We start from the raw sequence: 57,671 nt of genomic DNA, 5'->3' as shown, positions 1-57,671 counted from the left end.
TAATTCTGGCAGATGTATAATCGCCCACTTGCTGTCCCTCGCCGCTTTTTCGAGCAATTATCTTGAGTGTACCGTCAGAAATGGCAATATTCTGTCCATCGGTATAGTTCTGCCATTCGGCATTACCCCAGCCATGCTGACCTGTTTCAAACAACCATTTTTCCTTATCAATTATGCTGCCATCAAAGTCATCATTCCAAACCAATTGATAATGGGAACGAAAGTCGGGATCATCCTCTGTTATGCTTAATATTTTGGACATGGTCTTTTCAAATTCACCATGGGATAGGCTAATACTTATCTTGTTTTCACCTTCAAAAGGAAAATAGACTTCCACATTCTGCTCTGTCTTATCCAATACCTTGTCATTTACCAGCCAGGATTCTCTATCATACTCTCCGCTACTGGTATTAGTCAGGCGGTAAGTATTTGTTTTACCATCAACAGGCGTTACCTCAAAAGCGGGTATAAAGACATCGTTCTCAACCACAACCTGTTTGCTGACCTGCTTATTATCCGACCAGTCTGACTGACTTCCCCAAATGGTTAAAGTAACAGTATAGGTTCCATTCTCTGGATAGAAACCTTGCATTTCTGTCGTTTCCACCGGCACTCGGTTTGTTCGCTCTCCATTACCGAAATCCCATCGCCAATAGTAATGCTCACCCTGTGTTGTGTTTCTAAAGACAAAAACATTCGCATCAGATGGATGTGGTTTGATTTCAAAGTCTGGTATATAAGTGTTTTGAGGCGATTCGTCACCACAAGCAATAAATAAAGCACTTAAGAGCGTTAAACCTATTAATTTGATACGTATCCCCATAACTAATAACTTTGTTTAAAATGCATACTCATAGAATTTGGTAGTTACTGACCTGAGTCTGCTAAATGACTTGAGGCAAGTTTTTTCCCTTCTCTGACAGACAATTCTGAATACTGGGTTAGTTTAAATGCTTTAAGGTTAGAACCTCCAGATTCAATCCTGATTCTGACCTTCACTTCTCCTGCTGGCAGGTATATCTTTTTGATTTGCGTGCTGTTCCATTCCTCTCCACTTTCTGTCACTGGTAATTGAATATTCGAAGCTTGCACAGCTCCATTTACCAAGATACTAATTTGACCTCCTGCGGTGGCTGCAGCACTCATTATATCCAACTTATAATAACCCGACTGAACTGCATTAATGGTGTATTGTAACCACTCACCAGGCTCAGTCCATCCTATATAATAACCATCTCCATCTTTACCAATATCTACACCATCGTTTCGAAAATGATTTCCAACATTCCATTTAGCCCATTTACCTGAACTATCATGAATATCTTCTGATAATGCATCGTGGTAAGCATCACCATCCTTGCCCAAATCGTAATGAACACATTGTATCCATTCCTCTGTCTTGTGATGCATATAAGGCTTTGTTGCCCTTGTATGGCTCCCGCTATTTAAAGCAAACATGACATCCGGAGCTATCGTGCAGTTTTCAATTTTATGGGCATCAGCATAAGCCATTACGGCGTTGCAAGTTTCTTCTACTGAAAGTGGTTTACTCCCGTCTTTCCATGAATTTACTAATTCATAATAATCTTCATTGGTAGTCACTTTTAATACATTGTTCAGGCGGCTCTTTTTTACCGGCCACCATGACCAACCAATGTTATTTCTTTCGAAAAGCTCTATTGCTTCCGCAAACCAGTGATTTGAGTTTTCTCCTGATTCGCTCATCCATAAAGGCATATTGTATTGCTGACGCATATCAATTGCCCACTGTATAGCGTTTTGGGCATTACTATTCCAGTATTTATGAAACGTCAATACGGTGTTATCATCATAGCCATTTAAAGCATGGTTCTCAAAACCATTGTAGTTATTCCCCCAGCAGTTACCTGATATAAAGATGATATGTGTTTTATCAACGCTTCTAATGGCATTTGTTATTCGTTGGTGCAAACTCCATAATGCCCCATTGTTTTGGCATTCGCATCCGTTTTCATTTTGGGTATTGCCATCTACATCCCAGTTAGGCTCATTAATAATGTCGTATCCGCCTACCCAGGGGTTGTTTTTATAACGTTCGGCTATTTTTGTCCACAGCGCTATTAATTTCTCCTGGTTATCGTTACTCTCCCATAGCGATGGCAGAGTTTGATCGTAATCACTTATATTGGCATCTTTTCCCTGACCACCGGGCGCGCCGTGCATATCAAAAATCACATACATCTGGTTTTCTTCGCACCATGCCACTAGCTTATCCAGTTTGTCAAAACCCTTATTGAACCAGGTGTTTTGTATAGTGCCATTAGAATTTCTTTCTTCCTCCTCTATTGGCAGCGTAAACCATTTATAATGCAAAGCAGGACGTATGGTATTGAATCCCCATGCTTTCAAAGAGTCTAAATCAGTTTTAGTAAAATGATGCTCTAACCAATGAGCATAGAATTCATTGGTGCGTTCAACGCCCATTGTTTCATTTAGCTTGTTACGGAACTGGGTATGTGTATTGATACCTGCATCAGTTGATTGCATCATATACCCTTCCTGAATCATCCAGTTGCCTGTGCCAATACTGCGAATAATAAATGGTCCCTCATCATTGATGATATTGATATCTTCAACGCGCAGAAATCCCTGGCTCTGGCAAACTAGCAGGTGGCTAAGTAATATTATTAATGTCAAAAATCGGTTCATTGTCAATGAAAAAAAGGGGCTTACAACAGGTGTAAAACCCCTTTTCAGATGTTGAATAATTAAGTTTATTCGGCTGGTTTGAATACCCAGAGCCATCCGGTACCACCGGCATTTGACGCTGTGTACAAAATCATGCGATCACTGCTCAGTTCAATAATCTCGTATTTTGAATCAGGATTAACCCTGGCTGGATCGTATCCCAAAATTGATTGCTCGTTAAATGTAATACTTGTAAAATCACCGTTGAAAGCAAAGCTACCTAAACTACCTGCATCATCCGGACTTGTAAAATAGGTGTAATTTGGTGCTCCTGCTAAGTCAAACACCATCTTACCGTCTGCATCACCCGGAGGGCAACATGTTGAACCAGCATTCCACCATAACTCCTGCCAGTTGTAGGGTGCCACCATGGCCCAGAATAAATTTTGCCCATCAGACCATTGATAATCCTTATCAAACACCCAGGTTTTACCGCCCAAATCATCACCCACCAGTGCATAGTAAGCTTCTGGTAAAGGTTCGTCAAGTTGAGTGACCTCAACCGTTACAGACTTCTGAATGTACTCCTTTGTGTCTGGTGTATCATTGGTCATATAAGGAGTGGTAGCATAGTAAGTAAACTCGTGCGTTCCTGTAAACGGAAATACTACCTCCACACGATCAGTTGATTTTGTATCCAGAATATAGTCCCAGTAACCTGTTACACCGGGTGTATTCATTTGAATGGACAATTTGTTACCGCCATTAGTTGCCTGAACGACGGCCAACTCAATATTATCCGCATCAAAACTATTCTTTAATACATCTCTGTCTTCGATTGGCTCACAAGCAGAAAATGCTAAAAGCGAAGCGCCTGCTAACAAACCAAATAGTTTATTTAATTTCATACTTTTCTGTTTTTCAAGTTAACAATTGATTACCAGCCTGGATTTTGCTCATACACACCATTAGATAAGCGAATTTCACCTTCTGGCACAGGTACCAGACCTTTCGTCTCAGGTCGGTAAGACACCTTATAACTTCCCTCTGTTCCTGAGTTATTAACAGCAGCTTCCACACCGAAGTAGTTATTGCCGCTCTCGGCATCGCCCCAGCGCACCAGGTCAAACCAACGTAATCCTTCGAAAGCAAATTCGTGCAGTCGCTCATCCTTTAAATTCTCAATCGTATAGGCTACAGGATCCAATCCTGCTCTTTCTCTGACAGCATTGATGCCATCTGCTGTTTGCGTTAATTCAGAATGCATTAACAGAATATCTGCAAAACGCAGGTAATAAAAATCCTGAGCAGCCCATAACTGCATTGGGTCACCATGTACCATGTTAAGCAAGTAGTAGAACATCCCTTTTACACCATCTGGGCCATTGTGCTGAATGGTGGTGTACTTTTTATTCGTCAAGCCTGTGTTGTGATCGCCTTTTCCAATGTTCCAGCCATCAACCCCCATATCCGGGTCTTTCGAATTTAAATCAATGACAGAACCCTGCTTACGCGGATCATCATCAGACCAGCTGTTATAAAAGGCATTGTGCACAGTACCCCAGCCCCAGCCCTGGCCGAATGGCACCATCGAATGATCGCGGATACCAAAGAATAAACACACACGGTTGTTATACTGCTGTCCAAAGCTCCAATCTGCCAAACCATAACGGAGGGCAAACATTACTTCGTGGTTACCAGTACCAATGCTTGAGTTAGGACCGTCCTGACCAACCCATTCCAAACCTTCATTTTCTGCCCATGGCAATACCGGATGTGTTCCCTCCGGATCATAATCGCGTGCATTTTGATTGACGTACGAATAAGGCCACAGATTTCGGAAGTCAGATGCTAATTTATAGCCACTATTGTCGCGTACATCTTCCAAATGAGCAATTACGTCGGCTTTGGAAATACTGCCTCCATCGTACAATGGTAAAGCATCAGCAGCCTGCTTCTCTACATTGGTCATGTAACCGGTATAGTATAGATAAGCCCTGGCTATGTAAGCTTTGGCCACCCATACATTGGCATGTCCATAAGTTGCCAATGGAAAATCAGCTGCTTTCCTCTTAGGTAACAGTTCAGCCGCAGCTTTGAAATCAGAGGCTATAAAGGCCCAGGTTTCAGATAAGGATGAACGAGGTGCACCGCGATCTGCATCAGTTGTTGAAATAATTGGCATTCCTCCGAAGAATCGGGCAGCACGATACATTAAGAAGCCACGCATAAAATAAGCTTCTCCCAATGTGTTATTCTTGAATGCCTCCGCTTCGGCTGCAGTTTCAAAAAAGCGCTTGAAATCATTTAGCTGAACTGCTTCTATCACGGCATTGGCGCGACTAACACCATTATAGGTTTCTTTCCATAAATCGCGATAAGTATCTTCGGCAGGATCCAGAAAATTATCCACATCTTTTGCAGATTTATCATCCGGTCCACCACCGCCTAGCATCACATCACTCATCAGGTTGGCTGCCACATGCTCGTTGCTGTGCACTCCACCAACAAATAAAGCGTTATACACTCCATTCATTGCTTCCTCAATATCGGTTGGTGTCCGATAGAAAGTATCTAAACTTTTTTCATATAGATTATCAGTATCGAGATGATCATCACAACTGCTTATGATGGCCACTAAACCAATAACCACTGTATATATTATCTTTTTCATACGTTTTTTCTTTTGTATTGTCGTATGGAACTTACCATGATTGAATTGTTACTTTTGGTTTTCAGCCAATCATGGCTCATTTCATGATTCGTTTATAATCAACTAAAACAATTGGAATAGTTTTAGAATGTCACGTTCACTCCAAACATCACAGTGCGTGGTAGCGGATATAATCCTAAGTCCACTCCTGACGACCATGAATTGGCACCATAGCCCACTTCTGGATCCATTCCATCATATTTTGTAAATGTGTACAGGTTGTTAACAGAGACATATACCTTTGCAGCACTCATCCAATCAACATCTCTTAGCAAGCGATCAAATTTGTAACCTAACGTCAGATTATTGATGCGCAGGTAATCAGCATCGTGCATGTAAATATCGGAAATCAGCTGAGTATTCGCACTACTGTTATAAGTCAGGCGTGGCAAACGGTTTGATGTGCCTTCACCATGCCAGCGACCAAAAATTTGTGTGGTATAATTTTGGCTTAATTGGTCAGCAAAGGAGCGGTATGATTGCATCACCTGGTGACCAAATTTACCTGCCATTGTTGTATTCACATAAACACCTTTATACTCGGCATTAAGTTGTATCCCTAATTCAAAATCAGGTAATGGTTTTCCGAGCATCACACGATCATCATCATTGATGACACCATCTCCATTCTGGTCAACAAAACGAACATCTCCCGGCTGACGAGGTTGACCTGGTTCTGTTTCAATCATAATGGGTGTTCCATCGGCTGTTACATAATTATCTACGTCCGTTTGGTTTTGAAGAATACCATCCGTTTTATAGCCATAAAAGAAGCCTATTGGTTTACCTACCTGAACACGAGCAATATCAGAAGTTCCCTGAGATAATACATGACTGGCACCATAAATAATACCTTCGGCATTGGCCAGTTTGGTTACCTCATTTTTATTGTACGCACCTGTTACTGTTACACCATATTTGAAGTCAGAGATGTTGTCATTCCAGTTCAACATTACTTCAAAACCCTTGTTTTCGATATCACCACCATTAATAAATGGTGCACCAGCTCCAAAAGTTCCCAATATTGGCGCGTCTACTAACCAATCCTTGGTCGTCTTTTTATACCAGTCAAATGTAAAGCCCAAACGCGAACTAAAGAAACGTGTATCCAAACCAATGTTTATCTGTTCTGATGTTTCCCAGGTCACATCAGGATTAGGCACATTGGCAGGCACTGCAGCTTGCTGAGGGACATCTTTGTTAGGACCAAAATAATAGCCTTGAGCCCGATAAGCAATATTAGAGCTGTATACAAAATTACGAATATCCTGGTTTCCGTTCTGTCCCCAGCTGGCACGCAACTTACCATAACTGAAAATATCAAGCCCACGTATAAATGATTCCTCACTGAAGTTCCATCCTGCCGAAACTGACGGGAAGTAACCCCAACGGTTACCTTCTGCAAAATTGGATGAGCCATCAGCGCGCATGGTAAAGTCAGCCATGTACTTTTCATTGAAGTTATAGGATAAACGCCCCATATATGACATCAAACCGCCACCTTGAGCAGCCCAGTCACGCCCCCATGTTCCAATTTGAGAAACCTCTTCAGGATTTTTTGTATTGTCTACATAGGCATACTTTGGGTCTCCAAACAATGTATTACGCTTCTGACCACCTACATTTACATTCAAAATATCTTTCACCATCTCGGTACCAGCTAAAGCACTAAAGCGGTGATTGTTAATATCAAAGTCGTAGGTAGCGGTATTTGTCCATGTATAGCGCGTTCCCTGGTACATATCCTGTTGTGCGCCATCAACTGTATTCTGGTACTGGGTACCTAACTCATAGGTTGGTGACCATGACCGGCTATGTCCAAACCAGGCATCCAAACCAAATGAAGAGCGAACCTTTAGGTTCTTTACCGGCTCTAAGATGGCATATACATTACCAACAATATTATTGCCTTTACCCCAGTTATAGTTATGGCGGTAATACATTGTAGCTATCGGATTATGTTGTCCCATAGAGACCCCCTCTAAGGTTGGAGCATATCCGCCCGTACGGTGATTAATATCTTCGTTTGACCAATAGACTGGCATCAGTGGATTTGTCACTAACGCGTTATGTAAATCATTGTAATAGATATTACCGGTTGCAACAGCACGATTCTCAGTGTTTGTATAAGTAAAATTCTCTCCTAATTTCAATAATTCTCTATCGTTTAATTTAAGCACGGTAAACTCAGTATTTAAACGTCCAGTGATACGTTTGTAACCGGCATCGGTGATATGACCGCCAATAATACCTTCCTGATCGAAATAAGAGAAACCGGCTGAATACACAACGCCCTCACTAGCGCCGGTTACATTAATTGAGTGGCTCTGCATAGCAGCATTATCATTTGTCATTTCATCCACCCAATTAGTACCTTTCCAGCCACTTTGTAGTTGATCCCATACATCTTGTCCGTATTCAGTCCCAAGATTTCCAGGAAATGTTTCATTCATATATGTATTGCCATTCACAATCATATCCTGCCAGTCAAATGGCTCAAGACGCTCATTGGAACGGGCCTCATCCATGATGAACATATACTCCTGTGCATTTAATACAGGTAAAGTCTTATAGACATTTTGAACACCATAGTAGCCATCGTAAGTAATTTGAGGTTTGGCCCCTTTTTTACCTTTTTTTGTAGTCACCAGAATAACTCCATTAGCTGCACGTGAACCATAAATAGCAGCTGAAGCCGCATCTTTGAGCACATCAATGGATTCAATATCCGATGGGTTTAAGTAATCAATGCCGCCACCTACAGCAACCCCATCAACAATGTATAAGGGTGATGCATTTTCAATGGTACCGGCACCACGAATCGTGACACGCGTACCTGCACCAGGTGCACCATTACTACGGGTAATATTTACACCCGGAGCTAAGCCCTGTAAAGCTTCCATTGCACTGGCAGTGTTTAATTCTGCTAATGCCTCCCCTTTCACATTAGCATTGGCTCCTGTTACTAAGGCCTTCTTTTGCACGCCATAACCAACTACCACAACCTCATCCAGGTCCGTGGCATCTTCTTCTAACTGCACATTGATAGTTGTTGAGGTCACCATCACTTCTTGTGCTTTCATACCTACAAAAGAGTACACTAACATATCGCCTTCGTTGGCCATCAGTTGATAAAACCCGTCAACATTAGTGATAGTACCCGATGTAGTACCTTTTAAAACAACACTAACCCCGGGTATTGGTGCTCCATCGGTAGCACCTGTAACAGTACCCGTTACAGTTAGGTTTTGAGCCTGGCTGGTTAAAGCCAGTAAAAAGAGAAAAATCCCCAATACATGTTTCATAATAAATGGATTTTAAATTATTCGATGGCACAAACATAAACGTCATTTGTTAACAAGTGCTAATATATACACCTCATAAAGCCCTCACTCCACCTCTCCAATAACCTCATTTTATCCTCACTTAAAAAAATACAAATCACTCATACATTGCGATTTAGACAATTTTAACTTCTAAAAAGAGCTTACAATCGCCTCATTGGTGTATCATTTACACTTACAGTATTCACTGTATACGTTTTTTAACATTTACAGCTTTTATTCATCCTACTACAAGCTGAAAAAGAATGTAAGCATACCTTTATGCGTTGATGAATATCCGCAATAAGAGACATAATAATCTTAAGAGATTTCTAGAACCAATGCAATTTGGATGAGAACTAGTAGAAAATAGGTAAGCAGCGTCAGAACGGAAACATCTCAAATCCTTGCTGCATTAAAGGAATTTTTAGAAAGATACAAGGGCCTTAAAACTTGGACATATTGCAGCTACTCCGTAATAACGCATTAGCCAATGGATGCAATATATTCTGAAAGGTCATCGCCTGTTTTAAGCCCTAACTTCTGACGCAGTTTATAGCGGTTGTTTTCAACTGAGCGTGTACTAATATTCATTAGTGAAGCAATTTCCTTAGAAGCCATCCCCATTTTGATATAGGCACATAACTTTTTCTCTTTATCAGTCAAGTCTAAATGACGCTCAACTAATTTATTAATAAAGGTTTGATGCACTTGCCCAAATTGTCTTTCAAACAACTGCCAGTTACTCTCATTATCAATATCCTTACCAATTTTTTGTATCAAACTTTCTATTTTCCTCTCAGACTCATCCTGTCCTTTAATGCGTTTAATACGTTTTAATTGTCCTTGCAATTCAGATAGTAAGTCATTTTTTTGCACAATATGTACCGTTAGGCTTGCCAGCTCCTGTTCTTTAAACTGCATTTCACTGCGCAACTTCTCATTCCGCATTTTAATAACTTCCTGCTCTGCTTTGAGCGCCTCATTCGTCAGCTGCTCTTCTTTTTTCTTATAGAAATCTTTAGCCTTCAGCTTTTCTTTCTGTCGGTTTATTTCTATACGCTTGTTAATGATACCAACGGTACCAAGTAAGACGATCAAACATAAAAGAACGTAAGCTAGCTTTGCATAGAAGGTTCGGTACCAGGGGGGCAGCACTCTAAATGAAATTGTATGTGGTATCGACTCTATTCCATAACTATTTCGTGCTTTAACGGTAAATGCATATTCACCTTCACGCAATTTGCTGAATTGCCGCTTATTCTCTGGTGTCCATTCTGTATACGTCTCATCTAATGATGACAAAAAAGTAGCATATTCAATATTGTCATCACCAAAGAAAGCTGCAGCATATTCAACTTCAAACAGGTTATTTTTATACTTATAGGCCATATTATTGGGGGTGTCAGGCTCCGAACTACCATCCTGAAGGTAAGTATAGGCCAAACTATCACCCCTACCCTTAAAACTTCTGATGTGCACCTTGAATGGCTTCCTGAAATTACTGCTATTATCTAAATTATAATGTGCAAATCCATCCTCTACTCCAAAAAATACATGTGATGAATCCGAAACACAAACCGACTCAAAGCTACTTACCAGTTTATTTTTTAATGGGATAAAAGGGAGTATTCTATTTTTGTAATTATCGGCCTCTTTATATTGAAGCAACTCGAGATGCTCCGGGTAGAACAACCATAAGTTCTTTAGCCCATCCTCAACAATATAAGAAGGATACAGCGAAGCTTTAAAATAAGCATCCAGCTTTCTATAAGGTTCTATAACGCCTATTTCATTTAAACAAAACAGCCCTTTATCTCCTACAATCACAATCTTTTGAGCAATTTTTGTCACCTTCACCGAAACGCTTTGCTTAAAATGCGTGGGTCCATATACTGCTGTTTTCAATAAACTTTGGTAATCATTGGAAAAACTTAGCCGATATGCAGTGTCATAACCATCGGCTACCCATAAACGTCCCTGTTCATCCCAGTCCATAAAACGTGAAGGTTTATCAAATCCCTCCAGCTTTATATTGAATTTCCATCGCCCATTTTCCTTACTAAGTATAATCAGTCCTTCATATGTACCACAAATAAGTTGCTCAGGATGACCTGGTATAGGCAAAAAATTCCATACACCGTTGACTGATGGCGGGGTTATAGAACGACTTTTTCCACCTATAATTTCGTAAACACCTAAATTATGACCACACAGTATATTTTCATCATCGTGGTATAAACTCCAAACCTGTCCTTCTGTACCATTAATTTTTATAAAATCAGTTCGTTCTTTCAGCGGATCTTCAAAACGCCTGTGATCAATTTTATAGAGGCCCTGATTAGTTCCTAAATACCAATCGCCCATATGTTTTTGCTGAACATACCCGGTTCCAATGTTATAATAACCTGCTAAAAAAGAAATACTGCTGTTAAGGCTGATACGGGCAATGCCATTATCCAAACCACACCATACAGCTCCCTGATTGTCGACAAAAAGCCCTAGAACAGTATTGTTCATCAACCCTTTATCTTTGCCAACATGCAACAACAACTCACCTGAATTATCAGTAACAAGCAGCCCCTTTTGGATAGTTCCAAACAGCAAGGTTTCATCATTGTAACGTACTGCACAAAAAACATTCGCCTCTGCCAATAATGAATTCACCGAACTATTCCATTTCTCTATGGCAGTCATATCCCAGGTAAAGGCCCCATTATTCATAGTAGTAATTAACAGCTTACTCTTCGATAAGGGGATGATAGAAGTAACGTACTTATCAGCAAAAAAATCTCCATTTACCAATGGGAATACTTGATTGCCCCGCAATTCCATCAAGCCATTTTGCTCATCATAAACCAACAACATTCCGTTAGCAAGGAAACAGGAAACAAAACGCGATAAGTTAGGAACGACACTAACAACGTGATCATCCTTAATAATTACTAAAGCTTTATCGGTGTGTAACACTATTCGCTCATTCCATAGATATATATTCCACACATCACCAAGACTACGAAGGCTATCATTGGTAGCCAGCGAAACAAAGCGAAACTGTTGCAAAGAATCATACTCGAAGTAACCAAAATCGTTATGAGCACCTGCATAAACCCTTTTGCCAATACACTTAACACTCCGAACAGCACCTGTTATAAACTTTCCATAACGTTGCCAGCGATTTCCATCAAACTCTAACAATCCTTTATTATTAGCGACATATATCAGGTCATTATCACTTTGCGACACCTGCCAGTTTTGAGTGGCACCATTATACTGCCGCCTGTTAAAATACTCAACTTCAGGTATACCAAACGTTTGCCCTTGAATAGTGACACTCACTAATAATGTTAAAACAAGAAATAAAGCTCGATTCATGTAATAGGTTTCTTTGGCTAAGCCTAAGATATAAATTTTTGACTATTAATAAACTTCCAACTCCCCTATACTCGTTGCAAACTCAAGACCCAAATGTGCATTATTAGCATCTTTCTCAATTCCTCCAGGTCTACCAATAATCTTTATAGCAGTCGTTTCAATTGTATTAAAATCAATTGTATAAGATTGATAAACGGGCTTTAACCACTGAGTATTATCTAAATTCATCTTTGGGGCAATGGATAAACCATTAACATTTTCCCAATGATCAACCGCCCAGAACTGCACATCAAATGAAGTAAACCATCCATAAAACTCGCTGGGTTTACCATTATTATATATCAACGTTGAAACGGTCTGTGGTTCATCCCATTTATACCCATAGTAATCAGGGGATCTCTGTTCTGACTGCCTCCTGCCCATTAGTGAAGTTTTAGGATTACAATCACGCATTTGTTCCATATCATCAACATTGAAGATAGAATTTGAGATGATTTCATTAGCAGTATGTGCTTTATTATTACTGAACACGCGAATAGTTACATCAATACTTTTTTCTTCTTCGGGATGCCTAGCTACAATCTTAAAGTGATAAAATCCCTCTATTTCAGGTGTACCTGACAATTGTCCTTTCATTAGACTGATGCCCAATGGCAGTTCGCCTTCTACCGATAAAGTTATCTCTTCTGCCCGGCCTGTATGAATAGGGTACGCAAATGGTTGTCCAATCCTTGCACTCAACTGAGGAACTGGATTGAGCTCAAATGGCGCTACAAAATTGGCTTCCAATGGAATTTTATAGTATAATTTACCCCCGATTTCAACTTTCTCACCTCCCTGCGCCAATATAATCCTTTCTCCTTGTCGGACTGTGCGCGCAGCCAGCTCTGATATCTTCGCATCTGTCAGGCCCTCACGGGTTATCATTTTATAAGAATCATTGAATGGTTGTTCCCAATTAACTTCATTCAATGGGTACATTAGCTCCTTGGGAATACTTTCAAATCCATTTACCACCCCCAACAACCCACACATAGTAGCAGCCTGGTTATCTGCATCCATTCCAAAAGCACAAGCATAATCCAATGTTTGCTGAAAATCGCCCTGGCCATATAATAAAGCCATAATTCCCAGGGCACCATTGAGCGTAGCATCTACTGCCGCCCAAGAATGACGATTATAATCTTCAACCACGTAATACTTATCACACACATTTTGCCTGGCCAGCTGCCAATTGTCGGGATACAACGCATGCTGCTGCCTGACATACTCAACAGCATGGGCAAAACGGCTGCCAGGTGTCAAGGCCTTGTTTCCAATTTTAATGAGTTCATTAATGTTTTTTTCAAAGAAGGCTGCACTGAACATGGCCGCATAATGAAGGGTTGGCTCCAAACCAAAATCATCGCTGGTTATGCGGGCGGCATATTCCGATTTAGCAACTGCATAATCAATCATTCCGGGTGCCGTAATAGCCCAAATTTCATTCACCAGCTGTGGATCAATCTGAAACCATTCACTATTAAAATTCTTATCACCCGTCACTGGCGGATAATGGCCCGCATGCATCAAAGTAACAGCCATACGATTGGCAAACCATATACGTTCCTTAACATGTCCTTTCCAGGCTTCAGCCAACTGATAATAGGAAGGTTCAACACCATGTTTCTCCATCTGTGTCAGGTACATGTATTCAATATCCGTATCATCATCGGAGAAAGCGCCATCGTGCCTGCGCAAATCTTCTAAAGTAAAATCATATCCATAAGGAAAACTATCGGGCCCTGCCTCATCAATGTACTTAAACTCATAACCCAGTCCGTAAGTATTGCCGATTATCTGCCCAATCCAGGATGCATAAACGGCATCACTATAATCCTCTACCGAAAGATATTGATAATGTGATTCTTCGCTTCTATCGTGACACGAAAAGCAAACGACGATAAAACAGAGTATTGGTATTAGCTTCTTCATTTTGATTTTGATAATTCATTAATAAATGGAATCGAAGGTTGTGCGCCTCTCCGGGTAACTGCGATGGCCGCAGCATTCTTCGCTACTTCAATTGCTTCAGTGATTGCAACATTATCGGATAAACAACTCGCCAGGTAGCCACAGAAAACATCTCCGGCAGCTGTTGTATCTATGGCCTTAACCTTTTGAGCTGTTATAATTTGTTCATTCTCATTTTTCATTTTTAGCAGTACCCCTTGTGCTCCCATTGTCAATATAACTGCCTCATCCACATGAACCAGTAACTCTGAAACAACACGTTTTTTACTCTCCATATCGAGAAGCTGACGACCAGACAACTGTTCTGCTTCAGTTTCATTGGGTATTAGAATATCAACCAGCTTAAGTAAATCATGACTTAATATGCCAGCCGGTGCTGGATTAAGAATGGTTTTTACACCGTATTTTTTAGCCAGAGCTAGAGCCGTTTTTACTGTTTCTAATTGAATTTCCAATTGGACTAACAATACATCTGCTGATCGAATGACATCTTCCAGGCCTTTTACCTCATCAGGCAGCAGAGCCGCGTTTGCGCCACTCACTACTATAATTGAATTTTCGCCAGTAGTCTGATCCACGGTGATCATTGCCACACCAGTTGATAATTGGTCATCAACCAAGACATGACTCGTATCTATGCCATCCTGCTGATAGGCACTGATGGCATTTTGTCCAAATTCATCGTTGCCCACCTTGGCAATAAATGTAACCTGAGCTCCTGCTCTGGCAGCGGCTACAGCCTGGTTAGCACCTTTTCCACCCTGATGAACATTAAAGACTGTTCCAAAGACTGTTTCGCCCGGCTTAGGCATTGTGGCAGTAGTCACTACCATATCTGTATTGCTACTTCCTATAACTACAACTTTTCCCATGGCAACTACTGTTTTGCAATGATAATTAGCGAAAGACCAAGTAAAAAGGATAAAAACATTACCGTCAATAATCCATTGGTGCCTTTGGGGCTATTCTTAAATTCCTTCCAAACAAAAACTCCCCAGATAGCCGCTACCAAAGTGGCTCCTTGACCTAAACCATAGGAAATGGCATAGCCCGCTTTTTCTCCCGACATGATACTTAGCAACATCCCCATACACCAAATAACCCCACCAAGTATGCCAATAGCATGCAGTTTGATTGAGCCATTTTTGAAGTAATTGGAAAAAGTAATAACAGGGCCACTCACTGGTCGTTTCATTAAAATAGTATTAAATAAAAAGCTAGATATAAACACCCCCATTGAAAAAACAAAAACTGCCGTATAGGGCGTTAATGTACCTGGTTCAATATTTTTAAAAGAAGGCGACATTGATTCGGCTACAAACCGATAGAAGAATGACATTAAAAGGCCTGCCACCAATGAAATAAATATCCCTTTATTGGACTTTACATCCTGACGCATCTTCTTATATACCAAAGCATTAATAACTATAGCCATCACAACCAGGCCTACACCAGCAAATAATACGAAGGAGTTATAAGCTCCGGGATGGGGAATGAAATTGACAAACACACCTAAAACCAGGGCCAGACCAATACCAATGGGGAACGCAACAGCCATTCCAGCCAAATCAATGGCAACGACCAGTAGTAAATTAGCAAGATTAAAAAGTACTCCTCCCATTAAGGCCAGCGCGAGTATCCTGGGAGTACTCTGTGATAAGTTTTCTATAAAGCTTTGGCCTGTTGCGCCTGATGAGCCAAAGGTCAGACCAAAGAGTAAACTCAAAATTATTATACCCAGAGAGTAATCCCAATAAAAAAGTGTAAAACTCCAGGATTCGGATGCAAGTTTTTGCGTATTGGCCCATGAGCCCCAGCACACCATTGTTATAATACAAAAAAGCACTGCTGTCAGGTAATTTTCTACCACATACATAATTACTGATTTTCTGTTAGCGATCTATTGCAAGAATACTACAAATAGATGGTTTGAACCAGTGCACACGACCCTATTGCACCTCATTTTTACCTCACTTTTAGAGTTTTTTATCACCTTTAGGTTCAATGACTATTCAGACGATTTATTTTATATTTGAATCAAATAAATCTCAATCATGCGCCATTTTATATTTCTTCTTGTTTTCTTAATTCTGCCTTTACAAGGGTACTGCCAGCAAATAGATTCCTTATTATCTATACTTGAAACTACGATTACCCAAAGAAGCAGTTACGATAAAGTGCGCTTAACAAGAATAGAAGATCTTAAAAGAAATCTGAGTAAAGGGAATATGACAGCAGAACGCAAGTTCTATCTTCAGCAATTACTTATTGAAGAATATGAGCCTTTCAACTTCGATTCCACTCAACATTATTTAAATCTCAACAAGCAGCTTTCTCATGAGCTTAAGAGCTTAGCCCTAACAAACTCTATCTCCTTAAAAATGGCCAAGATATTAGCTAGTTCTGGACGCTATTTTGAAGCAATAGAATATTTAAATGAGTTAGAATACAACTCATTATCACAATCAGATTTAAAGAACTATTATAGTAATTTAATTAAAATATATACCGATCTGGCCATATACAGTCCAATTCACGAAACATACAGAAAATATTCACGCATAGCACAATCATATACTGATAGCTTATCTGTCCTATTAAAAGAGGGCACAGAAGAGTATCTTGCAATTGAAGAGAAAAGATTCAGAGATAAACGATTATTCAACGAAAGTAAACGAATTAATGATCAACGATTAGCATTGACAACTCCAGGAAGCAGACAATACTCTCTAGTTACATTCGAGCGTTCGTTAATATATGAATTAAAAGGAAATGTTAGTGAACGAAAAAAATATCTGATCTTATCAGCCATTTCCGACATTCAATCAGCAGTAAAAGATAATGCATCATTAACAACCTTGGCCTTAATACTGCATAAAGAAGGAGATATCAATAGAGCCTATCACTTTATTAAATTTGCTTACGAAGATGCGTCTTTTTATAACTCGAGGCTACGTTTTACACTTATCTCAAATATTCTGCCGGTTATCAATGAGGCTTACCAAATAAGGGCTGAAAAACAGAAGAAGAAGTTACGCTCTTTTCTATTTATTATTAGTTGCCTGTCAGTTTTTTTACTTATCGCAATATATTTCATTTACAGACAACTGAAAACGCTTAACCGGGCACAGTCCGAATTGGTTAATGCTAATGAGCAGCTGAAGAGATTGAATAACAGCCTTAAAGAGAAAAACCAAACGCTTAATATTCTAAATGAGGAGTTGTCCGAATCAAACCTTGTGAAGGAACATTATATTGCCAATTTCCTTAGTATCTGTTCTAACTACATCGATAAACTAGATATGTTGAATAAAGGCATTGCTAAGCAAATTAATGCTGGCAAGGTTGAGGACTTATTCAAACAAAGTAAATCGCGAAAGTTGATGGACCAGGAATTGAAAGAGTTTTATCAGAATTTTGATGATATCTTCCTACATATCTATCCGCACTTTGTAGAGGAAGTAAATAACTTATTACAAGAAGGTGAAGAGATCATGCTTAAAAAGAACGAAACACTCAATACTGAACTTCGCGTATTTGCACTTATTCGTTTAGGTATTAATGACAGTTCTCGCATTGCTAAATTATTACGTTACTCGGTCAACACGATTTACAATTACAGGGTAAAAATTAAAAATAAGGCCAAAGGCAATCGGGATGAATTTGAACAGAACATTATGAGAATTGATGCTATTAAATCATAATTCTTACTCTTCTTATAACTCAAAAGTGGAAAAATAGCTTCATTTATTATCTAAGAACATCCACTTTTTTATGGATGACATAAATTAATACACTGCACATAATCAGATTGTTGATATTTTAACACATCTACTTTTTTACTACCCACTTTCGTTATTCATTTCTCAAACTTGTCATTTTACTCTCAGTTAAAATCCGGCATTTGAATATCAAATAAATCGGATTTGTAAATCGAGTAATAACACAAATTCAAGTTTAATGAAGAAACATCTTTACAAATCTATCCAAAGAGCTTTGTATAGAATACCGATGCTTATACTGTTATGCATATTTTCTATACTAACAATTCATGCTCAAAACCTCACCATTACCGGGAAGGTAACAGATTCATCAGGCCAACCAATTCCGGGTGCATCCATTGTGATTAAAACAACCACTATTGGGACAATCAGTGACATAGATGGAAACTATAGTCTAACCGGAAAGCTTTCTCCTGAAAGTATCTTAGTCTATAGTTTTGTTGGAATGAAGACACAAGAGGTTTTAGTTGGTAATCAAGCAACTATTGATGTAACCATGCAAGATGATGTGCATGGTCTGACAGAAGTAGTAGTTGTAGGGTATGGTACACAGGAGAAGAAGGATATTACTGGTTCTGTTGCTTTGGTCGGAGCGGATGAACTGGAGTCTCGACCTAATACTCAGTTGGGGTCATTAATCCAGGGACGTGCTGCGGGTGTGCGGGTAGCATCCAGTTCTGGTAAGCCTTCGCAAGGTTTAAGTATACGTGTGCGTGGCACCAATTCAATTACTGCAGGCAGCGAACCTCTATATGTGGTTGATGGCATACCTACAAGTGACACCCGTTCAATCAATCCTGCAGATGTTGAAACAATGACCGTATTGAAGGATGCTTCATCCGCTGCTATCTATGGGGCACAAGGAGCAAATGGTGTAGTGCTTATCACCACTAAACAGGGAACGTCGGGTAAGCCTAAAGTAACCCTGGATGCTTATACTGGTTTTTCGGAAGTATGGAATACCCTGAATGTACTGAATGGCGAACAATACAGAGACTTGATGACAGAGATGGGGCAATCAACTGATTGGAACCGCTACAACAAAAATACTGACTGGCAAAAAGAGATCTTTCAGAGGGGCATCTCTCAAAACTACCAGTTGTCATTATCAGGTAAGAGTGAGCAAACTAGCTACTATGTTTCTGGCGGTTGGGTGCAACAGGTAGGTGCAGTGCGCAGTTCAGAAATGGATCGTGCCAACTTTAAAATTAATCTAGATCAGGAAGTTAATGACTGGTTAAGCATTGGTACACGTATTGCCTATACCAAGTACCGCGATGTTGATGTCAATGACAATAATGCGATTAACCAAGGCGGTGTTATCACAGGTGTTATCAACACACCATCGGTCATAGGGATTTACAATGAAGATGGAACCTTCACTAGCAATCCATTTCAAAACTGGGAAAACCCGGTTGCTAGCACCGATGGTTCCGATCGCGAATATCGCCAGGAGCGTTTCCTTGGCAATTTGTATCTGAAAATCAAATTTCTGAAGGATTTTAGCATTAAATCAAATTTTGGTGTTGATTACAGCAATGGTATCTATGATTACTTTCTCGATCCTTACAGAACCAGTTATGGTCAGGCAAAAAAAGGCATTGGTACAAATAACACTGATCGCTCAAGCTACTGGATGGCAGAAAATATCCTTTCATACAATAAGAAAACAGGCAAGCATTCCATTGAAGCTCTGGCAGGTAACGTGGTACAAAAGTATTTGTGGGAGAATGCTTATATAACTACAGAGAATTTTGCCAGTGATGGAGTAAAAACAACTAATGGAGGCTCTATTATTACATCGGCTGGTAATACAAAGGCCGAGAAATCAAATGTCTCATACATTAGTCGTTTAAACTATGCATTTGATGATAAATACTTATTAACCGCCAACTTCCGGGCCGATGCATCAAGTGTCTTTGGAGCCGATAATCGTTGGGGATATTTCCCATCATTTTCTGCCGGCTGGCGTATCTCGCACGAAGGTTTTATGGACGATTTTGACTTCCTTAATGATTTGAAAGTACGCGCTGGATGGGGTATTGTTGGTAATGATCAGATTCGAAACTATGCCTATTATGGAACCGTTGGTTCAAATAATTACCCAATTGGCGGCACCCTAATGCCTGGCACTTATCCCAATGCAATGGATAACAATAGTCTGAAATGGGAAGAATCAGAACAAACCAATATTGGATTGGATATTAGTGTATTAAATGGACGGATTCAGTTAACGGCAGATGCTTATCATCGCAAAACACGTGATTTGTTGCTGGATGCCCCACTTCCAATAAGTACAGGCTACCAGGCTGCGTTACAAAATATTGGTAATCTCGAAAATAAAGGTCTGGAGTTTAGCCTTAATACAGTTAATATCGATAAAGAAGTGAAGTGGAGCAGTACTTTCAATATCTCATTTAACCAAAATGAAGTAACCAACCTGGTTGTTGAAAGTTTGCCAATGGGTAATATTGCCGGACGTGGCGAAGCCATTCTTTTAGAGGAAGGCCAGTCGCTGGGGACTTTATATGGATATATTTGGGGTGGTGTTGATCCGGCTACTGGTAATGCCTATTACATCGATGCCAACGGAGAAAGTACTTTTACCCCAACGGCTGATGACCGCCAAATTATTGGTAATGCTAATCCTGATTTTTTCTATGGATTGGATAACACAGTTAGCTATAAAGGCATTGGCTTAACTGTATTTTTAGAAGGTGCTTATGGCAATGATATGCTGAATGCTACTCGCATTGACTCAGAAGGCATGACTGATCCAAAGAATCAGCTGTTAACCGTTAATAACCGTTGGAGGCAGCCTGGTGATGCAACGGATACCCCAAGAGCAAGCTGGGCCAATACCGAAAACTCGCGCATATCAACACGCTTTATCGAAGATGGTTCGTATCTGCGTCTTAAAACTGTTACCCTAAGTTACGACATACCCCAAAGTATTTTGTCTAAAGTCAACTTGTCCAATGTACGAGTGTATGCCACCGGAGAAAACCTGCTAACTTTTACCGATTATTCGGGCTTTGATCCAGAAGTCAATGCATTTGGCGGTTCCAACACCATGCAGGGCATTGATTATGGAACCTATCCGCAAACACGAAATATCATTTTCGGATTGAACGTTACTTTTTAATTCTTAAACCGAAACATCATGAATTTTAAAACATATATAATAGGGGGCCTAATCGTATTATCTGCCTGGTCGTGCGATGATTTCCTGGAACTTAAGCCCTTGTCAGAAGAGACCACGGCGACTGCATATACAAAACTGAGCCAAATTGAAGCCGCCTTAACAGGTGCCTATGAATCTTTCCAGTCAGATGCCTATGTATGGAACAATGTACAATTTCAGGATGTACGCTCTGATAACCATTATGCAGGTGGAGATAATCCATCCTTTTACGAAGTAGATTATCTGGATATTTCTGCTACCAATGACAAAGTCAATCAAAGTTGGGGCAATATCTATAATGCGATATTAAAAGCAAATATTGTTCTGGAACGAGTTGATGATGTTACGGATCCATTATTAACGGAGAAGCGCAAAAAGGAAATCATTGGCGAAGCCTTGTTCTTAAGAGCTTATCACTACTACAACCTGGTTAATTTATATGGAGGAGTGCCACTCATTCTGGAAGCAACAAAATCAACCGATGCGGGTAGCGTTAACATTCCTCGCTCAAGCGCTGAGGAGGTATTTGCACAAATCATTTTGGATTTAGATGAAGCCAGAAAGCTTTTACCAGATAACTATGGTAATAATGCTGCTGTGAACAAAGCGCGCGCTACTGCCGGTGCTGCCTGGGCATTAATGGCTAAAGCCTATGCTCAAAAACCATCACCTGAATATAATAAAGTACTGGAGTGTATTGCTGAAGTTGAGAAGAGTGCTGCTAATTATAAACTGATTGATTACACCCATCTGTTTGACGGGGCACATTATAACAATGATGAATCAATTTTAGAAGTGCAATGGATAGCTGGTTCTGACGGCAATTGGGGGCCACAGCTATTGTTGCCACCTTCAATAAGTGGTGATTCGTGGCGCAAGTTTGTAACTCCTTCAAAAGACCTGGTAGAGGCTTTTGACGCTGAAGGTGATGAGATACGTAAAAATGCAACCATCCTCTTTGAAAATGTTGCCTGGATTGATGAATACTATGGCATTGATGAACCAAGTGATGGTAATTCTATGCCAAACAGTGTGGCATTTGGTTACAAATGGAAACATGCCGATGGATGGTCAAGTGGCGATCGGCAATATCTGTTGCGCTATGGCGACATCGTATTACTAAAAGCTGAAGCTTTGAATGAAACGAATGAATTAGCATTAGCTGTTGCAGAGGTAAATCGCATCCGCAATCGTGTTTCATTGGATGATTTGACTGACGAGCAAAAGAGCTCCAAAGAGGTAATGCGTCAAACCATTCTCAATGAACGTCGACTGGAGCTGGCACAGGAGGCGCAGCGCTGGGACGATTTGGTACGCTATGGCGTAGTGGTTGAAACCATGAACAATCTGGTTGAAATTGACTTACGCAATGGTCAGGCTATTGATTACAATATGACAAGTGATAAAATTCTTTTGCCTATCCCGCAGCAGGAACTGGATCGAAACCCAAATCTAACGCCTAATCCATCAAACTAAATACGATGACAATGAAAACATTTAAGAAACATATATTGTGGGCAGCTTTGCTAATGCTCACGCTGTGGAGCTGCGAGGAGAAAAGCAATCTGCAGCCAGAAGGCAACTGGGATTTGAGTGCTCCAGCGTTAATGCCTTTAAATGGTGATAATAAATTAGTGCTTGATGAAGCGAATCCACATGGTAAAATTACTTTTAATTGGGAAGCAGCGGTTTCATCAGCTAAATATGGGGTGTATTATACTGTTGTAATTGATTCGTTGAATGCAAGCGATGCAAATCAACCAATCATTCAATTCAAGTCACTGGAAGGCGGCAAGAGCAACAGCGCTTCAATTACCAATCTGGAGCTGAACGATGCTTTATACATGGCAGGCTTCCTCCCCGGGCAGGAGCTGGAATTACAATGGACTGTTCAAGCCGTGTGCTTATCAAAGATGACAAGTGATGAAGCCGATGTTACTGTTACCCGTTACGATGATGATAAACTGTTTTTATCAGGTAGCGCAACCGAAGTGGGTGATAATGTAACGAATGCTATCAAGATGATGCGACTAAGCAACGGTGCAGGTGAAAAGCTGAAGTTATACGAGTCATACACTGAGCTTAAAGCCAATGAAGGCTTTTTGGTTTTTAATGGTCGTAGTGAAAATGCCATTGCCTATGGCGTGGACAACGAAGGCAAATTAGTTCGAGATGGTCAACCTATCACCGTTGATGCTGATGGTGTGTATCGCATCAATATTGATTTCGAGACCATGAGCATCTCATTCTATAAAGTCGATCGCCTGGGACTGATTGGTTCGCCACTTGCCGGAGGTTGGGGAGCTGATGAGGCCCTGGAATATATAGGTATGGGTGTTTGGCAAAGCGATATAAGTTTCCCGGGAACAGGTGGCTACATCATACGTGCCAATAACAACTGGGAAGGCATTATCAAACACAAAAGCGGTAGCGTGAACGATGTTGTCCGCGAAGATTTTGGTAACGAACAGGGTATTGCTTTTGAAGATTTTCAGCAAAATGAAGCTGGTTTATATACGGTTACATTAACACTTGATGGTAATAATTACACAATGAATCTGGAGAAAGCTCCTGAGCAACGTATGTATGTTATTGCCAACGGCACTGATGCTTATGAGCTAACCATGGTTGGCGATGGCATTTTTGCAACCACCAGCTACATCGCACTGCAAACAACAGACAATGTATTTGTTAACACCAAGGCAGATGGAAGCGGAATCAGCTACAGCATCAGCGATGCTATGGGACAAGGTGATGATAACAAAGTGGAGGCGACCGTAAGCATGTCTGAAAGTACAACTCCTTTCTCCCCTGCTGTGGATCAAGCTTATAGTTTTGTGGTAGATATTAAAACAGGCGAACTAAAGTGGCACTACTACAACCTGAAACTCTTCCACTGGGATGAAGTTGGTGGTGGTTGGGATACCCGAACAGAAACCTTATTAAGCTATTCGCATCCTTTCACATTTACAGCAACTGCTGACTTACAGGCCGGTTATCACTCGAAGGTATTCTCGCCATGGGAAATCTTGTTTGGAGCAGCAACAAGTGAAGATGTAAATGCATTAAGTGGAAACATGCTCAATGATGGTGGTGCAGCCAACATAGATAACATATCTACCTCTGGCACTTATGATTTTACACTAACAATTACAGCTGATTATTCAACAGGAACCTTCGAATTTGTATCTAAATAAATAGAGTGTGGAGTCCAATTAATGTTATTGGACTCCACTCTTACTAATAATAAGCAGGAAGATGAACCAAAGAATTATTCGACTAATCACTCCTATTCTACTAATCATTGTAATGGGCCTAATGGGTGCCCGATGTCAAAAGGATGAGCGTATTACACCTCCTCCTCCGGTTATGCCCGATGCATTGGATATATCCATGCGCTTATCAACCTACGATGGCGTAAGTAAATTTAGTCAGCAGGATATCAAGTTTTATGCTATTGAACCCAATAATAATCCAACCATAAGCATTACAGCTGAATCAAAATACCAGCAGATGGATGGTTTTGGATACACTTTAACAGGCGGCAGTGCCATGCATTTGAAAAATATGAGCGACAGTAAGCGCAGTCAACTGCTGTACGAATTATTTGATTCTAAAGATGATAATATAGGTGTGAGCTATTTGCGCATCAGCATTGGTGCTTCTGATTTAGATGCTGCTCCATTTTCATATAACGACTTGCCCGCAGGTCAAACTGATGAGGAGATGACGCAATTTTCACTCGCTCCGGATAAGCAATACCTGATTCCTGTTCTGAAAGAAATTTTAGCGATTAATCCTGACATCAAAATTTTAGGTTCTCCATGGTCTCCTCCCACCTGGATGAAAGACAACGGTGCCACCAAAGGCGGTGAGCTACTAAAAGAGTATTACCAGGCTTATGCAAAGTACTTTGTTAAGTATGTTCAGGAAATGCAAAAAGAAGGTATTATCATCGATGCTATTACAGTTCAAAACGAACCATTGCACCCCGGTAATAACCCAAGCTTGTATATGCCGGCAACAGCTCAGGCTGAGTTTATAAAAACGGCTTTAGGACCTGCTTTTGAAGCCGCTAATATCAGTACTAAAATAATTATATACGACCATAATGCTGATAAACCTGAATATCCGATTTCCATCTTGAACGATGTCGAAGCTAGCCAATTCATCGATGGTTCTGCCTTCCATTTATACGGTGGCGACATTGATAACCTGAGCCAGGTACACAATGCGCACCCGGATAAGAATCTATATTTCACAGAACAGTGGATTGGCGCACCGGGTAGCTTTGGTGATGATATGGTTTGGCATACGCGTAACCTAATAATCGGAGCGCCTCGCAATTGGTGCCGTAATGTATTGGAGTGGAACCTGGCAGCCAACTCTGCTTTGGAGCCTCATACTGATGGCGGCTGCACCAAGTGTCTTGGAGCCTTGACCATCGATGGTGATAAGGTGGCGCGCAATCCGGCTTATTATATTATTGCTCATGCCTCAAAATACGTAAGTCCGGGTTCGGTCCGTATTGAAAGTAATATGCCAAACAACTTACCCAATGTGGCCTTCCTAACACCCGACAATAAGATTGTTGTTATTGTATTGAACGAAAGTGATAGCGAACAGCAATTTAACATTGAGCTGGGTGAACAACTCACCAGTACAAAGCTGGCTGCTAAGGCTGTAGCTACTTACGTTTGGAAACAGTAACAAAAACTCATTTTAACCACATCTAACCTCATTTTTACCTCATCATACTTAACAAACCGTGACTTGATTAGCCTGTAAAAGCTAAGTTTATAACAATTACTAAAAAACAACCATTATGAAGTTATACATACCAGTATTAATGGCTGCTTTGGCAATAGCTTGCTCACCCAAGCAGTCAACTAACATGGAGGTGGTAAATAACAATTTGCCTTACAGTCCCGAAAAAAAGACAGTTCAAGTATTCGAGACATCAAAAGCAGGTACAGAACGAATGGCTGCCAAAGGAATTAATGAGTTTGGTGAAGCCAATCAACCTTTAGAATCAGAGGTCGCTGTTTTTGTTAATCCCAACAAACAGTTCCAAACTTTTATTGGTATCGGCGGAGCCATCACCGATGCCTCGGCTGAGGTCTTCCATAAGCTCTCGGCTGACAATCAAAAAAACCTGATGGATGCCTACTATGGCCCTAGCGGTAATGACTATACGCTGTTGCGCACCACTATTCATAGCTGTGATTTTTCCAGCGAAAGCTACACCTATATTGAAGAAGGTGACAAAGAGCTGAAGACATTTTCCATTGAACGTGATAAAAAAGAACGCATTCCGATGATAAAACGTGCCATGGCACAAGCCTCAGAGCCATTGCTATTTTATGTCAGTCCATGGAGCCCACCTGCCTTTATGAAAGGTCGCGAGCACATGCTACAAGGTGGCAAACTTTTACCTGAGTTCTACCAGTCATGGGCCAGCTACTATGCCAGGTTTATCAAAGCATACGAAGCCGAAGGTATGCCGGTTTGGGGCTTAACCATCCAGAATGAGCCAATGGCAGTACAAACATGGGAATCATGTGTCTATACAGCTGAAGAAGAAAGGGACTTCCTGAAAAACTACCTTGGTCCTACTTTGGAGAAAGAAGGCTTAAGCGATAAAAACATTGTTGTATGGGATCATAATCGTGACTTGATTTCGCACCGCGCCAACACCATTTTTGGTGATCCTGATGCGGCTAAATATGCCTGGGGGATAGGTTTTCACTGGTATGAGCGCTGGGCTGGCGGCGAATCTATGTGGCGCAATCTGGTTAATGTAAAAGAATCGTTCCCCGATAAACAGTTACTATTTACAGAAGGGTGCATTGAGGCATTTGATGAAACACAATACCAACGCTGGTCAAATGCGGAACGATATGGTAAATCAATGATCAACGATTTTAACTGCGGAACAGCCGGATGGACCGACTGGAATATCCTCCTGGATCACACAGGCGGACCAAACCACGTTGGCAACTATTGCTTTGCCCCAATACATGCCGATACGCGAACAGATGAATTGATTTTTACGCCATCGTACTATTACATTGGTCATTTCTCGAAGTTTATACGCCCCGGAGCCAAGCGTGTGAGCACGACAACTAGTCGCAGTCACATTAACAGCACCTCATTCATCAATACTGACGGGACAATGGTTACAGTAGTCATGAATGATACGGAGGAAGCTATCGACTATAAGTTGATTGTTGACCAATATGAAACAGTAATGGAGATACCTGCTCACGGTATTCAAACATTAGTCTACTAATACTAGGTTTTCATTAATATACACAAACACAAAAACGGGCATTCATTTTACCAGAACGCCCGTTTTATTATTTGTAATAATGCTACTAAAAAACCTTACTGAACATTACTAATGGTAACTACACTTCGTGATGGTATTATCAACTGCTCTCCCTCATTAATTTCTTGCTGAAAAGCCAGGTTATTTTCGTTCCTACCATCTGTCAGGTATACTTTCATTGGGCCATTCAATGAGGCATCATTGAACATAAACTGCACAGGAACCTCCGTATTAAGGTAATTAGTAAGAACAATAGTTGCCTGACTTTTATCTGTTGAAACAAATGCACATGACATAATTCCGGCAAGTGATTGTTCATCGGTTTTTGCATCACTTCTGGTGAGCATCACCCGCTGCATACCATCCTTAATAAAACGCGAATAGTTACCCAAGGCCCAAAGTGTTTTAGAGTCATACAGTGCCCCATCGTTTTTATTATAATCAATGTAAATCAATCCATCTTTGTAATCATAGGGACTGATGGCCAGCCACCATTGCCACGATGAAGCATTAGCTATAGCCAGATCGGTAAAAATAACACGCGAGGTGTATAAGGCTGTCTTCATGCCTAAGTCGCGCCCATTACCTTCTATTTCCGAATTATTTTCCAACACGCAGTATTCACTCATCCAGAATTCGACTGGTTCCGGATTACTTTTTATAGCGTCCTGCACTTTACGCCGTGTTGTGGTCATATCAGTTAACGGCCAGGTAGTATAATAGCTATGAGCTGCTATTTTGGGTGCCACTTTAGAAAGATTGCCCAGGTACTCTGATGAAGCAGGATCGAAGAAACTATAAACCTGAAAGCCTCTCCCTGCTTTTCCGCCATTCTCATACATAAAATTTAATTGAGCCGACTCTGGTATCTCAAGCAAGGCATCAACACCTTTTTGCTCAAAGACAGTATTAATCACTCTTGTTGCAGTGGCAATCTCCGTATTCTGGGCAGGTGTCCCCTCCTGGCTTTTGTTGGTCCAATCCCACTGTGGCTCATTAAACGGACTGATGTATTTCAATTTAACTTCATCCAGCTCGTTAAGTTTTATAGCAATATCAGCCAGGTAATTGGCAAAGAGAGAATAATTTTCTTCCACCAGGTTATAACTATTTTTATCCGAAGAAAACGCCTTCCCATTTTTAGTGAGACTAACAGGAGGGCTGTTAACAAAACCAATGAACTGATTCACACCTCTTTCCTTAGCTGCTTTTAGAAACCAACGCTGGCCCTGGTGTTTACTCCAATCATAAATACCTTTGCCGGTCATAAATGATTCAGCCCGTCGCCACTCATCCTCTATCTCGCTGGCAGTTCCCTGCTCAGAGCTACCAGCCCCAATATTAAATCGCCAGGTATTCAGTCCTATACCCTTCGGATGCCCTTCTGCATCCAGCTCTGTACTAAATAACCAATCGGCCATTTGTTCCTTTTTGTCCTCGGGCCAGTTTTTTCCAACAAACTGACAACTCCAGGCGTCGGATGCCCCAAAGCCATGCACCGTCTGACGCGTAGCAGCAGCCTCAATAGTCAGCTTTAGTACAGAGCCATCATCAGGTTTGCTTCCCGCCTCCTTTTGACAGGAGGACAGGGCAATAAACAATGCTAAATATATCTTTAAAATCATTTTTTGTTGCTTCTTGTTATTCATACTTCTCCTGACTAAAGTGGACAAATAGTAAAAGTATAATGATACTTATTATCCAGCAACTTGTAGGCATCGTGCGTATCATACCCCCAACTATTATCACCTCCCACACCACGCTGTTTCAGATCAATATTCACCTCCGTAATATTTCGTTGAAGTATTTGATAATAATGTGTCAGCTGGTTGTTCAGCTCTTCAATAGTAAAGTGATGCGTGCTCATCTCCAGTGGCTGCTTTCCTTTAATCAAAAAACCCTCACCCGCCTGGTTCATAATTTTCATCCAGCGCACTTGTGTTTTGTTACCACTCTCCTGTGGCCACACGTAAGGCGTATGCTGCTCCAACACTTTACCCTGATAGACATCCACCATAACACCATTTTGCCTGTCGCTATAAGACTCATGCGGTCCATTACCATACCATTCTACTAAATCATATCCGTCAGGCATTACGAGATTCATCCCCAAACGAGGTAACTCTGGCACTTTACCCTTACTCTTTTCAAAGTAGACATCTACCTCCACTGCTCCATCCGGATAAATTATATAATCGACATTGAAAACAGATTGCCCCACGTTGATGATGGATTTAGTTGATACCTTAACAAGTCCATCCGCCTTTTCTACATTCAGTGCGTTAACAGTACGCTTCGATTGCACATCGTACCATACGCGGCATCTGTTATGCATACCATTACCACGATCGTTGTTGGTCGGCACGCGCCAAAAGTTGGGTTGCAACCCTCTGCGCAGCAAATCCCTACCTTTGTATTTCCAATCGCTTATGTTACCTGTTTGCTTGTCAAAAACAAGGGTAAAATCCTGTCCGAATACATAGTGTTTCGCCTCATCTTCAGATAATGTTAAAGCACCTTGCTCAGTACTTTGTTTTATAGCTGGTGTAAACCTGTTTAGTTCAAATTGCTCTGTAGCTATGGTATACCCTTTTTCCAGAAGACCAAGCTCATCAGAAGTGCGGACAAAGAAATTGATAAAATACTCTACGCCTTCATCTGTTTGATAATCATACTTGACACTAAAAGATCTCTTTTCCTGAGGTTTCACAGAAGTCTTCAAATCAACAATCCCGTTTTGCACTACTTTACCTTCAGCTTTTATTTCGAAGTATAGCTCAAGCGCATCGGTGTTTCTGAAAAAGCTTTCATTGTAGAGCTTAAATTTGCCTTTTTGTAAATCCGTTGCAGATATCCAGAAATCCTGATATACCTTTTTCACCTCAAACAAAGCCGGTTTTGGCGTTTGATCAGCAAAAATGAGTCCGTTTAAACAAAAGTCGCCATCCGATGGAACATCCTGCGGGCCAAAATCCCCTCCATAAGCCCAATATTTAGTGCCATTGGGTAATTGTTGTGCTATTCCCTGATCCATCCAATCCCAAATAAAACCGCCCTGCAGCTGTGGTTCTTTACGAATCAATTGCCAGTAATCCATTATGTTACCATTGCTATTACCCATGGCATGACTGTATTCGCATTGTATCATTGGACGATGATCATTCAAGGAGAGAAACTCCTCCATCTGCTCAATCTTATAATACATGGGGCACACGATGTCGGTATATGACTCCAGCCAGGCTTGCTCATACTGCACCAAACGGCTGTTATCACGTTCTTTAACCCAGCGGGCAGTCGCTTCAAAATTTTGACCTGAGCCTGCCTCATTGCCCAGAGACCAAATAATTACAGACGGAAAATTCTTATCTCTTTCAACCATATTCATGGTACGATCCAAATGAGCGGCTTTCCAATCCGCATTATTTCCCAGGGTTTTATCCAAAGTGTAACCATCATTCCACAAAGAGCCCATGCCATGACTTTCAATATTGGCTTCATCAATCACATACAGGCCATACTGGTCGCATAAGCTGTACCAGTAAGGATCAACCGGATAATGACTACAACGTACTGCATTGATATTAAACTGTTTCATTAATGTAATATCACGCAGCATGGATGCCTCTGACACCACATGGCCATTGTACTCATGGTGCTCATGCCGATTGACGCCCTTTAACAAAACAGGCTGACCATTCACCAACAATTGCTTATGCTTAATTTCTACAGTGCGAAACCCCACCTTTGAGTCGCGGACATCAATTGTCTCACCCGCTTTGTTCTTAAGCACAAGGTATAAATCATACAGATTGGGTAACTCAGCACTCCATTTGTCCACCTCAGGCACGATTGCTTCAAAGCTAATATCGTTGACTGTTATCGGCTTAACTTCCTGATAAACTAACTTTCCTGCAGCATCCAGAAGTTGAACTTCAAGTACTGAAGCATTATCTATTCCTTCCAATGCTACATCAAGCTGAAACAAACCATTCTTATATTGGGCATCTAACCCTCCTTTAACAAAGAAATCCTGAATATGAGTATGAGGTAAAGCATACAAGTACACATCCCGTTCAATACCACTCAATCGCCACATATCCTGATCTTCGAGGTAACTGCCATCACACCAGCGATACACCTCAACTGCCAGTTTGTTCTCACCTTTTTGGATATATTGGGTGATATCAAATTCGGCCGGTGTTTTGGAGTCTTGTGAATAGCCCACTTGTTGCCCATTGACCCAAACGTACATAGCCGAATTCACAGCGCCAAAATGCAGTATTATTTGGTTTCCATCCCAACTGTCTGGCACTGCAAAGGTGCGTGCATATGACCCAACCGGATTATATTCGGTTGGAATATTGGGCGGATCCATTTTAAACGGATACTTCACATTGGTATAAATGGGTGTACCATAGCCTTCCATCTGCCAGTTGGCAGGCACAGGAATCGTTGGCCAATCATTAACCTGGTAGTCCACCTTATAAAAGTCCTTGGGGCGTTGGGCTGGATTAACCGCCCAATTGAAAAACCATTCTCCATTAAGGGAACTGTAAAAAGCAGATTGCGTCTTATCACCCACTATCGCCTTATCCATTGAACGATAGGGAAACGACCATGCATAAGCCTGACGTTTACCTTCGCGAAATACCATTGGTTGTTCCCATTTGTTTTGAGCAAAAGCTGTCATACCTGATAAAAGAATTATCAGAAAAATCCTATATTTTATATCTACCATAATCAGATAAAAGGGGGACAGACAACGCTGTCCCTTTTGTCGTTATTAATATCCGCTATTCTGTTTCAAAGTGCCTTCCGACAAGTCAATCTCTGCCTGAGGAATAGGAAACAATACATGCACATCTTCATCAAACAATTGACCTTTGGCGTTACCGGCGTCATAATCTGAATTAGCACCCAGATTATAATCCACAAATTCCTCCATCACCTCCCTGAGACGCGGCGAGTTAGGGTATTTAAGGCCCTTTTGACGTTTCAGGTCGTAGTAACGATGTCCTTCCAATGCCAGCTCCATCCGTCTTTCGTGATAAATATCAAGTAAGAGCTGCTCACCCGTTGAACTGATACCACTCAACCCTACGCGTTGCCTTACTTTATTCACCGAAGCAATGGCTTCACCCTCATGGTCATTGTGCCAGGCAGCTTCGGCATGCAGCAATAGTAAATCAGCGTATCTAAACAAAATGTGGTTAAGTGGGGTACGCGTATGTTCCGATTGAGCAGGACGATCATTCCAGGCTATCCAGTATTTTCGGTTGATGCGCCCCGTTTCATTTTCCGACAATTGAGTATCATAGCTTGGATAATCCTCATCTACATAATCACCATGCTTAATAATGGTTGCATTACGGCGCGGATCGCCTGCCATAAAGTTATCGAGGTGACTGGATGGTGTGGCAAAACCCCATCCGCCATCGGCACGGCTGCGTGTGAAGACTGGTAATACTGTACCTGCATCCAAAACATTATCAAATACCGTCTGGATTTCAAAAATAGAACCATTGCCATTGGGATTATGAATACTCCAAACATTGGTAAAAGGATCGTTCAGGTTATACTCACCTGTATCAATGATTTGTTTGGCCAATGGCTCCGCATCACTCCACTTCTCCTGATAAACATAGGCCTTCGCCAGGTATGCCAAAGCAGCCCCTTTAGTTGCGCGGCCTATAGCTGACGCAGTTTGTTCTGAACGCTCCGGTAATACGTCTGCTGCTTCCTTCAGGTCCTTTTCAATTTGTCCCCAGATTAAGGCTGCAGCCACACGTTCCTGCTTAGGGTCATTAACCGTTAATGGCTCTAGCAGAAGAGGCACATCACCAAAGTTCTTCACCAGTTCAAAATAGGCAAAAGCCCGCAGAAACTTTGCTTCGGCTAATACCTGAGCTTTAAAAGTATCACTAACAGGGGCGTCAGGAACGTTTTTGATAACCAGATTACAACGGTACACCTGCTCGTAGGCATATTGCCATTTATATTGAATCCATTCATTTTGAGGAGTAATATTAAAACGTGCCAGTTCGCCAAAATCACGTTGGTCACCTTCTAGGGAGTTACCCTTAAATGCATCATCAGAACAAATATCGCCCACCAGGTAGAAAAGATCATTTTCCCACCAGTCTTCGGGGCTTAATGAAGCATAGCATCCTGAGAGTGCCTTCAAACATTCATCTTCGTTGGCAAAATAGTTTTCCAGCACCTGCTTTCCCAGTATCGGCTGATCCAGAAAATCATTACATGATGCCCCAAACACCGCAAGTATACTTAGTACTATAAAAATTCGAATATTTCGTATCATCATTCTTATTATTCAAAAGGTTAAAATGAAATGTTAGCACCCACCATAAAGATGCGAGGCAATGGATACTGGCCCCAATCAATACCTCTTTCGAGAGCACTGCCACCAAGGTCCACATCCAGGCCATCAAACTTGGTTAGCGTAAACAAGTTTTCACCACCAATAAATAAACGTGCATTACTGATTTGAACACGCTCCAGCCAATCTTTCGGCAGGTTATACCCCAGCTGCAAAGATTTTAAGCGCAGATGTGATCCATCCTCTATGTAATAATCGGAATAAATAAAGTTGTTGTTATCGTCAATAGCAGCCAGACGAGGTTGCGAATTACTTGAACCTTCGCCATCCCAGGCCTTGTCTAACAACCCGGCAAATGAGTTGTAACGCTCACTTCCTGTTCCTGCATATGGTTTCACCGCATTCAACACATCATTGCCATACGAACCTGTAAATAACATACTCAGATCAAAGTTTTTATATCCGAAATTCATATTGATACCGAAAGTGAAGTCAGCTTCCGGATTACCAATAACAGCGCGGTCATCGGCATTTATTTTTCCATCGCCATTCACATCCCTGAAACGCATGTCACCTGGTTGAGCATGGGGTTGCAAAACATTACCAAACTCATCAGTATAGTTAATCACCTCGCTTTCATTCTGGAAAATACCATCGGTCACCATCCCATAAAATTCACCGGCAACACCATTCTCTACTGTGCGGGTTAAATTTTCGAGACGCTGATGATTTCCACTCCAAATAGCTTCTCCTTCAACTAACTTGGTAATTTTACTACTGGCTTTTGATACATTCAAAGAGTGAGTCATGCTAAAGCCGGACGCATATTCTTTTCGATAGGTAAGAATGACCTCAAATCCCTTTGTAGTTAAAGTCCCAATATTTGCATACGGCGTGCTCCAGGCCGAGCCCAGATAATATGGAATAGAGGTCGCCAAAAGCATATCTTTTGAACGTCGTTCAAAGTAATCGACAGAAGCTGTTAATCGCTGATTCCAAAAACCAAGATCGGCTCCAATGTTCATATCCTCTACTGTTTCCCATTGCAAATCGGCATTACCTACCGAAGCTGGTGCCTGGCCCAGGCTAATTTCACGCTCGGTACCAAATACATATACAGTTCTTCCTAAAGTTGTTAATAAGGCATCGTTATTAATGTTGTCATTTCCCACTTGTCCCCAGCCGGCTCTTAATTTGGCCTGACTCAACCAGGCAACATCGCTCATAAATCCCTCTTCTGACAGGTTCCATGCGCCCGATACTGATGGAAAATAGCCCCAACGGTTCTCTTTATTAAATCTGGATGAAGCATCTGCTCTAAAAGAAGCAGTCAACAAGTATTTGTCACCAAATGAATAATTGGCACGTGCCAGAAATGATTGACGGGTACTTTTATTGTTACTGCCTGAAGCAAAACGTTTGGTATCCTCGGTTGAATCAATGTAGCGTAGGTCGGGATGATTATTTGGTGCATTATACCCCTCACCGTATAAGTAACGGTTTTCATCACTTTCCATGGTCATACCGGCTGTTAAATTTAAGCGATGTTCGTTCAGTTGCGTTTTATAGTGCACCAGGTTGTTCCAGGTATATTGTGTTCGGTTATTATGACTCCGTGTCACCCAATTCTCATTTGTATAGTCTGTAGACTCGATAAAATAAGTTGGACCAAAATCATTATTTTCCCATTCACTCAGGTAAAAAGCAAATTTGCTTTCAGCAGTTATTCCGTGCCCTATATCAAAATTGGCGAATACATTACCAATGGTTCGTAAATAATCTGTTCCGCTGAAAGAGCGAGCCAGCGTTCCCATTGGATTGGGCACATCCGTATACAATGTCGGATGATAGATACTATACTCGTTCTTACCTTCCTGCTCATAATCGGGCAGATAAACCGGTATATTTGGCTCAACACGTTGCACATCCCATACCAGGTTAGGACCGTTATCCGTCTTATCCTTACTCAGGCTTAAATTCTGCCCAACGGATAACCACTTGGCTAGTTTATATTCGGTATTCAGCTTCATGGTGATGCGCTCATATCCACCGCCTTTTACCAATCCATCCTGGTTGAAGTAGGAGAAGCCGGAGGCTATCTTCATATCCTCGGTACCCTTATTTATACTGAGTGAGTAGTTTTGTATCGGTGCCAGTTGGGTTACTTCATCCCACCAGTTGGTCCCCTTTCCAAAAGCCTCAGGATCGGCAAAAGGTGCATCTAAACCTGAATTGGCAGCTGCTTTATTAACTATTTTAGCATATTCAGTAGCATTAGCCATATCCGGTTTTTTAGCCGCATCCTGTATACTGTACGTTGCATCAATGGAGATATTCGTACGTCCATCTTTGGCTTTCTTGGTTTCAATAACAATGACCCCATTGGAGGCCCTTGAACCAAAAATAGCACTGGCTGAAGCATCCTTCAACACCTGTACATTCTCAATATCTTTAGGATTTAACCAACTGATATCGTCCATGGGTACATCATCAACCACATACAAAGGATTGTTATTGTTGATAGTTGATATTCCTCTAATTAAAATAGAGGCTTCACTACCTGGCGAACCACCATTGGAAGACACCTGAACACCTGCCAGTTGCCCCTGTAAAGCTTGGGATACATTAGCTACGTTACGCTTAGCCAGTTCATCTCCTTTGACGGTTGAAATAGCACTGGTCAGATCTTTCTTCTGAACTGAGCCATAACCAATAGCAATCACCTCACTTAATTCTGTCGCTTCTTCTTCAAGGTTGATGTTTATTTCTTTTCGGCCGGCCACTGCCTCTTCAACCGTTTTGAACCCAATAAAACTAAAAACCAGAATATCATCTGCTTTAGCCTGAATCGAATAGTCACCATCCATGTTAGTGATGGTGCCAACAGTGGTGCCCTTTATACTAATAGAGACACCCGGCAGAAGCTCATCTCCAGATTTAACACTACCGGTTATGGTTAATTCCTGCCCCAAAGCATAGGGCATAGTCAACACATTAAGCAGTAGAACTAATAATAGCACCTGATAGTGCCTGGATATTTTTTTCATAGTCTGCTTGAATTTTTTAATTATTAAATAGTCTTTTGAATCTTGTTTAGCTATTAGTCAATCAACAACTACAAACCTATTCAAACACTGTGCAACACAAAATAGGCAAATTGTCCATTTAGAAAGCCCTTTTGTCCAATCATATCTAAATTTTAAAAGGATGAACAGAATACCCATACAAAAGACCAATCACCCCCTATCCCCCTGAATCTTTGATGAGCCTATAATACCTTCAGTTTTTATACATTTGAAATAAAAATACTTGTGAAACAGATATTCCTGCTCTCCATATTACTCATTACCCATGTCCTTTCTGCCAAAGAATCTACCGATAGTCTCTACTTTAGAAACCTGAGAATGAAAGATGGCTTACCCGGCAGCTCTATTTCCACGATCATTCAGGATTCGCTGGACTTCATATGGATTGGTACGAATGATGGTCTTTGCCGCTATGATGGTGAGAATTTCAAAGTATTTAAGTCCATACCCAATGACTCTGCTTCTTTATCTGACAATACCATTCAAAACCTGTTCCTGGATCATAAAGGCAACTTATATATTATGACCGCCCATGGGCTGGATTACTTTGACCTGAAGCTGCAGAAAATCACACGGATTTCGGCCCATGATGACGGTGATTTGGCCGATGCCTCACCTACTGATATTGTCGAGACGAATACCGGTGACATCTATATCAGTTCCTACTATGCTGGTATCAGTTATAAAAAAAAGCACGATAAAGCTTTCAGCTATCTGTATGAAGATCCTGATATCGAAACGTCCCTTTCATCAGACCGTATCAGCTGCCTGGAATTGTATGAGGACTCACTATTGATTATTGGATATTGGGACAATGGTATTGATATTTTTAACCTGTCAGATTGGAAAAATCAAAGCTTTTCGGCTTATACCAATGAACAAACCATTCCGAGAAATATTAATACCATGGTGCTGGATAATAACAGTGGCTTATGGATAGGCAGCAAGCAGGGGCTGTCATACCTGAACCTCGAAACCAGGCAGGTCAGTAACTATTTCTACAACAAAAAGAAGCCTAACTTTTTACCAGACAATGATGTGATTGCCCTTTACATTGATCACAATGAAAACATTTGGATGGGAACACGGGATGGCGGATTATCCATCGCAAAGTGTTCTGATATTATACAGCATGGGCCTGCGGCGAGCTTTTCAGGCTACACCTCCAGTTATGATAAAGGCAGCTTATCCTACAGAACGGTCCTGAGCATCTATCAGGATAAGAACCAGGATATGTGGGTCGGCACTCATGGAGGTGGGCTCAATTATGTTGAAAATCGTGAAAACAGGTTCTCACACCTGCAGCATCAGCCAGGCATTAGCAACTCACTTTCGTATGACAAGGTGTGGGGCATAACGGAAGCAAAAAATGGGGATATTTGGTTGGGAACCGACGGCGATGGAGTGAATGTGTGGTCAAGCCCCAAAGGCCTTACTCAACATTTCAAACACATTGAAAACAATCGTTCCTCATTATCAGATGATGCGATTATTAGTGCCTGTACTGACCACCAGGGCACTATCTGGTTAGGAACATATGAAGGTGGCATCAACCGCTACTTACCTGCAACAAATTCATTTAAAGCCTATAAAGCACCTCATGATATTCCGGTTAATGACATCAGGTGCCTCTATGAAGATAATGAGCGTACCCTATGGGTGGGCCTGAACCAGGGAGGTATATGCTACTACAACCGAAAAACCGATCGCTTTATTCAACACCCTGCAATTACAAATGAGGATGTAAGAGCCCTTATCAAGGTAAATAATACCCTATGGATTGGAACATACGGTAATGGGCTTATTGGTCTAAACCTGATTAATCAAAAAATCAAGCGATTTGATGTTCCCACCGATGTAGCAGACCACAAAAGCCCTCCAATCATCTTCTCATTGTATTCAAACAATGCTGAGTGCATTTGGATGGGAACAGCCAACTCTGGCTTATGCCGCTTTGATATCCAATCGGAAACATTTCACAGCTACAAAACTTCAGATGGTCTAAGCAACAATAAAATTCACAAGATACTAAGCAACCAACCCAACACCCTATGGATGAGTACCAACAGTGGCATATCACAATTTGATATTACATCTGAGAAATTCATTAACTACGATTGGAATCAAGGTGTTCAATCCGAAGAATTTCATAATGGATCTGGCATCATTACTAATTCCGGCATATTCATTTTTGGTGGCATTAAGGGTGTCAACCTGTTTAATCCTCAAGATTTTAAACCTGCTCAAAAACCTTCTAATGTGCGATTCACAAGTCTGAAGGTGCTGAACCAGGATGTATCCGTTGAATCACAGGACATAATCCAACAAAGCATTGAGTTTAATCCTGATATCCATCTAAATTATCATCACACCATATTTACTATTGATTTTCAGCTGGTAAGATACCCCTCATCGGCAGATGTGGTCTATCAGTATATATTGGAAGGCTATGATAAAACTTGGAACATCTGTGGCTTAGAACAATCAGCCACCTATCGTAACCTGCCTCCCGGAGAGTACACCTTCAGGGTAAGAAGCACCGATAAAGCCGGTTATATAAGCGATGAAGCCACACTCCAAATATTCATGACTCCACCCTATTGGAAAACAAAGATTGCCTTTGGTGTGTATTTGCTGTTACTAATCCTTATTGTTTTCGGCATATTCAGATACCGTGTTCAACAATATAAGATTAAAAACCGGCTAAAATATGAACAAAAACTCCGCTTAAAAGAAGGTAAATTACACGACGAGCGATTGGAATTCTTTACTAATATCTCACATGAACTGCGCACACCGCTAACCATTATCAACGTAGCTCTGGAAGAATTGGCAGTACTGAAAAACACCTACCCAAAAATCAGGAAATCGATTGATGTTGCCTTAACAAATTCCAACCGGCTGATTGAACTGGTTAATAAAATACTCGAATTCAGGCAAGTTGAAACCGGTGTTTCCAAACTAGCTGTGAGTGAGGTTCACCTGAATGGTTACCTAAGTGAGTTTCTACAAGGCTTCCGTGAGATGGCCAGGCACAATTCGGTCAACCTCAAGTTGCAACTGCCTATTGCAGACGTGACTTTATGGGTAGATATTGATAAGTTTTCAATGATACTTAACAACCTATTATCCAATGCATTTAAACACACTCCTTCAGAAGGTACTATCATATTAAGTGTGGATGAGGATGATCAATACATTGTGCTTAAAGTAGAAGACTCGGGCAGAGGCATCCCACGTAACATTCAGAACAAAATATTTAAACGCTACTATAAACTGGATAATAAATCAACCAACACCGGCATTGGCCTGGCTTTAACCAAATCATTGATTAACCTCCACCACGCCACCATTACTGTAGAAAGCATGGTAGGCAAAGGTTCGGTGTTCTCAGTTAAGTTTCTAAAAGGAAACAAGCATTTTACAGCCAATCAATTCTATGATAGCGCAACAGCAGAAAACAATGAGACCAAACCTCAGCTTAGAACATCGAAAATAGAAATAAAAGATAACGAACAGGTCATCCTGCTGGTAGATGACAACCTGGAAATATTGGAATTATTGAGTGATAAACTTAAAAGCGATTACAAAATACTAACCGCTACTGATGGGCAAGAAGGCATTGATTTTGCCAGAGAATACAGTCCCAACCTGATAATTTCGGATATTATGATGCCTGGGATATCGGGCACTGAACTTTGCAACACCCTAAAGGCCGATGAACAAACCAGTCACATCCCCATTATTTTGCTAACGGCTAAAGGCACTTCAAATGATGAAATTGAAGGACTTAATGCCGGTGCTGATGACTATATCTCCAAGCCATTTAAAATTGCCGTACTTCAGGCACGCATTAAAACAATACTGGATAACCGCATTAAACTATTCAACTATTTTTCAACGAATAACGGGGGCAAGCAAAAACCACATGATGAGCCTAGTGAGCCCGATAAGGAAATGGAATTTCTGAACCGGGTTGAACAGTACGTGCTGGATAAATACCTGACCAGCGAAGTATCCGTTTTCGAACTGGCCTCTGAATTGGGTTTTAGCCGCACCACTTTATATCGCAAAATAAAAAGCCTCACAGGATTGTCTATCAACGCATTTGTCAGAAGTGTTAAAATCAAAAAAAGCGCCGAATTAATTGCGCAGGGCATGAATGTATCAGAGGCTGCTTTCTACATTGGTTTTAACGATTTAAAGTATTTCAGGGAAAGCTTTAAGAAACAACTGGGAAAGAATCCTTCCGAGTTCAAATAAGGGGGTAATCTGTTCCATGTGTCATCTCAGATGGACTTACCATTAGTAAATGACATACAATTAAAATACATATAACATTGATTATCTGTGCAATATATACACATAAAGCAATTGAACAGTTTATCCCTGACAATTGGACATTCAGTAACCCAAGGCTAAGCAGCTAATGCTATACATTTGTTATCAGCTAAAAAGTCAATTAACTAAAATCATTAAAAACACAGTTTTATGAAACGAACTAATGAGCTTGGTAATTGCTTGGTTCATATCCTTGATAACATCATTAGTGAGTTTCTTACGACCATTGAAAAACAAATCGTATGAAATCATTACTAAAAATACCGTTTACCTTTTTGATTTTAGCAGCCATCCTGTTATTGGGTTGCGAAGATGACGACAAAGCGGGCACTCCGCCAACCGCTGATAATGTAACCGATGTGATTTTAGCTGAGCCTGGTGACAATATTACATTTGAAGGCACTTTCAATGCTGAAGATGGCTTTTCAAAAATATCACTGATTAATAATGAGATAATGCTTGATAAGCAAATTGTATTTGCCAATCATGTCACACAGTATTACCTCGATTATAAATTTATAGTTCCAGCAACAGCCGCATTAAAAATATATGACATTACTATAACGGCAGAGACGCTGGCGGGAGAAACTGAAAACTATACCACAAAGGTGGATGTTGCTACGCCTCCTTCGGTTGATGTAACAACAGACTTTGTTGCATTACCGGGTGAGGAAATAACTTTTGAAGGTACAATCACTGATGCTCAGGGACTCACCGAAATTAAGATTGTGAATGCCGGCATTGGTTTGGAACATGTGATTGAGCTGGCCGATAATCCTACCAGCTATGAACTCAGTTATACCTATACCATTCCTGTGGTGTCGGAGATGAAGGTGCACAATGGAACTATCGATGTTGCCAATAAAGCTAATCGCACCACTACTCTACCAATGAAAGTTAACCTTTCAGGCGATGATATTGTGTATGAAAACATATATGTGGCTGGTGGCTTTCAATGGTGGACCTGGAGTCCTCACCTGGCCTACCCAATGGATGTTGACCCGAATGATGATAAGTGGTTTGAAGTACCGGTTCATTGCTGGGACGGCGAGTATGAAGAATTGAAGTTCCTTGGTCAGCTGGATTGGGCTCCTGACAACTGGGGGCTGGTTGATCAGGCAGATCCATCAAAAGGCATGTTGAATGACGAAAGCAGCGCCACTATTTTACTGGGTGCTAACGGTGCCAACCCGGCCTATAAAAAGGTCCGTTTTAATCCTTATACCATGCAATACAGTGTGGAGGATATAACCGATGTGGTGACGCCTAGAACAGAGATGTTTATTGTTGGTAATGGTTATCCGGCTTATCCTGATTTGGATTGGAATCCAGAAGCTGCCATTCCAATGACTCAAAACCCATATGGCTATGGCGAGCACATCTTCCTGATTGAAGGGCTGGAATTTAGTGATGATGTGAGTCTTAAATTTATTGGCCAGACAACCGGATGGGATTATGATGCAGGCTTTGATGTTGCAGAGCAGGAAGTGAGTGCTCCTGTTAACTGGGTGAAAATAAAAGAGGGAAGCGGAACCAAAGACCTTAAATTTAAAAATCAGGCCGGTACGTATACTGTTCTCTATGATTATTACCTGAAACGAGCACTTATCTGGCAAGAATAGTGCAGTATATCACAGCAAGTCCACCATACACTCAGGTGGACTTGCTATATCATTTACTTCGGAACATTCGTAAATAATATCTTCTACTCATGTAGCAGCCTGATTTTATTTCACAAACTGTTCCGCTCACCTGACAGACAATTTGATTTATGAAAATTAATCTACCATTAATTTGCATGGGGATTGCTATGCTTACACTTTGGGCTTGTAACACCAGCAAAAACCATCAAATATACAATGATGCCCAGCTCGATTCGCTATTTATCCATGCAATCGAACACCACAAAATACCCGGCGCAGTGGCGTTAGTATCATACCAGGATACCATCATCTATCACAAAGCTTTTGGCTGCCGGAATATTGATGCACAGACCAGGCTTCTGAACAATGATATATTTCGCATGGCTTCCATGACCAAAGCCTTAACGGCGGTCGCCATCCTGCAATTGCAGGAAAAAGGCCTGCTCAACACCAGTGATTACGTTTACCAATACCTGCCCGAATTTAAAAGCCCCCGCTTATTAACAAAAGTACTGCCGGATTCGAGCTTTAGAGCTATTCCTGCCCAATCAGACATTACCATTCACCAGTTATTGACACACACTTCGGGCATAGCTTATGGTTTTCAGGATGACCAATACAATGCCCTGATATTAAAAAACAACATTAGTGAAGGCTTTGGCCACGATACCAGAACATCTCGGGAGAACATACAAAAGATAGCCGCTCTCCCCCTTTTACATGAACCCGACTCTGCCTATACATACGGACTTAGTTTTGATGTGCTAGGGGTGCTCATCGAAGAAGTCTCAGGCCAGCGTTACGATGAATATATTACAGAGCACATATTGAAGCCATGCGGGATGCACGACAGCTACTTTATTATTCCTGAACAACATCGCCACCGGCTACCAGATGTATATGAGCCAGCGGATAATGATGAGTTACAAATAACATCATATGCCGATACAAACTACCCTTGCCTGAGTAACAGACAGTTTTTCTCAGGAGGCGCTGATTTATGCTCCACCGCCAAAGATTACCACTCGTTTTTACAGATGCTGTCAGCAAATGGTACCTTCCAAGGCCACCAGGTGCTTGCTCCTGAGTCAGTGGCAGCTATGCTCAGCAAGCAAACCTCACTCGGTGAAGGTGATTCATACCAGGGATATGCCGCCTGGGTAACCAATGCCTTGGGGGCCCAAAATGGTCTAAGTAATGAAGGTACCTATGGGTTTGGTGGCTTTTTCGATACTTATTGCTGGACCGATCCAAAAGCCAATATTTCAGCGGTATTGCTTCTGCAAATGTACCCTAACAATAACCACCAGATACATGAGAAATTTCAAAAGCTCACCTATGAGCTAATTAATCAATAAACAATTTTTCACTTAAAACCCTTTATCATGAAACATTTTCTACTTTTAATTTCAGCTATTTTTTGGACTGCAGTCATGCAGGCTCAAGTCGATGTAACGTTTCAGGTTGACATTAGCTCCCGAACAGATTACTATAATGGAGGTGCTGTTTGGGTGTATATGGATGCTGACTGGAATGAGTACTATACCATGACGGATGATAATCAGGATGGTATCTACTCCTACACCGTTTCCTATGCCGAAGGTACCGCAATTACCTTTAGCTATTCATACCAAACCGGTCCCGACGAATGGAATGATTATGTGGTTGAATCAGTACCAGCTGAATGTGCCGATGCCAATGGTTGGCGCACCTTAACGGTACCTGCAAGCAACACAGTACTGGATGCAGTAGCCTATGGTAGCTGCAGTGCAACGGCCATTCCAAAGGTAACAGTCATTTTTAAGGTGGATATGAGTAACGAAACCGTCTCAGGCGATGGTGTTCAAGTGGTGATCAAAAACCCATGGATTTGGACAGCAATGAGTGATGATGGCAATGGTATCTGGTCGGCTTCTGTTGAGCTGGATGGCAACACCACCTACCCCTACACCTTTGTTAACGGTGCACAGGACTATTGGGATGGTGAAGAATCCATTACAGGCGAATGTAATATGGGTACTGCTGAGGCCCCCGAACGTCAGGTAGCAGTGGCTGAAGAGGATGTGACACTCAGTGCTGTCATGTTTGGTGCATGCGATGCTGCCACCTCTATCTCATCGGTCAGGGATGAAGAAGTTACCATTTATCCAAATCCTGTTGACGAAATGCTGGACATTCAGTCATCATTTCCGATAAAAGCCATTAAAGTGACGTCGCTAACCGGTGAAAGCATTGCCTCTTTCAATGGCCAGGGCAATAAAAGCTCCACGGTTAATTTAGGTGCCATCAAAGGGGGCGTTTACCTTTTGACAGTGTGTGGCGACGGTATCCAAAAGCACCTTAAAATCCTCATCCGATAAAGACACTATTATGAAAAAAATCCAGATACTGATTTGTTTGCTCTTAGGCTTCATGCCCTTATTGGCGCAAACAACAAATATTTCACCTGATAACCCGCTTATTCAGTATGCAGGGCGAATGGACTTCTCCAAACCAGGTGCTCCCACCTTTAGTATTCCCAGCAGTTCCATTCTTGTTAAATTTAATGGCACTGCCCTTTCAGCCCGTTTTACCTCATCAGGCACCAGCTATTTGTATGTGATAATTGATGGTCAGGCGGATCCGTTTAATCGCCAGATTATTGAATTAAGTGGGCGTAATGTCAGCTATTTAATTGCTGAGAACCTTTCAGCAGGCGAGCATACGGTGCAGCTGGTTAAACTCAATGAATACGACACCCAGATTACCTTTTGGGGCTTGGAAATAGCAGATGGCAATTTGCTTGAACCTCCCGCCAGGGCACCTTTAAAAATTGAATTTTATGGTGATTCCAATCCTTCAGGCTGGTCGGCCTGGGATGTGCGTGATGAAGGACATGCTAACCTTTCAGGCAGTTACTTCACCTATCCGGGCCTTACGGCACGTATGCTTAATGCTGAGTACTCCAACTTCTCGGCCGGTGGGCACGGAGTTACCGATTTAACCCGAAAGCTTGATATGAAAGATTTATATAACCGCATCCACATTGCCGGAGGTGCTAAAGCCTCCAATATATGGGATTTCCAGAATAATTACTGGCAATTCACGCCCGATGTGGTGGTCATTAACCTGGGAGCCAACGATTATTATGCCGGTGCGTCCAAAGAGCTCATGATGAGTTCCTGGAATCAGTTTGTGTCTGCACTCAGAACCCATTACCCTGATGCGCATATTGTGATGGCTAACTCCTATGGCTGGGCTTTCAATGAACCGGCCGACTATGTTGATGAGTTTGTTCAGTCGCGTATGGCTGGAGGCGACACCAACATCTCATTTGTCAAATTCCCATGGCTATGGAGCGATTACCATGCCGTTATTAATGAGCATGCCGGCTTTGCCGATATTCTGGCTACACACATTGCCGATGTCTTAGATTTACCCCCTCCAACATTAAGTACCCTATCCTCATTTGGCCAGAATAGTGATGTTGGCAATGGCAGCTTCGAGAGCAGTGTGGTTGCGGGCTATGCCGATGGCTGGCGTCCATTCGCCTCCTGGTCATATCCCGAACTGATTACAGATGCTGCCGGGGCATATGATGGGGAGAGGTACCTGGGTTGTACCAATCCATCCGGTGTCATGCATGCCAACGATGCCCAGCCAGGTGATGTTTTTGAGATAAAAGTGTGGATGAAAGCAACAGCAGGTAGTGTTGGCCGTTTAAAATATGAATTCAGAGGCCAGGGCCAAAACATCATCTCCCTCGACCAGGTTGATGTAACAGCAGCTGGTAGCTGGGAACAAATAAGTATAACCACTCATCCGGCACCCTCAGACACCTGGCAAATAAATGTGATTCTGGAAGGGGTAGATGGCACCATTTACTTTGATAAGGCCGAGATGCAAAAAGTGGCAAATACAACTATGCTGAAGGTGAGTACTTCTATTAGTAATAGCCTATCAAAAGAAGAAACATACAGCATATACCCCAATCCTGCCACATCGGTGTTAACCATTCAAACACCAGGAACTACGGCACCACAGTACAGCATTTATAATACCAATGGGTTAAAATGTCAAAGTGGATTTGGCAATAAGGTGAATATCGAAAAGCTGGCGAAAGGCTTATACTTCATAATAATTAAAGGTGCAAGCCATCCAATAAAATTCGTCAAACAATAGTTCGCTTGAATTTTGGTTAACCGGCACCCAATTGGGTGTCGGTTTTAACCTGCATGGCTCTTTCATCAATTAGCTATGCGAATCAATAGTTGAACCCACTCCGGGGTTCTGTTTGTAATACATTAATATACCATGGGTTGCACCCATGGTTATTAAGATTAAATCCCTTCAGGATAAAAAAATATCCGTAGGACATTAACAATAATAGCCCCGTTCGAAGCGCGGGGTTATAAATAGGGTGAGAAAACAACCCTGTTATGGGTTGAAGGTTTATATTAAGCAAATTTTAACGATTGATTCACATTAGCTATTAATGCCTATGAAACTCCTGCAATTACTGCTTCTTCCATTATTTTTTTCTGGGTGTAAACAATCCACAAAACCAGTTTATGACACCTTTTCGCATCAGGGCCAACTAAGAAGTTTCATCTACTACCAACCCACTGATTTGCATGAAGACAGCCCTTTACTGGTCGTGCTGCATGGATTTACAAGCAGTGCTGAAAAGATTATGCATTACACACATTTCAATCAACTTGCTGACCAGAGCGGTTTTGCTGTGCTGTATCCACAAGGCACAACAGATAATGATTCCAATACTTTCTGGAATGTTGGATATACGTTTCACGCAGATATTAACACCGATGATGTCGATTTCATTGTTCAACTCACTATGCTTATCCAAAAGCGTTATAAACTCTCTCCAGAGAACACCTTTCTGACTGGCATGTCTAACGGGGGCGAAATGTGCTACAAAATGGCTTGTGAAAAACCCACCATGTTTAAAGCTGTGGCACCTGTTGCCGGCATGATGCTGGATACTTTCTTTGAACAGGCACAAAACCATCAAGTACCGCTATTTGCTACCTTTGGCACAGCAGATGACGTTACCCGCTTTGAGGGCGATACAAGTAATGTTGACGGATGGGGTACATACAGAAGTATTGATGCCACTATTAACTATTGGCAAACAACCAATAAGTGCTCTGTGGTTGAGACAGACACGCTTCCCAACCTCTCTGCTGATGACGGCAGTTGTATTGTTCGCAGGCATTATTATCAGCCGGCTCATTCAAACGATGTGCTTTATTACAAGGTCATCAATGGTGGACATGACTGGCCTGGAGCTTGGGGTAATAAAGATGTGAATATAAGTGTTGAGATATGGAATTATTTTTCCAGTAAAATGCTTTAAAGAAATGCTAAATGAATTCTTTTTTTTACCTTTGATTATAGTCAAATAATATTAGTGAGACCCTAACGAGACCCATTGTTTTTGACAATCACAAGATGCTGTTATTAAGCGTATTAAAAAGATATTATGAGTCCTGTTCTGGGCACAAAAGCTCCCGGTTGATTATTCAGCCGGGAGCTTTTTTATCGTTAGCCCGTATTGTCAGTGCATTGGTTAATGCTATTTTTTCCTGTACAATCGCCCACAGCAAACAGCAGTGCAACAACAGGTACCTATTCCCTCGAACATAAGTAGCCACAAATAATCCCCCACGCAAAAGAGCTTCCTTTGTTTTCTCTTTATCTTTGCACAAAATAATTGAATATGATGAGTAGCCTTTCCTCGTATTTTCAGGATTTACAAGAAGAGATGATTCAGTGGCGCCGCCTGGTTCATAAACACCCTGAGCCCGCCTGGTGTGAGTTTGGAACCGCTACATTTATTGCTCAATCGCTGAAGAAATGGGGCTTCGAAATACACATGGGCAAAGATTTGATTTGTGAAGAACGCATGAACCTGCCAGCTCAGGATAGTCTGGATAGCTTCTATAAGCAAGCCTCGGAAAGGCCAGACCTGGACAAGGAATTGCTGGCAAAAACCAAGGGAGGTTACACAGCTGTTGCGGGAGTACTGGAGTATGGTGATGGACCTGTAAAAGTATTTCGTGTGGATATGGATGCGCTCCCCATTACCGAAAGTCAGTTAAATGAACATCGCCCTTATATAAACAAATTTGCATCTGCTCATGAGGGCTTTATGCATGCCTGCGGGCACGATGCCCATACAGCCATAGGCCTGGGATTGGCCAAATACATCTCGGAACACAAGGAGCAGATCCAGGGAAAAATCATTATCCTGTTTCAACCTGCCGAGGAAGGTTTGGGTGGCATGGCTGCTGTGGTGAAACACCCCCTTTTCAGCAAAGTGGATGAAGCATATGGATTTCATGTGTGGGCCAACAGAGACCCCCAGGATTTTATTTGCGGAACGTATGGCCAGCTGGCCAGTAAAAAGTTCGATGTGAAAATAACCGGCAAAGCCTCTCACGCAGCATTGGCTCCTGAAAAAGGCATTAACGCCATCCTCCCCGCTGCTGAGATTATATTAAGATTAGAACAGCTAAAAGCCGAATTCCCCTCGCACATACGTTTGAATATTGGCCAGATGCAGGCAGGCACGGCACGTAATATTATCTGCCCTGAAGCCATTTTAAAGATAGAAACCAGGGCTGGTGATACAATTACCCGTGATAAACTATACGATGCGGCCATCAGAACCATCGAAAAAATTACCAGGAAGTATGATTGCAGTTGCAAGGTGAGCCTGGTTGGTGAGGCTGAAAGTGCCGCCAGTTCAACAGAGTTGGTTAAAAAGGTGAAACAAACCGTGACATCCGCAAGCTTATTTGCCAATTGCATAGAAGAAGAATTGCACAACACCTATAGTGAAGATTTCTGCACCCTGATGAACCACGTTCAACAATCGGGCGGGCAAGCAGTTTTTATGGGCGTAGGCGCCTCGAACAATGCAGGCACTCACCACCAGCCTCACTTCGATATTAGCGAAGAAGTGATGTGGAAGACGGCTCGTATTTTGGCAGCAGTGAGTATTCTTACATAGAAGAAACGACTATGTCTCAAACCCGCCAATACTTTGCAGACGAGCAAAGAACAACAGCTACTCTCGAATAACGCTAAAAACACGTTTAATATCATCTGTTTTTGCCAGCGTTAATCTGATGATACTGTCTTCAGTGGCTTTCAGGTCATGAGGCACTTTTGCATCCAGTGTTAAAAGATCTCCTTTCTTAACATGGTGAACAACTCCCCTGACTCCAAAATCAACTGCCCCCTCAAATATTTCAACTACAATGGCACCCGGCGCCGTGTGTTCTTTCATTATCTGTCCGGCTTTAAGCAGAATGCGAATTTCCTTACTAAATGGTGTTTCGAGTAATTTCTGAATATTTGGCTTGTCTTCTTTATATTCAATGGTATCGGTTAAGGATGCTGTTTTCATCACCAACTGTTTTATGTGTGTTTATACACCAAACAAACAGACAAGCCATAAATTGGTTGAGATACAATAAACCATTGTGCCAATGACTTTGCTAAAAAGAAGAATAGACTATACTCTCTATATATAATGGGTTTTGTGAGACTTTTGCATACCGTTTTCATCAAATAATTCTGAACTTTTAAATGATTCACAGACCAACCTGAGTTCGAGGCATGATTTTGAAATCAGGTTATTAATGAGAACTACTTTCAAGATAGCTTCTCATCACTTTTTTAGTACCTTACCCGTATCATTGGATCCGTTTGTATTCTGTAATCTGTAGAAGTATAATGAAGGTGGCAAGTGCCCCATATTAATTGTAAGCTTATCATTACTCCCGATGGGTTGTGAAAATACCATTTGCCCGGTCAAATCAAAGATTTGGATGCTGGAATAGGTAGTAGCCCTATTATCATTGAATTCAATAAAGAGATATTCCCTCACCGGTGATGGATATATCTTTATACCATCTTTATCGTTATCACCAGTAATGGAAGTGGCTGTATTCACCGTTATGGTGCCCTGCATACTTCCTGGGTGCTGATCACATTGATAACTGTATTCACCTGCAATATCAAAAGTAAAACTATATTGCCAGGGTGCATTCTGCAAACTATTTCCAAACGAAGCAGGGTTATTAGAAAACGTAGCCGTTGTACCATTAACATTATGGGTACCAAGCGTATTATTCCAGGTAACAACATCGCCCTGGTCAATGGTCAGACTTGCAGGGGTAAAAGAGAAGTTAGTAACTGTAACATCCCAGTTTGTTTGAGCCCCGGCATTTACCAGGAATAACACTGTGATAATTGCCACTGCCCAAATTTTATTCGTAGTTGTTTTCATGGCTTTGCGTTTCTAATAATCTACTAAGACGCAAATATCCACCAGTATCATACTTTTGTCAATATGCCATTTTAATCAATAGCATGGGAAACAATTCAATCAGCGAATTATTGGGCGATGAATTCTTTAAGTCTGGGGGTATCGTGTGGCTTCAATTGACAGGTCAGAACAGGTGCTTCAAATCATTCAATGAAATGAAAGGCATTGCAGAGCCCAAAGCCTATCTTCCCTTTAAACGCTTTATTGTTAAATATTAAAATGCAACTTAGATATCTTTAGCCCTCGGTGCCGGGCAGGCACATCCTTTTTAAAAAGGATGCAAAATCTGATTGAAAGAGGTGAACTTAAAAAAGAAAGAAGTTCTCCCACCGCCAGCGCCAATTTGTATCTGATGCTGTTTAATTGACGTTCCACGGCGGGATATTAAATGGCACGAGTTACACACTCGCGCCAGCATACGATATCCATTAGCTTATTGGCTATTGCACGCAGCCTAATAAAAGCTTGCTGGCTGCCCGGTGGAGGCCAATACACCATGCCAAAGCATGCCGTCGGTTTCCATCACGCGCTTGCGGCTGGCCAGCAGTTCGCTTGGTACATGAATATATTTATCGTGCATCTTACCTATAATGAGGCCTGTTTTACCGGCCATGGCAGCATGCACCGCATTGCGTGCAAACAGGTCGCACAGCACCGAATCCACTGCATTGGCCCGTGTACTGCGTATCAGGTAACTGGGGTCCATATACCTCAAATGAACCGGTATATCTTCATCTTCAAAAAATGTCTTTATACGTGTGCTCAGGTATTGCCCAATATCATTGAGTATGATGTTACCAGAGGCATCTTTGAGTTGCGTGTTATTCTGGAGCAGCTCCTGCCCTGCTCCCTCCGCCACTACCACCAGTGCATGTCCCCTGTCCTGAATACGTTTTTTCAGGGCGGCTAAAAACCCGTTGGGTCCTTCCAGCTTAAAGGGCACCTCAGGCACCAATATAAAATTCACTTCCTGACTGGCCAGCGTGGCACCGGCAGCTATAAAACCCGCATTTCGCCCCATTAGCTTCACCAGCGATATGCCGTTATTGACACAGCGCGCTTCCACATGCGCCCTGTCCAGGGCTTTGGCAGCTTCCTCAATGGCCGTTAGGTAACCGAATGTTTGCGATACAAACGGAATATCGTTATCAATGGTTTTGGGCACACCCACCACCGCCAGCGGGTAGTTTTGTCGTTTGGCTTCTTTGTACAGTTCATAGCCGCCACGCTGCGTGCCATCGCCTCCTACCACAAACAGGATATTTATTTGTTTATCAATCAGGTTTTGAACGGCCACCGCTGTATCAACCGGGCCACGTGAAGTACCCAGGAAGGTACCGCCTTTTTTATGCACATCGTCCACCAATTCGGGGGTCAGCAGCAGGGGCTCCTTACCCAAATGCGGATCCAGGCCCCGGTAACCACCCTGAAAGCCATACACATGCGACACGCCATAGGCATGATGCAATTCGAGAAACAACGAGCGTATAACGTCATTGAGGCCAGGACTTAAGCCACCGCAGGTGACAATACCAGCCCGGGTGTTTTTGGCATCAAAGAACAATTTCTCGCGCGGTCCGGCCAGCTCAAACGCGATATTATCCGTCATCTTTTCATCGGGCCGCTGAATAATGCGCTCGGCCAAGCGCAGACTATCGCTAACAAAATACCTGAGTGGTGATGGATAAAGGGCTTCCCCCAAGGTGGTCACTTGCATATGTATCGATTTAATAATGTCGAAATTTAACTATAATACCATGAAAAAAATAACAGACGGATGACAAGTTTGGTTCTCAGCCAGCAGCACTGAAGAATACACAGCACCAATCGGGTTAAACAATGAATAGATACCCTGGTTGTAAACATGACTTTAAGTAATCTAAAACCAGCCCACCGGCAGCCAATGTCATTAAGTTAGTAGCATCCCTCACACTCACCCTTTGCTTCCCTAAAGGGCACAGCGCGCGGGGTAAGCCCCTTTAGGGGTTTGGGGTAGTATCTGGAGGTTGTATAGCGACACGAAAAACCCTTAACTTAATGACATTGCCCCGGCAGCTATCCTATTACCATAGGGTTCAGTACCGCTTACCCTTTACAAAGCAGCACTTCTGTTGTATATTGGGCTATTCCCGCCTCAATCGCTAATCATCAACTTATAAAATAAACTAATATGAAACGTATTATTTTTATTTTGAGCATCATACTTCTGATGGCCATCCCAGCTGAATCACAATCTCTGAAAAAAATGGGCAACAAACTAAAACAAACAACAAGCAAAGAGGCCGAACAACAAGTTAATAAAACAATAGATGATGCCTTTAATAAATCGGGTGACCAAGCACAGACGAATAATGACAAGGTAAATGAAACTGCATCCACGGCAACAGCAAACACAGGAGCAACGCAGGAGCTATGGACCAAATATGATTTTGTACCCGGCGACACGGTGATTTTCGAAGACCTGCTGGCAAACGAACAAAATGGGGAGTTTCCTTCTAAATGGGATTTAAAAACCGGCAATGTGGAAATAGCCGAACTGAACGGTGAGAGCGTCATCAACTTTCCGTCTACTAAAAACTCCGAGATAGTGCCGCTGATGAAGGAAAAAGGCGATTACCTGCCTGAGAAATTCACCATCGAGTTTGATGCCTACTTCACTGAGTTCTGTACAAAATTTGAAATTAAGCTATACGATGTGGTGAACCAACAAAAAAATCCGGACCTGCCACGCATCATCATCAGTCCCAAAGATATTTTCATTTACAATAAAGGGAAAACCACCTTTGATGAAAACAAAAACTACCCCTACTGGCAGCACATAGCCATCTCATTTAATATACGCTCACTAAAAATTTATTTTGGTGAAGAACGCATCACCAACATCCCCAACCTGGGAGGCAATCCATCCGGTTTTTCAATTTTGGCGTCTCAATGCCATGAAGGCAATGCCGCCCTGATCAAGAACATACGCATTGCCAAAGGCAGCATGAACCTGTACGACCGGGTGATGACCGATGGCAAATTCATCACCAACGGCATCCGCTTCGACGTGGGCAAAGCCACGCTCCGCCCCGAATCCATGGGTGTCATTAATCAGATCTATAAGTTGATGAGCGAGCACGCCGATCTGAGTTTCAGCGTTGAAGGCCATACGGACAGTGATGGCAATGAGGCAGCCAATCAGAAACTGTCGGAAGAACGGGCTGCGTCAGTTAAAAAGGCGCTTGTTGAAAAAGGCATTGCTGCCGACCGGCTTAGCACAAGCGGATTAGGCGAAAGCCAACCCATTGATACCAACAACACCCCTGAAGGTAAAGCCAACAACCGCAGAGTGGAATTTATAAAAATATAAAGCTATAGAGCGCAGATAAGGCCATCGCCAGGGTGATGGCCCTGACAACGCGAATCAGTATCCTGCAGGTGGTGGCCTGTTGACAAATCCTATTAATATGAACTTCCGGCATTGTATTAAACAGATAGGCTTAAGCTTTTTGGTATTATGCACCACTACATCTTATAAAATCTGTTACACAAACGATGGTGATGGCCAGCATACACCAAACAGTCCAACAAACTGGTTAAGCGTTAAAAGCTGGAATGCCGAATATGAAGAAACCTACCGCTCCAGTAAGCAATGGGCATCAACTCCTGAAGTGACCTACACCTTTGAGGTAAACACGACCATCAGCGGGCGCTATGTATTGAATGAATCGGTGGAGACAGATGGCTATTCTTTTGGCGAATGGTATGGCTATGGCAGCGGTTCCATGCACGAAGTTAAGGTTGTAAAAATGATTAGTGAAAGCTCCGATGGACGAATTGTTATTACGGAGACAACAGAAACCAAAGGCAGCGGGCAAATTGGCAATCCGGCACTTAATGAATATGGCGAATTCTGGGGAGGCTATTTATCCATTGATATCAGTACCAACTCCTATGGTGTAGGCTTTAATGGCCATCCTGCCAACAGCGAATCAAACCTTACACGCACAGTAGAGGGCTTACCAACAGATTACTCTGCCTTGTCGCAATTGCCTGCCGGACTGCGAGAGATATTTGTGCCACTTGGCGAAAAAGCGGAAGAATGGGCTACCTACAGCGGACCACTGGAAGAGGCCGAAAGTGTAATGCCCGTCACGGTGTTTGCTGCAAACCTGATGCCCGACTTTGATGAACCCAAAGACTACCCGCTCCCCCCAAACGGCACAACCCTGAGTGGGTTATACAGCGGGCCAAACCTGACAAAACGATGGAAGCTTTATCCATCGGGCATGAAAATGCCGGAAATATATGTGGAGATAATGGATAAAGACTGGCTGCCGGAAGATGATAATACGGTGGAAGTAAAATTATCATGGGACAATATCCAGCCATCTGAAATAGAATTTACCCTCTCCGATATATCGGCCGAACCAGGCACCTGCCTGAATAGTGCAGATGACAATACCGACCCGGACATGGACATAGTGGACGATAGGCAAGCAGTCGACTATACTATTGAGAAACGTGATAGGCAGATTATCGCTGTCAGTCAAACAGAATCCTCTGATCAAAAAGAAGCAATAATCGTTATCAGTTCGCTTGATTTTGGCGCTTATGCCACTATAAAAGCCCGGATAAAAGCAGGCGACAAATGGTATGATGCCAGGGTGAAGGAACAGAATGGCCGGGCATTGCACCTGCCCTATGATGAGAATGAAAATCACATAGCTGATAAATGGGAGAAGGACGTGGGGATATTTGACAGGAACTTATCTGCCAGCTGGGATTTTGATCCTTACCCCGAGCATCAAAAAAATAATGGTGACGGCTACAGCAATTATGAAGAGTACCGCGGCTTTTTTGAGCAAGGGCATTTGTTTAAAGATAGCAGGCACGAGCAGGTGAAGGGAAAGCATGTGCGAACCGACCCGATGCATAAAGATGTTTTCGTGTATGATCAGGACGGCCTGTTCAGGGAGCATTATGCCCCTTACAATCCGGCCAATTTAAACTGGCACTACATCGATAATACACTGATGAAGTACACCGGTAATGTGGAAGATGACCTGAACAGATGGGTCAATTACCGAACCAGTGACACCTACTCTAATCAGAAACAATATGCCATGTGGGTGCGCTACTGGCCGGTTGGAGGCAACACCCCCGTAAGTGCCGGCGAAAGCCCGATGAAAAGCAGCTGTGGCCCTGACTATCCCGGTGATACCCCATTGAAATGCATCTACATGGTAAAAATAACCCAGCAGGGTATTCTGAATGCCTTGAGTGGCATCACTAACCAGGCCCGCAAACAACGTCTTTTTTCTGAGCTGCTGACCTCAACCGTTATTCATGAAGTGGGACACGGATTGGGCATAAGACACCATTACAACAATACCGGAACCAACGAACCCGATGCTGATTACTGGGTGTTGGGCGTTAAGGATTGTGCCATACGCTATGAATCCGACACCGAGATACAGCACAATGATAAAATAAGCCTGCTGAAAACGCACTATTGCCGCAGGGGTGAAACATGGATAAGAGTCCGTGAGGAACAACACCCGGATGGTACCGCACCACAAGACATACCTTACGAAACACACCCGGCGCATAATTGCTACTGGTACATCAATATAAAAGGAGAGTAGTTATGCATTGAAACACAAACACCACAATAGCAGACCGAATGAATTTATAATAAACTTAATGATACCAATATGAAAAAGAACACTAACACCTACACTTACAAACGGCTCGTGAGCCTGTTCACCATCCTGTTTTCCCTGTTTTGCCTGAATGCCTTTGCTCAACTGCCTCCTGCCCTGGAAAAGGAATATGACGCCTTTAACGGTGAGATTCTGAAGGCTTTTCAGATTATGAATACCAAACCTGAAGCAACCGCCCTTAAAGAGGTAGCGGTGATAAAAGCCAGGCTGATAAAGCAATCAGCAACACTATTCCCTAAACTCAATGCCCTGCCCGAGCTAACGGAGGAGGAAGATGCCAGGTTTATGGAAAAAACAATGAGTAAACCCCTGTACCAGGACCTTATGAAGCTAATGGCCGATCCGGCTTTTATCAAAAAGGTATCGGGCAGCCCCGGGTTACTGGCTGAATACAACGAGCTGGACGCACTGCTTAACATGGGAGACGACGAGGAAGAGGAAGAAGTTTATTAAGCTAACAAACCTACCCTGTACAGAGAATAGCAGCACAGGGTAGGTTTGTAAGTAGCATTAGAAAGTCTGGACTAAAACGCCAGTACATTTACTAACTCTTATGAATAACAGCAGCAATACTCCTACCCTTGAATCTAACCACCAATCGCCCCTTTATTCAAACTCAAATACACTGACAGACAATAACCAACGAAACTTTTCATTCATCATAAAAATAAAATCATTCATCAAATACTAGAGATAGTTTAACAAACTATTCCACATCAAATGTTAACTAATTACTTAAGAAAGCTATTTTTATGACAAATGTTGCGAAGTAAACCGCCGGCTGGTCATCAACCTGGCAAGATTGGCGTCACGCTTTGGAAGAGGAGGCC

33 protein-coding genes (1 of these 33 running past the window's edge) are annotated in these 57,671 nt (G+C 41.9%); 17 read left to right on the top strand and 16 right to left on the bottom strand.

What is annotated here, in order from left to right; translation table 11 throughout:
* The 9 genes from KEM09_RS08425 to KEM09_RS08385 all read right to left on the bottom strand — a co-directional run.
* Positions 1–823 carry the 5' portion of a family 16 glycosylhydrolase gene (locus tag KEM09_RS08425; protein ID WP_212227561.1) on the bottom strand. 521 nt of this gene lie to the left of the window's left edge, so only the first 823 of its 1,344 coding nucleotides appear in the window; it begins with the start codon at positions 821–823; the stop codon falls past the left edge of the window.
* Positions 824–867: 44 nt separating this feature from the next.
* Positions 868–2,676 carry a cellulase family glycosylhydrolase gene (locus KEM09_RS08420; RefSeq protein ID WP_212227560.1) on the bottom strand — a complete coding sequence of 603 codons (1,809 nt, stop codon included), beginning with the start codon at positions 2,674–2,676 and terminating at the stop codon, positions 868–870.
* 77 nt (positions 2,677–2,753) lie between these two features.
* Positions 2,754–3,575 (bottom strand): hypothetical protein, encoded by an 822-nt coding sequence (locus tag KEM09_RS08415; protein WP_212192002.1) that lies wholly within the window; start codon positions 3,573–3,575, stop codon positions 2,754–2,756.
* Positions 3,576–3,604: 29 nt separating this feature from the next.
* Positions 3,605–5,341, bottom strand: coding sequence for a RagB/SusD family nutrient uptake outer membrane protein (locus tag KEM09_RS08410; protein WP_212227559.1), 1,737 nt, complete (start codon positions 5,339–5,341; stop codon positions 3,605–3,607).
* Between the two features lie 122 nt (positions 5,342–5,463).
* Complete coding sequence (locus KEM09_RS08405; protein WP_212227558.1) at positions 5,464–8,685, bottom strand: SusC/RagA family TonB-linked outer membrane protein; 3,222 nt, start codon at positions 8,683–8,685, stop codon at positions 5,464–5,466.
* Between the two features lie 504 nt (positions 8,686–9,189).
* The gene (locus KEM09_RS08400) at positions 9,190–12,078 is read right to left on the bottom strand and encodes a helix-turn-helix and ligand-binding sensor domain-containing protein (protein ID WP_212227557.1); all 2,889 of its coding nucleotides are present in this window, start codon (positions 12,076–12,078) and stop codon (positions 9,190–9,192) included.
* Positions 12,079–12,123: 45 nt separating this feature from the next.
* Entirely contained in the window at positions 12,124–14,052 is a 1,929-nt protein-coding gene (locus tag KEM09_RS08395; protein WP_212227555.1) for an ADP-ribosylglycohydrolase family protein, read from the bottom strand.
* Positions 14,049–14,963: a ribokinase gene (gene rbsK / locus KEM09_RS08390; RefSeq protein ID WP_212227553.1), complete on the bottom strand. Its 915-nt coding sequence runs from the start codon at positions 14,961–14,963 to the stop codon at positions 14,049–14,051. The genes KEM09_RS08395 and rbsK overlap by 4 nt, the downstream gene beginning before the upstream one ends.
* 5 nt (positions 14,964–14,968) lie before the next feature.
* Positions 14,969–15,967 (bottom strand): GRP family sugar transporter, encoded by a 999-nt coding sequence (locus KEM09_RS08385; RefSeq protein WP_212227552.1) that lies wholly within the window; start codon positions 15,965–15,967, stop codon positions 14,969–14,971.
* A 178-nt stretch (positions 15,968–16,145) separates the two neighbouring features.
* Between KEM09_RS08385 and KEM09_RS08380 the strand changes: the two genes are divergently transcribed.
* The 6 genes from KEM09_RS08380 to KEM09_RS08355 all read left to right on the top strand — a co-directional run bounded on the left by KEM09_RS08380 (position 16,146) and on the right by KEM09_RS08355 (position 27,349).
* Positions 16,146–17,795 carry a DUF6377 domain-containing protein gene (locus KEM09_RS08380; RefSeq protein ID WP_212227551.1) on the top strand — a complete coding sequence of 550 codons (1,650 nt, stop codon included), beginning with the start codon at positions 16,146–16,148 and terminating at the stop codon, positions 17,793–17,795.
* A 256-nt stretch (positions 17,796–18,051) separates the two neighbouring features.
* The gene (locus KEM09_RS08375; protein WP_212227550.1) at positions 18,052–21,018 is read left to right on the top strand and encodes a SusC/RagA family TonB-linked outer membrane protein; all 2,967 of its coding nucleotides are present in this window, start codon (positions 18,052–18,054) and stop codon (positions 21,016–21,018) included.
* Positions 21,019–21,036: 18 nt separating this feature from the next.
* Positions 21,037–22,533 carry a RagB/SusD family nutrient uptake outer membrane protein gene (locus KEM09_RS08370; protein WP_212227549.1) on the top strand — a complete coding sequence of 499 codons (1,497 nt, stop codon included), beginning with the start codon at positions 21,037–21,039 and terminating at the stop codon, positions 22,531–22,533.
* 11 nt (positions 22,534–22,544) lie between these two features.
* On the top strand, positions 22,545–24,254 hold the full coding sequence (locus KEM09_RS08365) for a SusE domain-containing protein (RefSeq protein ID WP_212227548.1): 1,710 nt from the start codon (positions 22,545–22,547) through the stop codon (positions 24,252–24,254).
* Between the two features lie 61 nt (positions 24,255–24,315).
* Complete coding sequence (locus KEM09_RS08360; protein WP_212227547.1) at positions 24,316–25,767, top strand: glycoside hydrolase family 30 protein; 1,452 nt, start codon at positions 24,316–24,318, stop codon at positions 25,765–25,767.
* A 115-nt stretch (positions 25,768–25,882) separates the two neighbouring features.
* Positions 25,883–27,349, top strand: coding sequence for a glycoside hydrolase family 30 protein (locus KEM09_RS08355; protein ID WP_212227546.1), 1,467 nt, complete (start codon positions 25,883–25,885; stop codon positions 27,347–27,349).
* 95 nt (positions 27,350–27,444) lie between these two features.
* Here the strand turns inward: KEM09_RS08355 and KEM09_RS08350 are convergent, their stop codons facing one another.
* The 4 genes from KEM09_RS08350 to KEM09_RS08335 form a co-directional block, all read right to left on the bottom strand.
* Entirely contained in the window at positions 27,445–29,013 is a 1,569-nt protein-coding gene (locus tag KEM09_RS08350) for a glycoside hydrolase (protein ID WP_212227544.1), read from the bottom strand.
* Positions 29,014–29,048: 35 nt separating this feature from the next.
* The gene (gene lacZ, locus KEM09_RS08345) at positions 29,049–32,078 is read right to left on the bottom strand and encodes a beta-galactosidase, LacZ type (RefSeq protein WP_212227542.1); all 3,030 of its coding nucleotides are present in this window, start codon (positions 32,076–32,078) and stop codon (positions 29,049–29,051) included.
* 93 nt (positions 32,079–32,171) lie between these two features.
* On the bottom strand, positions 32,172–33,710 hold the full coding sequence (locus tag KEM09_RS08340) for a RagB/SusD family nutrient uptake outer membrane protein (protein WP_212227540.1): 1,539 nt from the start codon (positions 33,708–33,710) through the stop codon (positions 32,172–32,174).
* 17 nt (positions 33,711–33,727) lie between these two features.
* Positions 33,728–36,772 carry a SusC/RagA family TonB-linked outer membrane protein gene (locus tag KEM09_RS08335; RefSeq protein WP_212227538.1) on the bottom strand — a complete coding sequence of 1,015 codons (3,045 nt, stop codon included), beginning with the start codon at positions 36,770–36,772 and terminating at the stop codon, positions 33,728–33,730.
* A 264-nt stretch (positions 36,773–37,036) separates the two neighbouring features.
* On the opposite strand from KEM09_RS08335, the gene KEM09_RS08330 reads away from it, so the two are divergent.
* The 7 genes from KEM09_RS08330 (at position 37,037) to KEM09_RS08300 (ending at position 49,810) form a co-directional block, all read left to right on the top strand.
* The gene (locus KEM09_RS08330) at positions 37,037–41,074 is read left to right on the top strand and encodes a hybrid sensor histidine kinase/response regulator transcription factor (protein WP_212227536.1); all 4,038 of its coding nucleotides are present in this window, start codon (positions 37,037–37,039) and stop codon (positions 41,072–41,074) included.
* A 320-nt stretch (positions 41,075–41,394) separates the two neighbouring features.
* Positions 41,395–42,774: a cadherin repeat domain-containing protein gene (locus KEM09_RS08325; RefSeq protein ID WP_212227534.1), complete on the top strand. Its 1,380-nt coding sequence runs from the start codon at positions 41,395–41,397 to the stop codon at positions 42,772–42,774.
* A 149-nt stretch (positions 42,775–42,923) separates the two neighbouring features.
* A complete protein-coding gene (locus tag KEM09_RS08320) occupies positions 42,924–44,153 on the top strand; it encodes a serine hydrolase domain-containing protein (RefSeq protein WP_212227532.1) in 1,230 nt (409 codons plus the stop codon).
* Positions 44,154–44,180: 27 nt separating this feature from the next.
* Positions 44,181–45,155 (top strand): T9SS type A sorting domain-containing protein, encoded by a 975-nt coding sequence (locus KEM09_RS08315; RefSeq protein ID WP_212227530.1) that lies wholly within the window; start codon positions 44,181–44,183, stop codon positions 45,153–45,155.
* A gap of 10 nt (positions 45,156–45,165) precedes the next feature.
* Positions 45,166–46,956, top strand: coding sequence for a GDSL-type esterase/lipase family protein (locus KEM09_RS08310; RefSeq protein WP_212227528.1), 1,791 nt, complete (start codon positions 45,166–45,168; stop codon positions 46,954–46,956).
* 313 nt (positions 46,957–47,269) lie between these two features.
* Positions 47,270–48,151 carry an extracellular catalytic domain type 1 short-chain-length polyhydroxyalkanoate depolymerase gene (locus tag KEM09_RS08305; RefSeq protein ID WP_212227527.1) on the top strand — a complete coding sequence of 294 codons (882 nt, stop codon included), beginning with the start codon at positions 47,270–47,272 and terminating at the stop codon, positions 48,149–48,151.
* 363 nt (positions 48,152–48,514) lie between these two features.
* The gene (locus KEM09_RS08300) at positions 48,515–49,810 is read left to right on the top strand and encodes an amidohydrolase (RefSeq protein ID WP_212227525.1); all 1,296 of its coding nucleotides are present in this window, start codon (positions 48,515–48,517) and stop codon (positions 49,808–49,810) included.
* A gap of 57 nt (positions 49,811–49,867) precedes the next feature.
* On the opposite strand, the gene KEM09_RS08295 is transcribed toward KEM09_RS08300, so the two are convergent.
* Both KEM09_RS08295 and KEM09_RS08290 read right to left on the bottom strand, forming a co-directional pair.
* On the bottom strand, positions 49,868–50,209 hold the full coding sequence (locus KEM09_RS08295; protein ID WP_212227523.1) for a cupin domain-containing protein: 342 nt from the start codon (positions 50,207–50,209) through the stop codon (positions 49,868–49,870).
* A 264-nt stretch (positions 50,210–50,473) separates the two neighbouring features.
* Positions 50,474–51,094, bottom strand: coding sequence for a T9SS type A sorting domain-containing protein (locus KEM09_RS08290; protein WP_212227521.1), 621 nt, complete (start codon positions 51,092–51,094; stop codon positions 50,474–50,476).
* Between the two features lie 83 nt (positions 51,095–51,177).
* Here KEM09_RS08290 and KEM09_RS08285 point away from each other — a divergent pair, with 83 nt between their 5' ends.
* Entirely contained in the window at positions 51,178–51,351 is a 174-nt protein-coding gene (locus tag KEM09_RS08285; RefSeq protein ID WP_212227519.1) for a hypothetical protein, read from the top strand.
* Positions 51,352–51,587: 236 nt separating this feature from the next.
* Here KEM09_RS08285 and KEM09_RS08280 read toward each other — a convergent pair whose 3' ends face one another.
* Positions 51,588–52,850 (bottom strand): ATP-dependent 6-phosphofructokinase, encoded by a 1,263-nt coding sequence (locus tag KEM09_RS08280; protein WP_212227517.1) that lies wholly within the window; start codon positions 52,848–52,850, stop codon positions 51,588–51,590.
* A gap of 453 nt (positions 52,851–53,303) precedes the next feature.
* Here KEM09_RS08280 and KEM09_RS08275 point away from each other — a divergent pair, with 453 nt between their 5' ends.
* From KEM09_RS08275 to KEM09_RS08265, 3 genes are all read left to right on the top strand, one after another.
* Positions 53,304–54,485 carry an OmpA family protein gene (locus KEM09_RS08275; protein WP_212227516.1) on the top strand — a complete coding sequence of 394 codons (1,182 nt, stop codon included), beginning with the start codon at positions 53,304–53,306 and terminating at the stop codon, positions 54,483–54,485.
* Positions 54,486–54,582: 97 nt separating this feature from the next.
* A complete protein-coding gene (locus KEM09_RS08270; RefSeq protein ID WP_212227514.1) occupies positions 54,583–56,763 on the top strand; it encodes a hypothetical protein in 2,181 nt (726 codons plus the stop codon).
* Between the two features lie 69 nt (positions 56,764–56,832).
* Positions 56,833–57,294, top strand: a complete 462-nt coding sequence (locus KEM09_RS08265) for a hypothetical protein (protein WP_212227513.1) — start codon at positions 56,833–56,835, stop codon at positions 57,292–57,294.
* The last annotated feature ends 377 nt before the right edge of the window (positions 57,295–57,671 follow it).

This window comes from Carboxylicivirga mesophila, assembly GCF_018271975.1.
Lineage (GTDB): Bacteria > Bacteroidota > Bacteroidia > Bacteroidales > Marinilabiliaceae > Carboxylicivirga > Carboxylicivirga mesophila.
Note: the sequence above shows the minus strand (reverse complement) of the source record. Positions and strands in the feature narration are given on the sequence as shown.

Bases quoted from the DNA above. Each gene is read 5' to 3' on its own strand.
- KEM09_RS08415 (WP_212192002.1), bottom strand. From the start codon at position 3,575: ATGAAATTAAATAAACTATTTGGTTTGTTAGCAGGCGCTTCGCTTTTA.
- KEM09_RS08410 (WP_212227559.1), bottom strand. From the start codon at position 5,341: ATGAAAAAGATAATATATACAGTGGTTATTGGTTTAGTGGCCATCATA.
- KEM09_RS08405 (WP_212227558.1), bottom strand. From the start codon at position 8,685: ATGAAACATGTATTGGGGATTTTTCTCTTTTTACTGGCTTTAACCAGC.
- KEM09_RS08400 (WP_212227557.1), bottom strand. From the start codon at position 12,078: ATGAATCGAGCTTTATTTCTTGTTTTAACATTATTAGTGAGTGTCACT.
- KEM09_RS08395 (WP_212227555.1), bottom strand. From the start codon at position 14,052: ATGAAGAAGCTAATACCAATACTCTGTTTTATCGTCGTTTGCTTTTCG.
- rbsK (WP_212227553.1), bottom strand. From the start codon at position 14,963: ATGGGAAAAGTTGTAGTTATAGGAAGTAGCAATACAGATATGGTAGTG.
- KEM09_RS08385 (WP_212227552.1), bottom strand. From the start codon at position 15,967: ATGTATGTGGTAGAAAATTACCTGACAGCAGTGCTTTTTTGTATTATA.
- KEM09_RS08380 (WP_212227551.1), top strand. From the start codon at position 16,146: ATGCGCCATTTTATATTTCTTCTTGTTTTCTTAATTCTGCCTTTACAA.
- KEM09_RS08375 (WP_212227550.1), top strand. From the start codon at position 18,052: ATGAAGAAACATCTTTACAAATCTATCCAAAGAGCTTTGTATAGAATA.
- KEM09_RS08370 (WP_212227549.1), top strand. From the start codon at position 21,037: ATGAATTTTAAAACATATATAATAGGGGGCCTAATCGTATTATCTGCC.
- KEM09_RS08365 (WP_212227548.1), top strand. From the start codon at position 22,545: ATGAAAACATTTAAGAAACATATATTGTGGGCAGCTTTGCTAATGCTC.
- KEM09_RS08360 (WP_212227547.1), top strand. From the start codon at position 24,316: ATGAACCAAAGAATTATTCGACTAATCACTCCTATTCTACTAATCATT.
- KEM09_RS08355 (WP_212227546.1), top strand. From the start codon at position 25,883: ATGAAGTTATACATACCAGTATTAATGGCTGCTTTGGCAATAGCTTGC.
- KEM09_RS08350 (WP_212227544.1), bottom strand. From the start codon at position 29,013: ATGATTTTAAAGATATATTTAGCATTGTTTATTGCCCTGTCCTCCTGT.
- lacZ (WP_212227542.1), bottom strand. From the start codon at position 32,078: ATGACAGCTTTTGCTCAAAACAAATGGGAACAACCAATGGTATTTCGC.
- KEM09_RS08340 (WP_212227540.1), bottom strand. From the start codon at position 33,710: ATGATGATACGAAATATTCGAATTTTTATAGTACTAAGTATACTTGCG.
- KEM09_RS08335 (WP_212227538.1), bottom strand. From the start codon at position 36,772: ATGAAAAAAATATCCAGGCACTATCAGGTGCTATTATTAGTTCTACTG.
- KEM09_RS08325 (WP_212227534.1), top strand. From the start codon at position 41,395: ATGAAATCATTACTAAAAATACCGTTTACCTTTTTGATTTTAGCAGCC.
- KEM09_RS08320 (WP_212227532.1), top strand. From the start codon at position 42,924: ATGAAAATTAATCTACCATTAATTTGCATGGGGATTGCTATGCTTACA.
- KEM09_RS08315 (WP_212227530.1), top strand. From the start codon at position 44,181: ATGAAACATTTTCTACTTTTAATTTCAGCTATTTTTTGGACTGCAGTC.
- KEM09_RS08310 (WP_212227528.1), top strand. From the start codon at position 45,166: ATGAAAAAAATCCAGATACTGATTTGTTTGCTCTTAGGCTTCATGCCC.
- KEM09_RS08305 (WP_212227527.1), top strand. From the start codon at position 47,270: ATGCCTATGAAACTCCTGCAATTACTGCTTCTTCCATTATTTTTTTCT.
- KEM09_RS08300 (WP_212227525.1), top strand. From the start codon at position 48,515: ATGATGAGTAGCCTTTCCTCGTATTTTCAGGATTTACAAGAAGAGATG.
- KEM09_RS08295 (WP_212227523.1), bottom strand. From the start codon at position 50,209: ATGAAAACAGCATCCTTAACCGATACCATTGAATATAAAGAAGACAAG.
- KEM09_RS08290 (WP_212227521.1), bottom strand. From the start codon at position 51,094: ATGAAAACAACTACGAATAAAATTTGGGCAGTGGCAATTATCACAGTG.
- KEM09_RS08285 (WP_212227519.1), top strand. From the start codon at position 51,178: ATGGGAAACAATTCAATCAGCGAATTATTGGGCGATGAATTCTTTAAG.
- KEM09_RS08280 (WP_212227517.1), bottom strand. From the start codon at position 52,850: ATGCAAGTGACCACCTTGGGGGAAGCCCTTTATCCATCACCACTCAGG.
- KEM09_RS08275 (WP_212227516.1), top strand. From the start codon at position 53,304: ATGAAACGTATTATTTTTATTTTGAGCATCATACTTCTGATGGCCATC.
- KEM09_RS08270 (WP_212227514.1), top strand. From the start codon at position 54,583: ATGAACTTCCGGCATTGTATTAAACAGATAGGCTTAAGCTTTTTGGTA.
- KEM09_RS08265 (WP_212227513.1), top strand. From the start codon at position 56,833: ATGAAAAAGAACACTAACACCTACACTTACAAACGGCTCGTGAGCCTG.